54 protein-coding genes and 1 tRNA gene (1 of these 55 only partly in view) are annotated in these 55,866 nt (G+C 60.6%); 31 read left to right on the forward strand and 24 right to left on the reverse strand.

The annotated features are described in order from the left end of the window. From AC13RE_RS17635 to AC13RE_RS17645, 3 genes are all read right to left on the reverse strand, one after another. The coding region (locus tag AC13RE_RS17635) for an ACT domain-containing protein (protein ID WP_488562889.1) at nt 1–216 on the reverse strand (216 nt) is incomplete at its 3' end. A 153-nt stretch (nt 217–369) separates the two neighbouring features. After that, a complete protein-coding gene (locus AC13RE_RS17640; RefSeq protein ID WP_488563899.1) occupies nt 370–1,605 on the reverse strand; it encodes a hypothetical protein in 1,236 nt (411 codons plus the stop codon). Between the two features lie 88 nt (nt 1,606–1,693). Then, complete coding sequence (locus AC13RE_RS17645) at nt 1,694–2,773, reverse strand: glycoside hydrolase family 5 protein (RefSeq protein ID WP_488563900.1); 1,080 nt, start codon at nt 2,771–2,773, stop codon at nt 1,694–1,696. A 194-nt stretch (nt 2,774–2,967) separates the two neighbouring features. Here AC13RE_RS17645 and AC13RE_RS17650 point away from each other — a divergent pair, with 194 nt between their 5' ends. Together AC13RE_RS17650 and AC13RE_RS17655 are read left to right on the forward strand one after the other, a co-directional pair. Continuing rightward, nucleotides 2,968–4,644 carry a GumC family protein gene (locus tag AC13RE_RS17650; RefSeq protein ID WP_488563901.1) on the forward strand — a complete coding sequence of 559 codons (1,677 nt, stop codon included), beginning with the start codon at nt 2,968–2,970 and terminating at the stop codon, nt 4,642–4,644. A gap of 214 nt (nt 4,645–4,858) precedes the next feature. Next, nucleotides 4,859–6,841, forward strand: a complete 1,983-nt coding sequence (locus AC13RE_RS17655; RefSeq protein ID WP_488563902.1) for a polysaccharide biosynthesis protein — start codon at nt 4,859–4,861, stop codon at nt 6,839–6,841. Between the two features lie 87 nt (nt 6,842–6,928). Here AC13RE_RS17655 and AC13RE_RS17660 read toward each other — a convergent pair whose 3' ends face one another. Next, nucleotides 6,929–7,789 (reverse strand): glycosyltransferase family 25 protein, encoded by an 861-nt coding sequence (locus AC13RE_RS17660; RefSeq protein WP_488563903.1) that lies wholly within the window; start codon nt 7,787–7,789, stop codon nt 6,929–6,931. A gap of 248 nt (nt 7,790–8,037) precedes the next feature. Here AC13RE_RS17660 and AC13RE_RS17665 point away from each other — a divergent pair, with 248 nt between their 5' ends. The 6 genes from AC13RE_RS17665 (at nt 8,038) to AC13RE_RS17690 (ending at nt 13,976) form a co-directional block, all read left to right on the forward strand. Beyond that, complete coding sequence (locus AC13RE_RS17665) at nt 8,038–8,370, forward strand: hypothetical protein (protein ID WP_015338447.1); 333 nt, start codon at nt 8,038–8,040, stop codon at nt 8,368–8,370. A 206-nt stretch (nt 8,371–8,576) separates the two neighbouring features. Next, entirely contained in the window at nt 8,577–9,734 is a 1,158-nt protein-coding gene (locus tag AC13RE_RS17670) for a Gfo/Idh/MocA family protein (RefSeq protein ID WP_488563904.1), read from the forward strand. Nucleotides 9,735–9,747: 13 nt separating this feature from the next. After that, nucleotides 9,748–10,635 carry a carbohydrate ABC transporter permease gene (locus AC13RE_RS17675; RefSeq protein WP_015338449.1) on the forward strand — a complete coding sequence of 296 codons (888 nt, stop codon included), beginning with the start codon at nt 9,748–9,750 and terminating at the stop codon, nt 10,633–10,635. Next, nucleotides 10,632–11,489, forward strand: a complete 858-nt coding sequence (locus AC13RE_RS17680) for a carbohydrate ABC transporter permease (protein WP_041677164.1) — start codon at nt 10,632–10,634, stop codon at nt 11,487–11,489. Before AC13RE_RS17675 ends, AC13RE_RS17680 begins: the two co-directional genes overlap by 4 nt. 37 nt (nt 11,490–11,526) lie before the next feature. Continuing rightward, entirely contained in the window at nt 11,527–12,756 is a 1,230-nt protein-coding gene (locus AC13RE_RS17685; RefSeq protein ID WP_488563905.1) for an extracellular solute-binding protein, read from the forward strand. 86 nt (nt 12,757–12,842) lie between these two features. Next, entirely contained in the window at nt 12,843–13,976 is a 1,134-nt protein-coding gene (locus tag AC13RE_RS17690; RefSeq protein WP_488484341.1) for an ABC transporter ATP-binding protein, read from the forward strand. 42 nt (nt 13,977–14,018) lie between these two features. Here the strand turns inward: AC13RE_RS17690 and AC13RE_RS17695 are convergent, their stop codons facing one another. Genes AC13RE_RS17695 through AC13RE_RS17705 form a run of 3 tightly spaced genes read right to left on the reverse strand, consistent with a single transcriptional unit; the run spans nt 14,019 to nt 17,108 of the window. Continuing rightward, nucleotides 14,019–15,134 carry a D-TA family PLP-dependent enzyme gene (locus AC13RE_RS17695; protein ID WP_488563906.1) on the reverse strand — a complete coding sequence of 372 codons (1,116 nt, stop codon included), beginning with the start codon at nt 15,132–15,134 and terminating at the stop codon, nt 14,019–14,021. A 1-nt stretch (nt 15,135) separates the two neighbouring features. Continuing rightward, on the reverse strand, nt 15,136–16,611 hold the full coding sequence (locus AC13RE_RS17700) for a M81 family metallopeptidase (protein WP_488563907.1): 1,476 nt from the start codon (nt 16,609–16,611) through the stop codon (nt 15,136–15,138). 11 nt (nt 16,612–16,622) lie between these two features. After that, nucleotides 16,623–17,108 (reverse strand): hypothetical protein, encoded by a 486-nt coding sequence (locus AC13RE_RS17705; RefSeq protein ID WP_132721152.1) that lies wholly within the window; start codon nt 17,106–17,108, stop codon nt 16,623–16,625. A 274-nt stretch (nt 17,109–17,382) separates the two neighbouring features. On the opposite strand from AC13RE_RS17705, the gene AC13RE_RS17710 reads away from it, so the two are divergent. From AC13RE_RS17710 to AC13RE_RS17720, 3 genes are read left to right on the forward strand one after another with little or no spacing between them, the layout of a single operon-like run. Next, complete coding sequence (locus AC13RE_RS17710; protein ID WP_132721124.1) at nt 17,383–18,246, forward strand: MurR/RpiR family transcriptional regulator; 864 nt, start codon at nt 17,383–17,385, stop codon at nt 18,244–18,246. A gap of 28 nt (nt 18,247–18,274) precedes the next feature. Further along, a complete protein-coding gene (locus AC13RE_RS17715; RefSeq protein ID WP_488563908.1) occupies nt 18,275–19,051 on the forward strand; it encodes an SDR family oxidoreductase in 777 nt (258 codons plus the stop codon). Nucleotides 19,052–19,075: 24 nt separating this feature from the next. Then, a complete protein-coding gene (locus tag AC13RE_RS17720; RefSeq protein WP_488563909.1) occupies nt 19,076–20,995 on the forward strand; it encodes a beta-N-acetylhexosaminidase in 1,920 nt (639 codons plus the stop codon). Between the two features lie 217 nt (nt 20,996–21,212). On the opposite strand, the gene AC13RE_RS17725 is transcribed toward AC13RE_RS17720, so the two are convergent. Next, a complete protein-coding gene (locus AC13RE_RS17725) occupies nt 21,213–21,395 on the reverse strand; it encodes a hypothetical protein (RefSeq protein ID WP_112336816.1) in 183 nt (60 codons plus the stop codon). 129 nt (nt 21,396–21,524) lie between these two features. On the opposite strand from AC13RE_RS17725, the gene AC13RE_RS17730 reads away from it, so the two are divergent. Beyond that, nucleotides 21,525–21,749, forward strand: a complete 225-nt coding sequence (locus tag AC13RE_RS17730) for a hypothetical protein (protein WP_488563910.1) — start codon at nt 21,525–21,527, stop codon at nt 21,747–21,749. Between the two features lie 2 nt (nt 21,750–21,751). Then, on the forward strand, nt 21,752–22,018 hold the full coding sequence (locus AC13RE_RS17735; protein WP_488563911.1) for a DUF982 domain-containing protein: 267 nt from the start codon (nt 21,752–21,754) through the stop codon (nt 22,016–22,018). Nucleotides 22,019–22,074: 56 nt separating this feature from the next. On the opposite strand, the gene AC13RE_RS17740 is transcribed toward AC13RE_RS17735, so the two are convergent. The 3 genes from AC13RE_RS17740 to AC13RE_RS17750 all read right to left on the reverse strand — a co-directional run bounded on the left by AC13RE_RS17740 (nt 22,075) and on the right by AC13RE_RS17750 (nt 23,997). Beyond that, complete coding sequence (locus AC13RE_RS17740; RefSeq protein ID WP_015338462.1) at nt 22,075–22,203, reverse strand: hypothetical protein; 129 nt, start codon at nt 22,201–22,203, stop codon at nt 22,075–22,077. 194 nt (nt 22,204–22,397) lie between these two features. Beyond that, a tRNA-Leu gene (locus AC13RE_RS17745) sits at nt 22,398–22,484 on the reverse strand. Nucleotides 22,485–22,575: 91 nt separating this feature from the next. Continuing rightward, entirely contained in the window at nt 22,576–23,997 is a 1,422-nt protein-coding gene (locus tag AC13RE_RS17750) for a phosphomannomutase (RefSeq protein ID WP_488564042.1), read from the reverse strand. 186 nt (nt 23,998–24,183) lie between these two features. Here AC13RE_RS17750 and AC13RE_RS17755 point away from each other — a divergent pair, with 186 nt between their 5' ends. Continuing rightward, nucleotides 24,184–24,612: a BA14K family protein gene (locus AC13RE_RS17755; protein WP_488563912.1), complete on the forward strand. Its 429-nt coding sequence runs from the start codon at nt 24,184–24,186 to the stop codon at nt 24,610–24,612. Between the two features lie 19 nt (nt 24,613–24,631). On the opposite strand, the gene AC13RE_RS17760 is transcribed toward AC13RE_RS17755, so the two are convergent. Next, on the reverse strand, nt 24,632–24,925 hold the full coding sequence (locus AC13RE_RS17760) for an Rdx family protein (RefSeq protein ID WP_015338465.1): 294 nt from the start codon (nt 24,923–24,925) through the stop codon (nt 24,632–24,634). Nucleotides 24,926–25,152: 227 nt separating this feature from the next. Here AC13RE_RS17760 and AC13RE_RS17765 point away from each other — a divergent pair, with 227 nt between their 5' ends. Both AC13RE_RS17765 and AC13RE_RS17770 read left to right on the forward strand, forming a co-directional pair. Continuing rightward, the gene (locus tag AC13RE_RS17765) at nt 25,153–25,887 is read left to right on the forward strand and encodes a type 1 glutamine amidotransferase (protein WP_488563913.1); all 735 of its coding nucleotides are present in this window, start codon (nt 25,153–25,155) and stop codon (nt 25,885–25,887) included. Between the two features lie 61 nt (nt 25,888–25,948). Then, on the forward strand, nt 25,949–26,404 hold the full coding sequence (locus AC13RE_RS17770) for a GFA family protein (protein WP_488563914.1): 456 nt from the start codon (nt 25,949–25,951) through the stop codon (nt 26,402–26,404). Nucleotides 26,405–26,413: 9 nt separating this feature from the next. On the opposite strand, the gene lepA is transcribed toward AC13RE_RS17770, so the two are convergent. After that, a complete protein-coding gene (lepA, locus tag AC13RE_RS17775; RefSeq protein ID WP_488563915.1) occupies nt 26,414–28,246 on the reverse strand; it encodes a translation elongation factor 4 in 1,833 nt (610 codons plus the stop codon). A 171-nt stretch (nt 28,247–28,417) separates the two neighbouring features. On the opposite strand from lepA, the gene AC13RE_RS17780 reads away from it, so the two are divergent. Continuing rightward, nucleotides 28,418–28,990, forward strand: a complete 573-nt coding sequence (locus AC13RE_RS17780) for a helix-turn-helix domain-containing protein (protein ID WP_488563916.1) — start codon at nt 28,418–28,420, stop codon at nt 28,988–28,990. A gap of 17 nt (nt 28,991–29,007) precedes the next feature. After that, the gene (locus AC13RE_RS17785) at nt 29,008–29,529 is read left to right on the forward strand and encodes a GNAT family N-acetyltransferase (RefSeq protein WP_488563917.1); all 522 of its coding nucleotides are present in this window, start codon (nt 29,008–29,010) and stop codon (nt 29,527–29,529) included. Nucleotides 29,530–29,531: 2 nt separating this feature from the next. On the opposite strand, the gene AC13RE_RS17790 is transcribed toward AC13RE_RS17785, so the two are convergent. Then, entirely contained in the window at nt 29,532–30,137 is a 606-nt protein-coding gene (locus AC13RE_RS17790; protein WP_488563918.1) for an HAD-IA family hydrolase, read from the reverse strand. A gap of 149 nt (nt 30,138–30,286) precedes the next feature. On the opposite strand from AC13RE_RS17790, the gene AC13RE_RS17795 reads away from it, so the two are divergent. Further along, entirely contained in the window at nt 30,287–31,312 is a 1,026-nt protein-coding gene (locus AC13RE_RS17795; protein WP_488563919.1) for a histone deacetylase family protein, read from the forward strand. Nucleotides 31,313–31,410: 98 nt separating this feature from the next. Continuing rightward, nucleotides 31,411–32,325 (forward strand): EamA family transporter, encoded by a 915-nt coding sequence (locus tag AC13RE_RS17800; protein WP_207899576.1) that lies wholly within the window; start codon nt 31,411–31,413, stop codon nt 32,323–32,325. A gap of 54 nt (nt 32,326–32,379) precedes the next feature. Here AC13RE_RS17800 and AC13RE_RS17805 read toward each other — a convergent pair whose 3' ends face one another. Next, nucleotides 32,380–32,964: a TetR/AcrR family transcriptional regulator gene (locus AC13RE_RS17805; protein WP_132715561.1), complete on the reverse strand. Its 585-nt coding sequence runs from the start codon at nt 32,962–32,964 to the stop codon at nt 32,380–32,382. A gap of 141 nt (nt 32,965–33,105) precedes the next feature. Here AC13RE_RS17805 and AC13RE_RS17810 point away from each other — a divergent pair, with 141 nt between their 5' ends. Further along, the gene (locus tag AC13RE_RS17810; protein WP_488563920.1) at nt 33,106–33,663 is read left to right on the forward strand and encodes a DUF308 domain-containing protein; all 558 of its coding nucleotides are present in this window, start codon (nt 33,106–33,108) and stop codon (nt 33,661–33,663) included. Nucleotides 33,664–33,756: 93 nt separating this feature from the next. On the opposite strand, the gene AC13RE_RS17815 is transcribed toward AC13RE_RS17810, so the two are convergent. Continuing rightward, nucleotides 33,757–34,224: a group III truncated hemoglobin gene (locus AC13RE_RS17815; RefSeq protein WP_488563921.1), complete on the reverse strand. Its 468-nt coding sequence runs from the start codon at nt 34,222–34,224 to the stop codon at nt 33,757–33,759. Between the two features lie 254 nt (nt 34,225–34,478). Here AC13RE_RS17815 and mbfA point away from each other — a divergent pair, with 254 nt between their 5' ends. After that, complete coding sequence (mbfA, locus tag AC13RE_RS17820) at nt 34,479–35,462, forward strand: iron exporter MbfA (protein ID WP_015338476.1); 984 nt, start codon at nt 34,479–34,481, stop codon at nt 35,460–35,462. 227 nt (nt 35,463–35,689) lie between these two features. Continuing rightward, complete coding sequence (locus tag AC13RE_RS17825) at nt 35,690–35,878, forward strand: hypothetical protein (RefSeq protein WP_112399686.1); 189 nt, start codon at nt 35,690–35,692, stop codon at nt 35,876–35,878. A 121-nt stretch (nt 35,879–35,999) separates the two neighbouring features. On the opposite strand, the gene AC13RE_RS17830 is transcribed toward AC13RE_RS17825, so the two are convergent. Both AC13RE_RS17830 and AC13RE_RS17835 read right to left on the reverse strand, forming a co-directional pair. After that, nucleotides 36,000–36,599 carry a transglutaminase-like cysteine peptidase gene (locus AC13RE_RS17830; protein ID WP_488484327.1) on the reverse strand — a complete coding sequence of 200 codons (600 nt, stop codon included), beginning with the start codon at nt 36,597–36,599 and terminating at the stop codon, nt 36,000–36,002. Nucleotides 36,600–36,834: 235 nt separating this feature from the next. Then, on the reverse strand, nt 36,835–37,644 hold the full coding sequence (locus AC13RE_RS17835; protein WP_488563922.1) for an alpha/beta hydrolase: 810 nt from the start codon (nt 37,642–37,644) through the stop codon (nt 36,835–36,837). Between the two features lie 277 nt (nt 37,645–37,921). Between AC13RE_RS17835 and infC the strand changes: the two genes are divergently transcribed. The 6 genes from infC to pheT all read left to right on the forward strand — a co-directional run bounded on the left by infC (nt 37,922) and on the right by pheT (nt 43,274). Then, a complete protein-coding gene (gene infC, locus AC13RE_RS17840) occupies nt 37,922–38,458 on the forward strand; it encodes a translation initiation factor IF-3 (protein WP_184461881.1) in 537 nt (178 codons plus the stop codon). A 321-nt stretch (nt 38,459–38,779) separates the two neighbouring features. Beyond that, nucleotides 38,780–38,983 carry a 50S ribosomal protein L35 gene (gene rpmI / locus AC13RE_RS17845; protein WP_012759782.1) on the forward strand — a complete coding sequence of 68 codons (204 nt, stop codon included), beginning with the start codon at nt 38,780–38,782 and terminating at the stop codon, nt 38,981–38,983. A gap of 37 nt (nt 38,984–39,020) precedes the next feature. Then, nucleotides 39,021–39,425 (forward strand): 50S ribosomal protein L20, encoded by a 405-nt coding sequence (gene rplT / locus AC13RE_RS17850; RefSeq protein WP_112336785.1) that lies wholly within the window; start codon nt 39,021–39,023, stop codon nt 39,423–39,425. A 31-nt stretch (nt 39,426–39,456) separates the two neighbouring features. Continuing rightward, on the forward strand, nt 39,457–39,714 hold the full coding sequence (locus AC13RE_RS17855) for a hypothetical protein (RefSeq protein ID WP_488563923.1): 258 nt from the start codon (nt 39,457–39,459) through the stop codon (nt 39,712–39,714). 37 nt (nt 39,715–39,751) lie between these two features. Continuing rightward, nucleotides 39,752–40,834, forward strand: a complete 1,083-nt coding sequence (gene pheS / locus AC13RE_RS17860; protein WP_132715566.1) for a phenylalanine--tRNA ligase subunit alpha — start codon at nt 39,752–39,754, stop codon at nt 40,832–40,834. 16 nt (nt 40,835–40,850) lie between these two features. Continuing rightward, nucleotides 40,851–43,274 carry a phenylalanine--tRNA ligase subunit beta gene (gene pheT, locus AC13RE_RS17865; protein WP_488563924.1) on the forward strand — a complete coding sequence of 808 codons (2,424 nt, stop codon included), beginning with the start codon at nt 40,851–40,853 and terminating at the stop codon, nt 43,272–43,274. A gap of 251 nt (nt 43,275–43,525) precedes the next feature. On the opposite strand, the gene AC13RE_RS17870 is transcribed toward pheT, so the two are convergent. From AC13RE_RS17870 to AC13RE_RS17885, 4 genes are all read right to left on the reverse strand, one after another. After that, nucleotides 43,526–43,885: a nuclear transport factor 2 family protein gene (locus tag AC13RE_RS17870; RefSeq protein WP_015338486.1), complete on the reverse strand. Its 360-nt coding sequence runs from the start codon at nt 43,883–43,885 to the stop codon at nt 43,526–43,528. A gap of 94 nt (nt 43,886–43,979) precedes the next feature. Then, the gene (gene pbpC, locus AC13RE_RS17875) at nt 43,980–46,067 is read right to left on the reverse strand and encodes a penicillin-binding protein 1C (protein ID WP_488563925.1); all 2,088 of its coding nucleotides are present in this window, start codon (nt 46,065–46,067) and stop codon (nt 43,980–43,982) included. A gap of 9 nt (nt 46,068–46,076) precedes the next feature. Next, nucleotides 46,077–51,599 carry an alpha-2-macroglobulin family protein gene (locus AC13RE_RS17880; RefSeq protein WP_488563926.1) on the reverse strand — a complete coding sequence of 1,841 codons (5,523 nt, stop codon included), beginning with the start codon at nt 51,597–51,599 and terminating at the stop codon, nt 46,077–46,079. Nucleotides 51,600–51,853: 254 nt separating this feature from the next. Beyond that, on the reverse strand, nt 51,854–52,849 hold the full coding sequence (locus tag AC13RE_RS17885; protein ID WP_488563927.1) for an aldo/keto reductase: 996 nt from the start codon (nt 52,847–52,849) through the stop codon (nt 51,854–51,856). 128 nt (nt 52,850–52,977) lie between these two features. On the opposite strand from AC13RE_RS17885, the gene AC13RE_RS17890 reads away from it, so the two are divergent. Then, the gene (locus AC13RE_RS17890) at nt 52,978–53,871 is read left to right on the forward strand and encodes a LysR family transcriptional regulator (protein WP_132715571.1); all 894 of its coding nucleotides are present in this window, start codon (nt 52,978–52,980) and stop codon (nt 53,869–53,871) included. Nucleotides 53,872–54,017: 146 nt separating this feature from the next. Beyond that, nucleotides 54,018–54,635 (forward strand): hypothetical protein, encoded by a 618-nt coding sequence (locus tag AC13RE_RS17895; protein WP_488563928.1) that lies wholly within the window; start codon nt 54,018–54,020, stop codon nt 54,633–54,635. Here AC13RE_RS17895 and AC13RE_RS17900 read toward each other — a convergent pair. Both AC13RE_RS17900 and AC13RE_RS17905 read right to left on the reverse strand, forming a co-directional pair. Then, nucleotides 54,625–55,068: a GNAT family N-acetyltransferase gene (locus AC13RE_RS17900; RefSeq protein ID WP_132715573.1), complete on the reverse strand. Its 444-nt coding sequence runs from the start codon at nt 55,066–55,068 to the stop codon at nt 54,625–54,627. The genes AC13RE_RS17895 and AC13RE_RS17900 overlap by 11 nt on opposite strands. A gap of 13 nt (nt 55,069–55,081) precedes the next feature. Further along, a protein-coding gene (locus AC13RE_RS17905; RefSeq protein ID WP_132715574.1) for an aldo/keto reductase crosses the window boundary here: on the reverse strand, nt 55,082–55,866 show its 3' portion. 166 nt of this gene lie beyond the right edge of the window; 785 of the gene's 951 nt are visible here — the last part of the coding sequence; its start codon lies beyond the right edge, outside the window — the gene reads right to left on this strand; the stop codon is at nt 55,082–55,084.

Consider the following 55,866-nt stretch of genomic DNA (forward strand, 5'->3'; position numbering starts at 1 on the left):
CTTCTCGGCGATCGGCTTGAAGCCTTCCGCCAGCGCCGTCTCACCGACGCCCTCCTCGGAGATGAAGGAGACGCGCATGAAGAACATGCCGGTGTCGAGATCGTCGAACTGGCTGGAGTCGACGATGTTGCAGCCCTGTCCGGCCAGATAGTTCGAGATCGCCGCAACGATCCCACGCGTCGATTTGCACGCAACTGTCAATACATAGCTCGTCATGTCTCTTCTCTTCTATCCCGAGGATGTCCGCCTGCTTAGATGAAATCGGAGGTCTGGGAAATACCTCCCCCCAGCCATGTTTCGACGGATATTTAGGCAGGATGACAGGCAAAAAGCCGTTCCCGTTGCGTCTTCGAACGGCGTATCCCCGCCTCAGCCGCTGGTTGCCAGCGAAAGCTCTTGTGGCCGTTTCGCCAGACTTCCCTCGTTGAATTTCAGGAATCCCACAAGAAGCCAGACGAGCCCGGCCGTCTTCATGGAGAAGATCGCCGTCGAGCCGATCATCAGATTGAGGAAGAGGAAAAGGGAAAGCGCATGGCCGAGGCGTCGCTGATTGACCGTTTCGCCCCCCGGATAGAGCGAGGCGTAGAGCCAGAACAGGATCAGGCCGAAGATGGTGGCGCCATAGATGATGTAGACATATCCGCTGTCGAAAAAGATGCCGACCTGATCGAGCTGCAGGCCGATCATGCTCTGAAGATCCATGCCGAGGAACGCTTTCACCGTGCCATTGATGCGCCCGACGAAATTATCGCCCGTCACGCTCGGCTCGAGCGCGTGAATGACGAAGCCGACTACGATGATTCCGGGCATCGTCAGCAGGTCGAGCGTCTTGGGAAGCCATGGATAGATGAAATAGCCGGCAACGCAGACGAGGCTGAAAATCAGCATCGTGCGCGTGTCATTCGTCAGCAGGATGAGCACGACCGTCGAGAAGAATAGCAGACGGTCGAATAATCCCAGGCGATTGGAAAAGCTGATCAGATACAGCACCATCACGCCGCAGAAATTGGCAAGCGAGACCTGCTCCAGGAAGATGGAGGACGATCGGTGGTCGATCAGGCCGAAGGAGAACCGGCCCTCGAAGCCGAGCGCGCCGCGAAACAGGCCGATGTCGCTATAGGTCGCCGGCGGCACGCCGCGCGTATTCTGGAAATATTCGGCCGGATGGAACAGCGCGACATATTCCTTGACCGAAACGATTTCCAGGACAAGCACGGCAAGCACGATGAAGCATGAAATCTTGAATGCGAGCTTGACGGTGCGCTCATTGGCCAGCCGCCCCATGATCGAAAAGGCGAAGATGATCATCACATTGCGGAGATGATCGATATAGGCCTGCTTGTTGATGGCGATGACGAAGATCGTCAGCACGATCGTCAGCAGCAGGTAAAGGAGTGGCGCTATGTCCTCCTCATATATGCCCTTCGTCAGCAGATAGGTGAAAGCGGCGACCTGCAGCAATATTTCGGACAAGACGACCGCGCTCGGCGTCAACGGCGTGATATTGTGATTGATGAAGGCCAGGATGCAGTTATAGCAGACCGCCAGCAGCGAAATCGTGAGAATGACGAAATTGATCGGCTGCTTTTCGCCTGAACGTTGCATGAGATATCCGAGGTCGTGGCGTCTTCACTGGCCGCCGCAACATATCAGCCCGATGATTCGCGACAAAGGGCCGGGTTGCCGTCAGCGGTCATTTCGTCGGCCTGACCAGCGCGCATGAGGTCGCCAGCGATACTTTTCGATTGAGCCCCTCGGCAAGAACCTTCATCTGCGGCTTGTCGCGACCATTGCGCGGCTGGACGTTGAGTGGTTCCTCAGGCGGCCACCAGTCACCAGCAGCCCAATAGGTCCAGCCGAGCCAGACGTCGCTGTTCGCGTCTATGACGTCAAGCATCTGCTTCAGGCCATCGAGGCAACCATCATTGGCGGCGACGCCGAATTCGCCCAGAAATCCGCGTTTGCCGTTCTTGCGCAGCCAGTCGGTGACGTCGTTCATGCCCTTCACGGCATTGTCGGCGCCATCGCAGACCGGATGCGTGCCGGAACTGTCGGAATCCAGATATTGGTGAAATTCGAAGGCGTAGAAATCAAGCGGATCCTTGACGCCGAGCATCACCGTTCCGTTTGCGCCACCGCCAAGCACATCGGCCGACCAGCTGTGCGCGCCCGTCCAGTTCGTGCCCGGCACGAGAATGAGATTGCGAGCGCCGACGGTACGGATGCTGCGGATCGCGGTATTGGCAAGTTCGAGCCAATCGGGCGCCTTGAGGTCGTGCGGCTCGTTCATCAGGCCGAAGGCGACGCCCTTCCGATTGGCGAATTCGACTGCAAGCCGCGCCCAGAAATCGCCGAAAGCAAGATCGGTCGCGGGAGGCTGTTTGAGCTGGGTCTTGTCGTAATAAGCATAATTATGCGGATCGAGAACGACCGACATTCCATGTTTCTGGATGAGGTCGACGGCATCCTTCAGGCGTTTCATCTCGTTCCCGTCAAACGGCGCCCCTAGCACCGGCTGCAGCCGTTCCCAGCGGAAGGGAAGGCGGATCGTATTCATGCCTTTTTCGGCGAAATAGCGCACGGTCTGTTCGGACGGATAGGTGTAATTGACATTGACGACCCCGCCGCGCTCCCCATACTCAGCCCCGGAGAGATTGACGCCGCGATAGCACAGTTGCGTGGCCGCGAAGGCGCCTCCAGCGTCCGTCGTGAAAGCAAGCATGACGGCCGCCGCCAGCAGGCGTCGCAGAGATTTCGTCATCGATGCGGTCATGGCATGTCCCTGTCTTCCACGCGGCTATGGCTTTTCATAGGAAGTATGGTGTTGAGCAATGATGAAAGGATGGGTTGCGTTGATGCCCGTGACGCGATTTCCTGAAAGCGTCCTTAATGTTCCGTTAGCCAAACCTTTCTAAACTTCAGGCGTCTGCTGCGTGGAATTCGCCCGCGAAGCACTGAAAGTCTGCAATGAGCTCAATGGAACGAAGCCAGCGATCGGACCGACTTGCGGGTTGGCGCGACACCGAGCCGTCTGATGCACGGCGCGATGGCGTGCGCCCGCGCAGTCCTGTCTTGCGTCCCCGGGATTTCGTTGTCGCAGGCGAGCCCGTAGCAAATTCCGAAGAGCCCAAAGCGCCTATCGCGGATGCCGCCGTTTCGCAAAGCCCACCGAAGCGATCCGATTTAGAGGAGCGGGTGGTTCCGCGCCCCATTGCCGAGCCGGTTGTTGCTGTGGCGATGTCGACCGTCGAGCAGGTTGTGGTTCCTCCGGTGTCTGCCGCTGCTCCGGCAGCATCGGTACCGGCGGCAAAGTTGCCGTTGCTCGATCTCCGATCGGCCATCGCTTCAATCTGGGCGAAGAAACTTGTCGTTCTTGCCCTGGCAGGCGCCGGCGCTGTCCTGGGCGGCGCTGTCATTCCGCTGATCCCGCAGAAATTCACCGCCGAGACCAGCCTCTATTTCGACCCCCGCCCGGTCGGAGGCTCCGATTCCGCCCAGCAGGCTCCGACGCCACCTGAATTGATCACCACGATGATCGAAAGCCAGACGCAGATCCTGTCTTCGGGCAAGGTGCTTGGCCGCGTCGTCGATGCATTGAGGCTCGATCAGGATCCGAAATTCAATGGCGGCGCCACCGGCGAGGCGGCAAAATATGTGGCCACGGCCGCCCTGGCGAAAGCCGTTCAGATCGCCCGCGAATCCAGTACCTATGTCGTGACTGCGAAAGTGACGACGGGCGATCCGCAGAAATCGGCTGGGATCGCCAATCAGCTCGTCACCTCCTTTCTGGAGGAAGAGAGCAAGGCGGCGTCTAACAGCTTCAAGAGCAGCAATACGGCGTTGGATAGCCGCCTCGAGGATCTGCGCCAGCAGGTACTCTCAGCCGAAAAGGCTGTCGAGACCTACCGCGCCGACAACGATATGGTGGCCGTCGAGGGCAATCTGATTTCCGACAAGCGCCTGACCGCGCTGAACGACCTGCTTGTCACCAGCCAGCAGAAGACGATCGAGGCGAAAGCCCGAGCCGATGCAGCCGGAAAGCTCAGTTTCGAGGAAGTCGTCTCCAACAATCCTTCGTCGGGGGTGACGTCGACCGCATTGAGCAGTCTGCGGCAGCAATATGCGACGATGGCAGCCAATGTCGGAAGCCTGCAAAGCCTGCTCGGCGCCCGCCACCCGCGCCTGCTCGCCGCGAAGTCCTCGCTGGAAAGCCTCGCCGCGGAAATCCGGGCGGAGCTGCAGCGGCAGATGACCTCGGCCCGCGCCGATTACGAGCAGGCGCAGAAGGCCGAGCAGGATATCGCCAAGGAGCTTGCCGTGCAGAAGGCCTCGCAGGTCAATACCTCGGGCAAGCTCGTCAGCCTGAACGAGCTGCAGCGCAAGGCGACCGCGGCGCGCGATCTTTATGAATCGCTTCTGAAACGGTCCGGCCAGGCGAGCGATGCTCACGATCTGTCGCAGAGCAATATCCGCGTGATCTCCGAGGCGGAAGCGCCGCTGAAGGCCGATGGGCCGAGCCGCAAGGTAATGATGGTGGCCGGGCTTATCGCCGGAGCGATCTTCGGTGCCGGTCTCGGCATGGCCTTTGCCATTCTCTTTGGTCTGTTCCGGCATCCGGTTATCCGCAGCTATTTCGGCAAGTGACCACCGTTCCATCTTTTCGTTTCGGCGGCTTTTTCAGCATTGAGGATGCAATTGCGCGCCGACTGTTCTAAATGTAAATCGGCGCTGCAGATGATCGGATCTTGCTAATGGAAGCGCGATCTGCTCATTACGCGTTGTATGATGCTTTGTGAGACAATCTATGCGAGAAAAGCGGTGCGCTGCTCCGATGACTGGCGCCAGGGAAAACTGACCGATGGTGCCCGCGGATAAACTCGTTCTGCCGTTTCTGGCTTTGCCGCGCTCTACCAAGCGCGCGCTTGCGCTGCTGGTCGATGCCAGCCTGTGCGTACTGACGGTCTGGTTTGCTTACTGTCTCCGCCTCGACGATTGGGTCATTCTCGAAGGCGTCGAGTGGCTGCCGGCCATCGTCTCTCTTCTGCTCGCCATTCCGATCTTCATCGTTCTCGGCCTTTATCGTGCGATCTTCCGCTATGCCGGTCTTTCGGCATTTGTGACGGTCGTCAAGGCGGTGGCGATCTATGCGCTCGCCTTCATGACGGTTTTCACCGCGATCAGCGTGCCGGGCGTGCCGCGCACGGTCGGTATCTTACAGCCGCTGCTATTGCTGATCGCGATCGGCCTGTCGCGCATGTGGACGCGCTACTGGCTCGGTAACGCCTATCAGCGCCTTCTTAACCGCAATCAGCTTGGCAAGGTGCTGGTCTACGGCGCGGGTGCTTCGGGACGCCAGCTTACAGGCGCCCTTGCCAACAGCGCCGAACTGAACGTTGTCGGTTATCTCGACGACGATCGCAATCTGCATGGTAGCATCATGGGCGGCCTGCCGATCTACGATCCTGCCGATCTGCCGGCGCTCGTGGTCTCGGGCGAGATCAAGGGCGTGCTGCTGGCCTTGCCGAACGCCACGCGGCAGCGGCGCAACGAAATCCTCGAAGATATGCGCAAGGCCCGCGTCACCGTGCGGACCATGCCCGATCTGACGGCGCTTGCGCAGGGCCGGGTCGCGGTTTCGGATCTGCGCGAGCTTGACATCGAAGACCTGCTCGGCCGCAACGTGATCGCTCCCGACCGCGGCCTGATCGAGAAGAACATTCGCGGTAAGGTCGTCATGGTCACCGGCGCTGGCGGCTCGATCGGCAGCGAACTCTGCCGCCAGATCCTGAAGAACGGCCCGTCCGCCCTGCTGCTGATCGAGCAGAGCGAGTTCGCCCTTTACGCCATCCATGGCGAGCTGGAGAAGACGGCCGCTTCCGCCGGTTATGCCGATATACGGATCATTCCCTTCCTGGCGTCCGTGCGGGATGGCCACCGGATGAGGCAGATCATGCAGGCCTGGCGGCCGAAGACCGTCTATCATGCCGCCGCCTACAAGCATGTGCCGCTCGTCGAATACAATCCCGCCGAGGGTATCCGCAACAATGTGCAGGGAACGCAGATAGCGGCCGAGGCCGCGCGCGATCATGGTGTCGAAAATTTTGTCCTCATCAGCACCGACAAGGCCGTACGCCCGACCAACATCATGGGTGCTAGCAAGCGGCTGGCGGAAATGGTGCTGCAGGCGATGGACGCCGATCGCAAGCCGGGCACCGACAGTACCAATTTCGCCATGGTGCGCTTCGGCAACGTGCTAGGCTCCTCCGGTTCGGTCGTGCCCCTTTTTCGCCAGCAGATCCGCGACGGCGGGCCGATCACACTCACGCATCCCGATATCACCCGTTATTTCATGACCATTCCCGAGGCGTCGCAGCTTGTGATCCAGGCGGGCGCGATGTCGGGCGGCGGCGACGTATTCCTGCTCGACATGGGCGAACCGGTGCGCATTGCCGATCTCGCACGCCGCATGGTGGAACTGTCCGGTCTGACTGTACGGGATCAAGACGAGCCTGATGGCGATATCGAGCTCGAAATCACCGGCCTGCGACCAGGCGAGAAGCTCTATGAAGAGCTGTTGATCGGCGACAACCCGCAGCCGACCAGTCATCCGCGCATCATGCAGGCCAAGGAAGACTTTCTCCCATTGCCGGAGCTGTCGAAGCGGCTTGCCGCACTTGAGGCGGCGCTGGATGAAAACGACATTCCTCTGGCCAGAACGCTGCTGCAAAATCTCGTTTCCGGCTATACGCCGAGCAGCGAAGTGGTCGATCTGGTCTATCGCGAGCGCGAGACGGATCTGACTGTCGACCAACCGAACCTTGATAACGTCGCGCAGCTATAGACGCGCGTCCCGTCACGACACCGGCGCCTCCTGGAGCAACTCCAGGAAAAGTGCGCAGCGGTTTTCCGGTCCGGCTTGGCGCAGCAGCTACCGTTTCATCGCGATGGCGTAGTTCCAGCGGCGCACCTGATCGCAGGTGCGGAACCAATGTGCCGTCAGCCGCAACAGGGGGTGCCGCTTTACGGCGCGGTAATGCACGCGCTTGCCGATCGTGGTATCGGCGCGATGGGGGCTGAAGTCGACAAGATTTTCAAAGGTCGTGAATGTCTCGACGCCGGTGGACCAACCGCGTTCCAGCGCGACGTCATAGGGAAGAAGCATGGGCTTCAGCGTCGTCAGCAGCTTCTTTGCAGCCTTGCGGTTGACGATGTAACAGGCAGCCGAGCCCTGCGGACCATGCATGCAGCGGCCGACAACGTCATTTTCACTGGTTTCGTGGATCGGTTTGAAGCCGACGAGACGATGGTTGACGAGTTTGACGAGACGGGCGCCTTTGGCGCCGTCCATCGCCGCGATCGCGCGCGGTATCAGCCTTTCGTTGAGCTCAACGTCATCTTCGATGATGATCGCCATCCTGTCGCCGCTGGCGACAAATTGCTCGAGGGCGATGAGATGGCTGCGATAGCATCCATATTCTCCCGGCAGGAGCTTACGGCCGTTATGATACATGAATGAAGGGGGGTGGAAATCGACGCGATCCGCGTCAGCGATGACGCGGCCGTCGACAGCGGGAATGCGGGTAATATGCAGATCGAATTCGACAGCCTGCTTGCAGAGCCGCTCCCAGCGATCACGCGAGCGATCGAGGTTGATGACATAGATGCAAACCTGCTGAGCGATATCGTCAGCGGTCCCGGGATCAGGGAAGGGAGGAACACGATTAATCTGTTCGAGAATGACTGTTACTCCTGCAAACAGAAATCGCGGCGACTGCAACTGAGATGACAATTTCCATACTATATAACATGCTTATTACTTGTCGCAAACGGCTGTCGCACGCCTGTGTTGTATTTGCAGATAAAAGCATTTTTTTTGGTGTAACGTAGCGTGAATGGCCGGCCGCGGCTGGAGGGAAGCCGTCGCTTGCGCGGGATTTTGATCGGGGAACCCGTTGGCGCATGACTGCGGCCCCACTATATCTATAGTATGCGGCGTATGATCGTTGCGCTCGCATCTGCAAAGGAGCGTAGCAGTTCATGTGGGTCAAATCGAAAATCGCCATTGCTGCCCTGTCCTTTGCAGCCTTGATGCCGGCGGTCGCCCTTGCCGACAATCCGCTCCTGCCCAAGCCATATGTCGCTCCCGTCTATCCTTACAAGGACCTTCCCGGGGTTACTGCGCCGAAAATGGCTGATGACGAGAAGTTTCAATGTCATACTGCCACTGTCTACGCGGATTATTTTCACGAGGGACCATTCTATCGTGGGCTGCCGCGCCTCGGTTACGTTTGCGATCAGAATGGCGTCATTTCCAGCAGCACCAGAAAACCGAACTACCAATATTGGCAGTATAACGGCCCGGACAGATAAGTCGCAGGCACTTTGCCGATTTAAGCAGCAGCGTTGAGCGCCATCGCAATCAAAACGAGCGCGGCTTGCGCGTCAATGTCGCGCAAGTTTTGTCATTTTCTGAAAATAAATTTCATGTTTCTCGTAAAATGCGCGAACGTCGTTGACGAATGCGAAAATTTGTCCCAAGCTTACGAAAATAAATTACGTAATGGGAACTCAAAAGCATGCGCGTTGGAATCATTGGGCTGGGATTCCGCCTGGGCTACCTGGGCTATGTCTTCAAGGCGATCGATGAGAGCTTCGAGATTGCTGGCTATGTCGATCCGGCGCCGGCAGGCCTGCCCGGTTTGACCGAACGGGGCATATCGGCCGGGAAGGCCTATGCGACGCCCCAGGAGCTGATTGCCAACGAGAAGATCGATCTCCTGATGATCGGCTCTCCGAACCACATGCATCTCGATCACATTCGCGTCGGCCTCGAAGCCGGCCTCAAGATCTTCTGCGAAAAGCCGATCGTCACGACGATCAAGGACAGTATCGAGCTCGCCCGCCTGATGGCGAAATTCGGCCATGAGCGCCTGAATGTGGGCTTGGTGCTGCGCTATTCGCCGATGTACCGCGATCTCCTGGCCGCCCAGGCCGAAGGAAAGCTCGGCCATGTGGTTTCGATCGAGGCGGCGGAGCACATCGAGCCCTATCATGGCGCCTTTTTCATGCGTGACTGGCGCCGCTACGAACATTATTCCGGCAGCTTCATGCTGGAAAAATGCTGCCACGACCTCGATCTCTACAATGGTGTAGTCGGTGCGCGGCCGGAGCGGGTTGCAAGCTTCGGCGGCCGCAAGAGTTTCATTCCGGAAAACGACCCGGCACGGGAAGGCATCAACGATCTTGAGCTCTTCCATCGCAAGCCGAGCGGCTGGATGGGGTCGGACAAGGTCTTCGACAGCGACGGCGATATCATCGATTACCAGGTGGCGATCGTCGAATATGCCAATGGCGTCGGCATGAACTTCCACACCAATCTGAATGTGCCGGACCAGTTCCGCCGCTTTGCCATCATGGGCTCTCGCGGCATGGCCGAAGGTGATTTCATCCGCGGTTACTTCAATGTCCACGAGATGCTGACCGGCAAAAAGGTAATCGAAAACACTTACGCGGCCACCACGCTTTCGCAGCATTATGGCGCCGACGAGCAGATGGCCGCCGATATCATCTCGCACGTCAAGACGGGCCTGCACCTGCCTGTGTCGACCCAGAATGCGCTGGAGGCGGGCATTCTGGCGCTCTCGATGGATGAGGCGCGCATGAAGAGAGCCGTCGTCGATCTCCGACCGATCTGGGACGAGTTCGACGAAGCGCTTCATTCAAGAGCCGCCTAGGGAGGGGCGCGGGATGGGTGTTCAACGCAGCACGGTCATCTTCGCCTGGCTCCTGCTTTTTCCGGCTCTCCTCTATGTCACCGTCATCGTCGCCTATCCGCTGGTCGACACGATAATCCTGTCCTTCACCGATGCGTCGTTGAAGAAGGTGACGAATTGGGTTGGGTTCGAGAACTACGCGAAGATCTTCAACGACACCTTCGCAGGCGTCATCGTCCGCACCTTCATCTGGACCTTCTTCTCCGTGTCGATCAAGATGATCATCGGCACCTTAGGGGCGGCGCTCTTGAACTCCGCCGTTCCGGGCCGCGCGCTCTTCCGCGTGCTGACCATGCCGCCCTGGATCGTGCCGATGGCGATCGGCATCTTCATGTGGGGCTGGATGTATAATGGCCAGTTCGGCATGATTTCCGGCCTGCTGCAGCGCTTCGGCATCGTCGATAGTCCTGTCGCTTTCCTTGCCTATGGCAGCACAGCCTTCTGGGCGACGATCGTCACCGACGTCTGGATCGGCGTGCCGATGGTCACTCTCTATATGCTGGCGGCCATGCAGGCGATTCCGCACGATCTCTATGAGGCGGCCTGGACGGATGGCGCCGGCCGCTTCTATCGCTTCCGCCGCATCACCCTGCCGCTGTTGGTGCCGTCTCTGGTCACCATGTCGATGCTCTCGCTGATCTCGACCTTCAATTCCTTCGACATCATCTGGATTTTGACCCGCGGCGGGCCGAACGGCGAAACGACGACGATGATCATCGACACGTACCGAACGGCGATCGGTTCCTACAAATATGGCGAGGGCGCTGCGCGTGCGGTGCTGATCTGCATCTTCCTGTCGCTCTTCTGCCTTGCCTATTTCCGCCTGACCAGCCGCTTTTCCACGGGAGCCAAGCAGCGATGAGCCACCCTTCGATGATCCATCGCTACAAGTGGTATGAGCTTATCGGCATTTATGCTGGAATCCTGCTCTTTCTGGCTTTCGTGCTGGCGCCCTTCATCGAAGGGTTTCTGGTGTCACTAAAGCCGCTTAGCCAGCTCTTTTCGTCGCCTTACCGCTTCATCCCCGAGAACGGCTCTTTTACGGCCTATCGCACGATGTGGACGAGCGTGCCGGGTTTCGGTTGGTATATCTTCAACTCGTTTCTGGTTTCCGGATCGATCACCATCATCGTGCTGATCCTCGTCGTGCCGGCCGCCTACGCCTTCGCCCGTTTCGAATTCAAGGGATCCGGCCTGCTGCTCGGCGCGTTCCTTGCGGTCAAGATGTTTTCCGGCGCCGTGCTGCTTATCCCGCTGTTCCGGCTCATGCGTTCCTTCGGTGTGCTGAACACCTATTTCGCCATGATCGTGCCGGGAGTGGCCTTCATCATTCCCACGGGAATCTGGCTGCTGCACACCTATATCCGCCGCATTCCGCGCGAGCTGGATGAGGCGGCCTATGTGGATGGCGCAAGCCAGCTCTATACGCTGCGGCGTGTCATCCTGCCGATCGCCATGCCCGGCATCGTCGTCGTTGCGATTTCCTCATTCATCGAGGCCTACGCGCAGCAGTTCATCTATGCTCTTACCTTCAATTCGAAGACGGAATACATGCCGCTGCCGGTTGGGCTCTTTGCCTATTTCGGCCGGCAGGAGGTCGTCTGGAATGAACTCATGGCCGCAAGTTTCGTCGGCATCGCGCCGGCTCTGGTCGTGATCTTCTTCCTGCAACGGTATCTCGTCAGCGGTCTGACCGCCGGCGCGGTGAAGCAATAAAATCAAATCAACCACCAGAGAGAACGGGAGCTTAAACGTGACATTCCATTTCAAGACAGGGCTTCTCGCCCTTGCTTTGCTCGGCTCCACCGCGCTTGGCGCCGTAAACGCCCAGGCGGCCGACAAGGAAATCAGCTGGATCTATTGCGGCGACAGCATCGATCCGATCCATGTGAAGTACATTAAGCAGTGGGAAGACAAGAATCCGGGCTGGGCCGTCAAGCCAGAGCTCGTCGGCTGGGAATTGTGCCAGGATAAGGCGACAACACTCGCTGCAGCCGGCACGCCGGTCGCCATGGCTTATGTCGGCTCGCGCACGCTCAAGCAGTTCGCTGACAACGATCTGATCGTTCCGATCCCGATGACGGACGACGAGAAGAAGGCCTATTATCCGGGGATCGTGAATACGGTCACTATCGACGGACAGCAGTGGGGCACGCCGATCGCTTTCTCGACCAAGGCGCTCTACTGGAACAAGGACCTCTTCAAGAAGGCCGGTCTCGATCCGGAAAAGCCGCCGACCACCTGGGCCGAGGAAATTGCCGACGCCAAGACGATCAAGGAAAAGACCGGCATTCCCGGATACGGCCTGTCGGCCAAGACCTTCGACAACACCATGCACCAGTTCCTGCACTGGGTTTACACCAACAACGGCAAGGTGATCGACGGCGACAAGATCACCCTCGACAGTCCCGAAGTTCTGGCAGCTCTCCAGGCCTACAAGGACATCACACCTTACTCGGTCGAAGGACCGACGGCCTACGAGCAGAACGAAATGCGCGCCATCTTCCTCGATGGCAAGGTCGGCATGCTCCAGGCCGGTTCCGGCGCTGCCTACCGCCTCAAGGAAACGAAGATCAACTGGGGTGTGGCACCGCTGCCGCTCGGCCCGTCGGCCAAGGGTCCGGGCACGCTGCTCATCACCGACAGCCTTGCCGTCTTCAAGGGGTCTGGCGTTGAGGACAAGGCGATCGAATTCGCCAAGTTCATCACGTCTCCCGGCCCGCAGGGCGAGTACGAACTCCAGGGCGGTGCCGGCCTTACGCCGCTGCGCCCGTCTCCGATGGTTGACGAGTTCGTCAAGAAGGATCCTTCCTGGAAGCCGTTTATCGACGGCATCGCCTATGGTGGTCCGGAGCCGCTGTTCAAGGACTATAAGGGCTTCCAGAACGCCATGATCGCCATGGTCCAGTCGGTCGTAACCGGCCAGGCCCAGCCGGCAGATGCGCTGAAGAAGGCCGCTGCCGATCTCGAGCAGTATAAATAAGTCTGCAAGTCACCGGGCCGCGCGCGCATCGCGCGCGGCCTTTGGAGCCCTGCCCGCCAGATGGCGGCGCCGCGCGGAGACAGAGTTTGGGAAAGCTGCACCTTAATCAGGTCAAAAAATCTTACGGTCATTTCGAGGTCATCAAGGGCGTGGAGCTCGACGTCGATGACGGTGAGTTCATCGTTTTCGTCGGCCCATCCGGCTGCGGCAAGTCGACCTTGCTGCGCATGATCGCCGGTCTCGACGATGTGACCGGCGGCGACATCAAGATCGATGGCGCCCGCGTCAATGATCTGCCGCCCGTCAAGCGCGGCATTGCCATGGTCTTCCAGTCATATGCTCTCTATCCGCACATGTCGGTATTCGAGAACATCGCCTTCCCCTTGCGGGTGGAGAAGATGGCGGAGGACAAGCTCAAGGCCAAGGTCGAGAACGCTGCCCGCATCCTGCACCTCGATAAACGCCTGCAGGAAAAGCCGGGCCAGTTGTCCGGCGGCCAGCGCCAGCGTGTCGCCATCGGCCGTGCCATCGTGCGCGAACCGAAGATCTTCCTTTTTGACGAGCCGCTGTCGAACCTTGATGCAGCGTTGCGTGCCGATATGCGCATCGAGCTCGCGAAGCTGCACCGCCAGCTGCAGGCAACCATGATCTATGTGACGCATGATCAGGTCGAGGCCATGACCATGGCCGACCGGATCGTCGTCTTGAACGCCGGGGAGATATCGCAGGTCGGTGCGCCGCTGGAGCTCTATCATAAGCCGGCCAATACCTTCGTTGCCCGCTTCATCGGCAATCCGAAGATGAATTTCCTGCCCGTCACCTGCACTGGCGTCAGCGATGCGGGCGTGGAGGTGGACTACAAGGGACAGAAAGCCCTGCTGCCGGTGACGCCGCGCGCCGGCTTTGCCGGCAAGCCGCTGACGCTCGGCGTTCGCCCGGAGCATGTCCAACTCGGAGATGGCGATCTGACCTTGACCATCGTGCCGACGGTCGTGGAGCGGCTCGGCGCCCAAACGGTCGCCTATGCGACGGCCGATGGCATCGATGAGAATTTCTGTGCGACGTTGGAGGGCAGTGCGGCCATCCGCATGGACGCCCCGCTCAAGACCGGCATCCGCCTTGGCGATTGCCACCTGTTTGACGAGAATGGCCAGGCCTTCGAGCGGCGGGTGGAACTGGCCGAAATCGACATGGACCTGCTGAACCGGGCCGCCTCCTGACGGGAGGTGGCCTCGGAAGCAATCGGCGGATGGCAGATAGCCCTACCAGACCAAACCGCGAGCCGCCACGTCTTCGACGCGCGTCACCACACCATCGCGATGGAACACCATCTGGTCGAAGAGATTGGAAACGACGCAGGTGTGGTTCGGGATGATGCGGATCTTGTCGCCGATCTCAGGACGAGGGCCGGCGCAGTTCGACAGGTCGATGACGCCGTGCTCTTCCGATAGCCCTTTGATGATTGCATCGGGATATCCGACCACCTGGCCATAATCGGCAAAGCCGAGAAGGTCTGAGGTCAGAGCCTTGGAGCCGGCATCGATGACGGCACGGTCTTCGGTCGGGCGCGAAACGACGGTGGCGAGGACGTGCATGGCGCAATCCTCTTCCCGGCAATGGCCCGCACGCACCATGGAGCGGTCATTATAGATATAGGTCCCGGCGCGATGCTCGGTGGCGGCCGTGACGAGATGCGCCTCAAAAAGGCTCGGCGTACCGCCATTGCTGACAATCGGGCACTCGATGCCATCATTCTTCAGCAGCGCCACCGCTTCAAGGAGGAAAGCCTGTGTTGCGGCGGCGTCGTTCGGCTTCGGATAGTTCATCAAGCCGCCGAAGACGAGACCGGGCTTGCCGGCAATATGCTTGCCGAGAGCGGCCGCCTGCGTGGGTGATTGCACGCCGCAGCGCGCGCCGCCGGTATCGCATTCCACCAGCACGGTCAGCGGTTTGCGGGCGGCGAACCAGTCGGAGAGGCCATCCACCGTCACCATGCTGTCGGCCACGACCTTGAGGCCGGAAATACGGTCGTTCAAAGCCGAAAGCCGCGCAAGCTTCTCAGCCCCGAGAATATTGAAGGTGATCAGGATATCCTCGAAGCCTGCCTTGGCGAAGACTTCCGCCTCTGTGATCTTCTGGCAGTTGATGCCCTTTGCGCCGGCGGCGACCTGGGCATGCGCCAGTGCAGGGATCTTATGCGTCTTGATATGCGGGCGGAAATTCAGTCCATGCGCATCCATATAGGACTGCACGCGAGCAATGTTCGCAGCCAACCGGTCTTCGTCGATGATCGGGCGCGGCGTGGAGAGGTTATCGATCGTGTCGCCGGGCTTGGGGCCGATTTCCAAGGCGATGTCGTGAGCGATACTGGAAGCCATGTCAGGCATCTTTCCGTTCTTCTGCAAAGGGGTCCGCCACCATCGGCCAGATATCCTTTCGCGCGCGGCGGTAGGGCGTGCGCGCCGGATTGTTGGGATAAGGCGTTCCCGCGGAGCAGTAAAGGATCTGCGATGCGATCTTGGAGAAGGAGGCGTAGAAGTGATTGGTCGATTTGATGACCAGGATCTTCTTCGTTCCGGGATCGATGTCCATGACGGAAAACAGGCTGGGATCGAAGCTCTGCGCGCGCGTCGAATTCAGGATGATGTCGATACCGTCGAGCTGAATGTGCGCGGCATCGCCAAAAGGAGCGAAGCTTTCGCCGAAACGCATCTCCGCATTCGGAACGAGCCGAACGATCTTGACGAGACCGTCGATCGGATTACCCGTACCCGGCGCCGATTTCGCACCGAAGCGTAGCGGGATTTCCGCGCCTTCACCGGCCGCCATGCAGATCTGGACGGCCATCGGGTCCCAGATCGTGCCGATCGCCGTATCGGTAGCGCCGCGGTCGAGCAGTTCCTGCAGGATGACCGTAGCATCGCCTGCCGTGCCGCCGCCGGGATTATCCCAAAGATCGGCGATGACGACAGGACCCGAGGCAGCAGCCATCGCCTCGCTCACCGCCTGCTTCTCATCGATCTGCGGCATGATGAAGGTGCCGCGCTTCGAAAAGAGTTCCAGGCCAAGATCGCGGGCGATTGCAGAGCCTTTATCCGGCTTATTATCGGTGACGACGAGCAGCTTTGTGCCCATTTCGGGTACATCGCCAGCCATGAAGCCGTGAATGACGGAGATGGACAGAATGTCCGCATCGCTCTTTTCCATCGCCTTGATCTTGTCGACGAAGGAGCGCATGGGATCGCGCGAGGTCGGAAACACATCGATCATGCGGCAGTCGAAGACGGACATGACCGGCTTTACGCGGCCTTCCAGCGTATCCATGGCGATGCGCCAGAGGTCCTCGGCGCGGTCGACGAAATCCGTATGCGGGAATTCCTTGAAATAGACGAAGAAATCAGCGGCTGCGCGACGCTTCGCCGTCAGATGGCTGTGGGGATCGAGCTCGGCGCAGACCAGGATATCAGACCCGACGATCTCGCGCACGCGCGACAGGAAATCACCCTCCGTATCCTCGTAACCATCCGCAACCATGGCGCCGTGCAGCCCGAGAACGACGGCATCGACAGGCATCGCCGCGCGCAATTGCTCGAGAATTTCGTCGCGCAGTTCCTCATAGGTACGGCGATTGACAAGCCCCGCCGGGTCGGCCCAGGTGGCGGTGCCCTCGATCACCTCCCAGCCCTTTTCCGCCGCGATGCGACGACCGACGGTGATCGGCGCCGTACACAGCGTCGGCGTTTCCGGATGCATGCCGGGCGGCGCATAGAGAGAGGCTTCGAAAGCGCGCCGATCAACGCAGATGGGGGAGAAGGTATTCGTCTCGGTCGCAAGGGCCGCGGTGAAAATGCGCAACGCTGTCGCCTCTATTCCATGGGATTCGGCAGGTAACCGGTAAAGCCGCAGATCTTCCAGCGTCCCTCGTGCAGGCGGCAATAATAAAGTGTCTGCCACTTCAGAACGTCGATGCCGCCGTCCGACTTCTTCAGGCTGCCGTCGAACTTCTTGCGCACCAGCGCCATATCGCCCTCGATTTCGATGTCTTCGAGCGTCGTCGTGGTAAAGATGGCCGTGCGCGGATCTTCGGCGAAGGATTGCGTGGCGAAGTCGCGCGCCTGGCGCAGCCACTCGTCACGATAGGCCGACAACGTTGGGAAGGCGAGACGCCATTTATCAGGGCTGACCTCGCGCTTTCCGTCGATGCCGATGAAGCCTTCCTCGACGAAATCACCCGCGACCTTCGACCAGTCGGCGGCAAGAAAGGCATCGATGTCACGCGGAACGAGCATCTCCCAGATCGAATGCCTGGCGGTATCGTTGGCAGGGAAGGGATTCTTGAAAGGATCACGCATAGTATCCGCCGTCATTTAAATTCTTTTCATAATTTGCGATTTTCACTGGTCAAATTCTGCTTTTTATGGTCATTTGTCAACGTATCAAGAAAATAATTTGCAGGAACCGCATGCTGGCCATCACATGTCACGGTTCCGGCGAAATGGGAACGAATGACAAGCCGCATCTGTGCCCGCGCCAGTCCACAGGCGCCGGCGGGATCGAGAAGATTGAGATGGATCGTGTCGCCGACTACGTGTCAAACGTGGGTGAACCAGCGACAAAGGGGGGCTGATGGATATCTTCACGACCATGCAGGACGAGAGGGGCCGGCTTTCACAATCGGAAATCCGTATCGCCGATATCGTCCTCAATGATTTCGAATTCGCCGTCAATGCTTCCATCATCGAGCTGGCAGGTAAGGCCGACGTCTCGCCCCCCACGGTGACGCGCTTCTGCCGGCGTCTGGGCTGCGAGAGCTTTTCCGATTTTAAGGTGCAGCTCGCGCGCACCGCCTATGTGGGCATGCGCTATCTGAAGCCCGAGCCGAAGAGCATTGCCCCGGCCGACGTCGCACAGGACATTATTACCAAGGCGCAGAACGCACTCTTCCTGCTGCATCGCGGTCTGGACGTTGCGGCGATCGAGCGGGCGGCAAACCGGCTTGCCGGTGCCGAGATGATCTATGCCTTCGGCTCCGGCGGCAATTCCTCGATGATCGCGACTGAGCTGCAAAACCGCCTGTTTCGGCTCGGCCTTCGTATTACCGCAAGCTCCGATCACAGTATGCAGCTGATGATGGCGGCTGCCGCCAAGCCGGCGGACGTGTTGATCGGCTCGTCCTTCTCAGGCCGTAACGCCGAGCTGGTGCGCGCCTTCACGCTGGCGCGCGAAGCCAAGATTCCGACCATAGCGCTGACGCAGAGCAACAGCCCGGTCGCCCATGCCGCGGAAATCACATTGCCCGTCGATCTTCCGGAAGGTGACAATATCTATCGGCCGACATCGACCCGCATCGCCTATCTCGCCGTAGTGGACATTCTCGCCAGTCTGGTCGCCTATCGCATCCAGCCGCAGGCCACGGTGACGCTACGTCGCATCAAGCAGCAGCTCGTTGCTCACCGTGATGGCGACGATCGCCAGCTGCTGGGGGACTAGCCTTCAAGACCTGATTAGAGGGAAGCATATGAGCAAATCCGTTGCCATCGTCACAGGGGCGGCCGGCGATATCGGCCGTGCCATCGCAAAACGCCTGGCAGACGACCATGACGTCATCCTGCTCGTTGATATCGACGAGGCGGCAGTGCAGACGGCGGCGCAGGCTCTCGGCCCTGCGGAACGTTTCGTGCCATTCAAGGCGGATATCACCAGTGACGGCGATGTTGCCGCCATGGCCAAGGCGGCATCGGGATTGGGCGGATTGAGGACGCTGGTCAACAATGCCGGTGCTGCTCGCGCCGTCAGTCTTCAAGATACGACGCCTGCCATATGGCGCGCCGACAATGCCCTTAATCTAGAGGCGGCTTTCCTCTGCTTCCGCGCCGTCGAGGACATGCTGAAGGCGTCGAAGGGGTCGGTGATCAATATCGCCTCCGTCAATGGCATGGCCGTCTTCGGCCATCCGGCCTATAGCGCCGCCAAGGCCGGGCTCCTGCATTTCACCCGGCTGGTTGCCGTCGAATACGGCAAGTTCGGCATCCGCTCGAATGCGGTCGCGCCCGGCACCGTTCGTACTCAGGCCTGGGAAGTCCGCGCTGCAGCCAATCCCAATGTCTTTGAAGAGGCGAAGCGCTGGTATGCGCTGCAGCGCGTCGTCGATCCCGTCGATGTCGCCAACGCCGTATCATTTCTCGCAAGCCCGCTTGCCGCGGCGATCACGGGCGTGTGCCTGCCTGTTGATTGCGGCCTGACGGCGGGGCAGGCGGAGCTCGCCCACACCTTCTCGCAATCCGAACATTACTGACGCACGCCGGCAAAGGGGAACATCATGCAGCCGTCCTCCTATCATCTCGAAAACACCTGGTCGCCCGAAGGCGGAAAGCATGGTCGATTGACACTGACCCTCTTCAATTTCTCGGATGCGCCTCTTGAGAATTTCCGTCTCGCCTATACGACCCTGACGCGTCTCGTTGATCCCCAAGCCTGCGACAACGCCGTCTTCGTCCGCCGCAATGCCAATTTTCATGAGTTTGCGCCGCCGGCAGGCCTGTCCATCGCACCCGGAGGAAGCTGGACGTTCACCGTCTCGGCACTTCACCGCATAGCGCGCCATTGCACCGACGGCGCCAAATCCGCCTATGTGACGCTGGAAGACGGCACGCATGTCACGGTCTTCACTTCGGATTTGTTGCTCGCCGATCGCGTCAGCGAGCCGCCGCCGGTGCTGCTGCCGGAAGGCAGGCTTGAGCTTCCCTACGCAATCCAGCCGTGGCCGGCGGAGATCGACGTTAAGCCGGGCCAAGATTTTCCGGTTGTGCTCTATCCTGCCGAGGGTTCTGATGCCGCAAGCGTCAAGGCTCTGGCTGCGGCGCAGGCGCTCTTCCGCCGCCTCTTTCCGTCCAATCACATCCCCTTCAGCCTCATCGCTGCGCCGCAGGGTAGGGCGCTGCGGTTTGTCGAGCGTCCGGCACTGGCCCGCGAAGCCTATGAGCTTTCCTTCTCCGGCGATGAAGTCGTACTTTCCTTCTCCGCCGAGGCGGGCCGCCTCTATGGCCTGACGACGCTGGCACAGCTTCTCGATGGCGCGCGGCGCGAGCCCGGCAAGTTCCGCTTCCCCGTATCTGGCGTGATCGCCGACCGGCCGCGCTATGGCTGGCGTGGCTGCCACCTCGACGTCTCGCGGCAGTTTACGCCAAAGGACGACGTCCTGCGCCTGCTCGACATTCTCGCCTGGCTGAAGCTTAATATCTTCCACTGGCATCTGACTGACGACGAGGCCTGGCGGCTGGAGATCCGCGCCTATCCGCAACTGACCACCACCGGCGTGCTGCGCGGGCCGGACGAGCCGCTGTTGCCGCAGCTCGGCAATGCTGCCGAGCCGGTCGGGGGCTTCTATTCGCAGGATGACGTTCGCGAGATCGTCGCCCACGCCACGGCGCTCGGCATCGAGGTGATCCCGGAAATCGACATTCCCGGTCACAGCACCGCCACCCTTGTCGCCCTGCCTCACCTGACGGACGGGCAGGAGGCTCCCGATAGCTATCACTCCGTTCAGGGCTTCCCGAACAATGCGCTGAACCCCGCCATCGAGCTGACCTACGAGTTTCTCGCCAAGGTCTTCGACGAAATGGTCGAGCTCTTTCCGTCCGAATATATCCATATTGGCGGCGACGAGGTCGCCAATGGTTCCTGGCTCGCTTCACCGCTCGCACGCAAGCTCATGGAAAAGGAAGGCATATCAGGGACATTCGCGCTGCAGTCTTATTTCCTCAAGCGCATCAAGGCCATGCTCACCGAGCGCGGCCGCAAGCTTGCCGGCTGGAACGAGGTTGCCCATGGCGGCGGCGTCGATCCGGAAGGCACTTTGCTCATGGCCTGGGAAAAGCCCGAGGTCGGCATCGAGCTTGCGCGCGAAGGCTATGAAGTCGTGATGACCCCGGGCCAGGCCTATTATCTCGACATGGTGCAGGCCGACGCCTGGCAGGAGCCGGGTGCGAGCTGGGCGGGCACGGTGCCACCGGCCCATACCTATGCCTACGAGGCCGAGGGCGATTTCCCGGATGAGCTGAAGCATCTCATGAAAGGCGTGCAGGCCTGCATCTGGCAGGAGAATTTCATCTCCCGCGACTATTTCAACCGCCTCGTTTTCCCGCGTCTGCCCGGTATTGCCGAGGCGGCCTGGACGCCGAAGGCGCAGAAGGATTGGTTGCGCTTTGCCGCCATCGTGCCGCTGAGTCCGAAGCTTTAGGGCATATCGCGCAAAAATGTGCAGCGGTTTTGCGACAACCACATGCGCAAAATGAAAGACCTAAAGCGCGGGAAGCGAATCTGAAAGATCGCGACGCGCGGCTCCGTCCTTCGATCACGCTCCAAGCTGCCGAAAGAGATTTTCGGCGGTTTTTTCGCGTCTGGGACGCATTGAGGTGGCGGCTGCGAGGGGTCGGCATGGGATCGCGGCCCGCAGATCAGCCGGCCCGCAGGTTCGCCATATCGGTCGGGAAGAAGCCCGCCCAGGCCATCACGGTCACAGCTGTGATGACGAGCAGATACCACATGGTGACGAAATCTCCGGCCAGCCGCCGGTTCAATGCGGCGAAGAGAAGAGCGACGCTGAAAGCAAGCCAGAGCAGATTGTAGACGTGGTCCATTTTGTTGTTCCCCTTATTCGTCTCACCTCCCTGCTTCAAAAGTTAACCAGTTGGAAGCGGGGAAGCTAGCGCCGTAATGGGATGGAGGTTTGCGCACAGCGCGAAGCGCAGGTGGAGTGATCGGCGCCAATGGATGGCAAGAAGCTTTCGGTGAGCGGGCCGGATCCGATGACGTTCAAGAAAAACTGGCGGCAGATCCGCGGCCAGGAACATCTCGCCGCCGCTGCCGTTATCGCCCCATGGCGTCAGCGAGGAGTTGATTTCATGGACTATTATAGGACAGCAGCCGCATGGGACGGCACCGGATGGTTTCCTGTTACAGCATTGATCGCGCTCAATAGCGAGGAGGCGTGACGATGGGATATGGCGATTGGAACAATCCGGTCATAGTCGATCTCGGCGGCGCCGGGCATTATGCGATCATAACCAATGCGCTCGATGCAGCGAACTGCATGAGCGAGGAATGGCCAGTTGTCAGCGGGCCTGTTGTGGATGAGGCTGTGCTCGTATGCCTCGATGCAGTGCTCGGCATGGCCACCGCCGAGGAATCGCGGAAAGCTTTTCTGGAGGCGGCGCAAGAGGCCGGGCTTAGCGTCAGGCCGGACCTTGGAAGCCTTCACTAGATCGATATGCATCGCAGGGCGTAACGACGCGGCCAGGCCACCCAAAGCGGGAGCGCTCAGATCATCCAAAAGATCAGGCTGAGAATCACGATCACGGCGAGGATGAAACCTATTATCCTCCCGAGCCCTTCATTGACGTTGCCGTTGCCGACGATCAGATCGTACCAGTCGCTCTTATGATCCATCGAAAATCCCTTGAGGTTTGCTCTATTAGGGCGATCTATTCTTCGGTAGTCAATGATTTAAAGACGGCCTCAGAGCGGGGTGCCGTCATGTTTCAAGACCAGAGGCGAACGCGCTTCCGGCGAACCGGAATGCGTATTGTAAGCATCTACTATGTCTTGAAATCTTTGAGAAATCCGCGTTTCTCAAAATGGAATGGTGCCCAGAAGAGGACTCGAACCTCCACACCCTTTCGGGTACCAGCACCTGAAGCTGGCGCGTCTACCAATTCCGCCATCTGGGCGACGGACACGCATGTAAGGGGGTGGCCGCCCGGTGTCAACAGGGTTTTTGAAGTTTTAGTGTCAATCGCGAAAAAAGCGGTTGAAGCCGGGTCAAACCCGGGCTGCGGCCCATGCGCTGATCAGGCCAAGTCCCTGTTCCAGCAGGGCCTTTGCCTCGTTTTCACTCGATGCTTCCACATAGCAGCGCATTTCAGGCGCATTGCCGGAGGGGCGGAAATGGATGATTCGGTTATCCACAAGTGTCACCCGCAGGCCGTCGATATCGCTCTTGGAAGCGACCGTCGCGATCGGCTTCAGGAAATCCGAAAGATTGGCGTCTGAGGCGCGCAGATAGGCCATCAGCGCGGCACTGGTTTCGACGGGAAAATTCTCCAGACGGTCGGCGGCTGCAAAGGGCAGGCGGTAGCTACCGGCGACGGCCGAGAGCGGCTTGCCTGCCTTGGCGGCGGCGTAGAGCGTCGCGAGAATCGGCAGGAAGCTGTCGCGTGTCGGCAGCGGCTCGAAGGGTTTTCCCTCGACGGTGAAACGGCTGGCTGTCAGCGTGCCGCCATTGGCCTCAAAGCCCATGACATTGGCCTTGCGCGCCGCAATGGCCTCGTCCATGCCGGCGATCACATAGGGGGAACCGACGCGGGTACGAGTGACGGCATAGGAGCCGGCGGCCTCAATGCCCGAATTGGAGGTAACAGGCGTAACGACCACTTGTGCACCGAGGAAATTTGCGGCGATGAGGCCGAGCAGATCGCCGCGCAGCGGCTCGCCGGTTTCGTCCGCGACCAGCGGCCGATCGCCGTCGCCATCGGCGGAAACGATGGCATCCAGCCCGTGTTCCGACGCCCAGGCTTTCATGAGGCGGATGGTCTCGGCTGAGACCGCTTCCGTGTCCACCGGAATGAAGCTCTCGGAGCGGCCGAGCGGCACGACGCGGGCGCCGTAATGGGTCAGGACCTCACCGAAGAGATCGCGCGCCACCGTGCTGTGCTGATAGACGCCGATGGTAAGGCCGGCGAGGCTGCCTGATGGCAGCAGGCCCTTGTTGCGCTCCAGGAACAGCGCCTCAGTCTCGGCCGTGCGGCTTTCCGCCTCGGCGGGGGTTTCGTCGAGTGCCGAATTGCCGATCGCAAGCGCTTCCTCGCTGATCGCCACCTCGTCGCGCTTGTCGATCTCGCCGTCCGGCCGGTAGAATTTGATGCCATTGCGGTCGGCTGGGATATGCGAGCCGGTGATCATCAGCGAGGCCGCCTTCAGCTGCAGGCCGTAAAGCGCCAGCGCCGGCGTCGGCAATGTGCCGCAGTCGATCGGCGTCAGGCCAGCCCGCTTCAGCGCGCCGATGCAGGTGGCGGAGATCGCCGGGCTCGATGCGCGGAAATCGCGGCCCACGAGGATGAGATCGCCTGGCTTGGCATGGCCGTTTTTCAGCAGGTGGCGGGCAAAGGCCGTCGCGTAGAGCGCCGATGCCCGACCGGTGAGGTCTGCGGATAGGCCGCGAAGGCCGCTGGTGCCGAATTTCAAGCTGCTCACTGGCAATCTCCTAGCGATGATTGCGTTGTTATGGCGCAAGCGGCGACAGCGATCAACTCATCGTGGGTCGAAGCGTTCCGGTTGCGTCAGCACTGGTTTTGCCACTGTCAGACCCCAAGTAAGGTGGAGACGCTGCGGCTGCCCATCGGTTCATGGCGTCCGGAACAGGAACTTGTCATGGCTATTTTTCAAAGGATTGCGCTTGGCTGCGCTCTAACACTCGCCGCACTGTCGCAGGCGGATTTCGCTGCCGCCGCCTCGGATTCTCGGAAGCTCATCACTCCGCCGCGCACCAACACCGTCATCTGCGATTCCCGTGGCTGCTTCGGTTTCGGACAGCGGCAGTTCTACACCCGGCCCGGCCAGCCGCTTCCCATCACACCGCCCTATGCCGGAGGCCTCAATCGCTATGACAGCCCGCGCGTTCATATGCCCCCGCGTGAAACCTATGCACCGCCGCCGAGGGCTCTCTATCCTTCGCCCACCCAGAAACTGAGACAGCATCAAACCTGGTGCGCCGAGCGCTATCGCACCTATAATCCCGGCACCAACAGCTATACGACGATCAATAATGGAACCAAGCCCTGCCGTTCGCCCTTCGACTGATGCCTGAGCAGCAGGAGACTTAGCTTTCCAGCGATCCGCGATCGGTATGGCCGAGATCGCGCTCGGGGTCGATGATATCCCGTACCCGTTGCTTCAACTCCTTCGGGCCGGGAAAGCCGCCGTCGCGCTTGCGCTCCCACAAGAGCTCGCCGTCGATGCGGATTTCGAAGACGCCGCCGGTGCCGGGGATCAGCGCTACTTCGCCGAGACTGTCGGTAAAGGTCTGCAGCAGTTCCTGCGCCATCCAGCCGGAGCGCAGCAGCCAGTTGCATTGGGTGCAATAGAGAATGGTGATGCGGGGCTTGTCGCTCATCGTCCTGATCCTTCGTTGTTTGCTGAGATCTAGGCTCAACTTTAGTCCGCTGCAAGCCAAAGCAATTCCAGGAAAAGTGCCAGGCGGTTTTCCGTTCGGAATTGCGTCGGGGATAGACGGCCGGAGTGGTTCGGCATTTCCGTGGAATGTTGAAGCGCTCTGGCCACTTGTCTCTCCCGCCGCCTCATGCTCATCTCCGGTGGCAACATTGCTCGGGAATCAACGGTATGCGCGTCGCCATTATCGAGAATATGAAGAACACCCCGCTCGGCGCGCTTGGCATTGCGCTGGAGGAGGCTGGCGCCGAGATCGATTGGTTCCGCCCCTGGAGCGGCGAGGCCCTGCCGAAGGAAACGTTATCCTGGGATGCGCTGGCCGTGCTCGGTGGCGAGCAGAGCGCTCGCGACGACGACACCCATCCCTATCTGCCGGAGCTGGCGGGGCTGATGCGCCGTTTCGAGGGTGAGGATAAGGCCGTGCTCGGCATTTGTCTCGGCAGCCAGATCCTGGCGCGTGCTTATGAAGCGGAAAACCATCTCGGCACCGCCCATGAATTCGGCTGGAAGACGGTCGGCCTCACGGAAGAGGGTAAGGCAGACCCGTTGCTGGCCGATGTCGGCGATGAATTCACCATCTTCGAATGGCATGGCGACACCTTTACCTTGCCTGTCGGAGCCATACGCCTTGCCGCCAACGGCGTCACGCCGAACCAGGCCTTCCGCATCGGCCGCGCCACCTATGGCACGCAGTTCCACTTCGAAGCCAATGCCGCCGTAGTGGAGCGCTGGCGCGGCGAATTCAGGGAAATCATCGAGCGCAAGGAGCCCGGCTGGCTCGATCGCTATCCGGAGCTTGTGGCCAGGCATGCGGCATCGGCTGAGACGGCCGGCCTTGCGATCGCGCGCGCATGGGTGCGGACGATTAAGGTGCAAGCGGAGCTTCCGCAGGCGGCGGAAGCTTGAGACGCGCACCCAATAGCCCGCGTCGTGCATCAAAATTCATGGAATGGGAGGAAATGACATCATGAGCACGCTGGAACTACCGAGCGAGGGCGGTTGCCGTTGCGGACAGGTGCGGCTGAAGATCAATGCCAAGCCGCTCCTCACCATGGCTTGCCACTGCACAGGCTGCCAGCGCATGACCGCCGGCCCCTATTCGCTCAGCGCCGCCATCCCCTCGGATGGTTTCGAGGTGACGAAGGGCGAGCCTGTCATCGGCGGCCTGCATGGCGACACCATCCATCACTATTTCTGCCCGCATTGCATGAGCTGGCTGTTCACCAAGCTCGAAGGTGTCGACTGGTTCGTCAATGTTCGCGCCACCATGCTCGATGACGTCAGCTGGTTCACGCCCTTCATCGAGACCTGGACGAGCGAAAAGCTCCCCTGGGTGACGACACCGGCCAAGCACAGCTACGCCGCGCTGCCGGCGATGGAGGAGTATGAGGGGCTGACGAAGGAGTATATGGGGCAGGGGTGAGGCAAAGCCTCACTCGTCCCCCATCTTCAGAGCAGCAATAAAGGCCTCCTGCGGGATTTCGACCTTGCCGAACTGCCGCATGCGCTTCTTGCCTTCCTTCTGCTTGTCGAGCAGCTTGCGCTTGCGGGTGGCGTCGCCGCCGTAGCACTTGGCGGTTACGTCCTTGCGCAGGGCCTTCACCGTCTCGCGCGCGATGATGCGTCCGCCGATGGCGGCCTGGATCGGGATCTGGAACATGTGCTGCGGGATCAGGTCCTTCAGCTTCTCGCACATGACGCGGCCGCGCTTTTCAGCGGCGGAGCGGTGCACGAGCATGGACAGCGCGTCCACCGGCTCGGCATTGACGAGGATCGACATCTTGACGAGGTCGCTCTCGCGATAATCGGTCAGGCTGTAGTCGAAGGAGGCATAGCCCTTGGAGATCGACTTCAGGCGGTCGTAGAAGTCGAAGACGACTTCGTTGAGCGGCAGGTCGTAGGTGATCATGGCGCGGTTGCCGACATAGGTCAGCTCGGTCTGGATGCCGCGGCGGTCCTGGCAAAGCTTCAGGATCGAGCCGAGATAATCGTCGGGCGTCAGGATCGTCGCCTTGATCCACGGCTCGCGGAATTCGGAAATCTTGACGACGTCGGGCATGTCGGCCGGGTTGTGCAGCTCGATCTCGGTGCCGTCGGTCATGGTGAGCTGGTAGACGACGGAAGGTGCCGTCGCGATCAGGTCGAGGTTGAATTCGCGCTCCAGGCGCTCCTGGATGATTTCCAGGTGCAGCAGGCCGAGGAAGCCGCAGCGGAAGCCGAAGCCGAGAGCGGCAGACGATTCCATCTCGAAGGAGAAGCTGGCGTCGTTGAGGCGCAGCTTGCCCATGGCCGAGCGCAGGTCTTCGAAATCGGCGGCATCGACCGGGAAGAGGCCGCAGAACACGACGGGCTGTGCCGGCTTGAAGCCCGGCAGCGCTTCGGCAGTCGGGCGCTTGTCTTCGGTGATGGTATCGCCGACGCGGGTGTCGGCGACTTCCTTGATCGAGGCGGTGATGAAGCCGATCTCGCCGGGGCCGAGGCTGTCGACGGCGACCATCTTCGGTGTCAGAACGCCGACGCGCTCGATCTGGTACTTCGCGTCCGTGCCCATCATTCGGATGGTCTGGCCCTTGGTCAGCGTGCCGTCGATGATGCGCACGAGAACCATGACGCCGAGATAGGTGTCGTACCAGCTATCGACCAGCAGCGCCTTCAAGGGCGCCTTTTCGCCACCTACGCTCTTCGGCGCCGGCAGTTTGTGGACGATGGCTTCCAGCACGTCGGGGATGCCGAGGCCGGTCTTGGCCGAAATCAGCACGGCGTCCGATGCGTCGATGCCGATCACTTCCTCGATCTGATCCTTGATGCGGTCGGGTTCGGCCGCCGGAAGGTCGATCTTGTTGAGGACGGTGACGAGCTCGTGATTGTTGTCGATCGCCTGATAGACGTTGGCGAGCGTCTGCGCCTCAACACCCTGAGAGGCGTCGACAACAAGCAGCGAGCCCTCGCAGGCCGACAGCGAGCGCGAGACTTCATAGGCGAAGTCGACGTGTCCGGGCGTGTCGATCAGATTGAGAATATAGGTCTCGCCATTGTTCGCCTTGTAGTGCAGGCGCACGGTCTGGGCCTTGATGGTGATGCCGCGCTCGCGCTCGATCTCCATATTGTCAAGCACCTGCTCCGACATCTCGCGTTCGGCAAGGCCGCCCGTCGTCTGGATCAGGCGATCGGCCAGCGTCGATTTGCCGTGGTCGATATGGGCCACGATCGAGAAGTTGCGGATATGCGAAAGCGGAGTGGTGGAATTGGTGCTCATGCGCGCCATATAGCAGCGCCGCCCCGCGCCGCAAAGCGGAAAAGCGGGGTTTTGGTGGCTATCTTCACGTTATGTTAGCCTTTTCCGGCCGGCCGCCGACACGTGTGGAAGCGCTCTTGATTCCATTATGAGATCGTGTATTTCTCATATAGTAGAATTTCGAGATGAGAGACACAGAGAATGGCGGTTGATGATCTGCAAATGGCGATTGGCACGCGCATCAAGGAGCTGCGCATCGCTCGCGGCCTGACGCTGGATGAGCTTGCCAATGCCTCGGCCGTCAGCCGCGCCATGATCTCGCGCATCGAACGGGCGGAGGCGAGCCCGACGGCCTCGCTGCTGTCGCGGCTTTGCGCAGCGCTTGGCCTTTCGCTCTCGGCCTTCTTTGCCGAGGAAGACGAGGAGGTATCGCCGCTTTCCCGCCATGCTCAGCAGGCGATCTGGCGCGACCCCGGAACCGGCTATGTCAGGCGCGCCGTCTCGCCGCCAGGAACCGAATCGAAGGTCGATGTCGTCGAAGTCATCTTCCCAATCGGCGCGCGCGTCATCTTCCCGCCGAATACGGCAAGCGCCGGCATGACCCAGCATGTCTGGCTGTTCGAGGGCGAGATGGAGGTGACGCATCGCGACGTCGCCCATCACCTCATGCCCGGCGATTGTCTGTTCATGGGCGTCGGCGATGGCCACGCCTTCCACAATCCGGGCGAGGTGCCGGCGCGCTACAGCGTCATCCTCGATCGTGGCCGTTCATAACATCCAAGGACCTTTTCATGTCTGATATTCGTCTTCTCTCCGCCGCCGAGGCTCGTGCCGCCCTGCCGGATCTTTGCGATGTGCTCGCCGATTGCGTCAACGGCGGCGCTTCCGTCGGCTTCATGCAGCCTTATGGGGCAGCCGACGCATTGCCGTATTGGCAGGGCGTGGCCGACAGCGTCGAAAATGGGGCGACACTGCTTTTCGCCGCCGTAATTGAGAGCAGGGCGGTCGGAACGGTGCAGGTGGGCGCGGCGCAAATGCCGAATCAGCCGCATCGTGGCGATCTCAAAAAACTGCTGGTGCACAGCTCCGCGCGAGGCAAGGGGCTTGCTCGGCTGTTGATGGAAGCCGCTGAGCGCGAAGCCGCGCGTATCGGCAAGACCTTGCTGGTGCTCGACACGGCGACGGGCAGCGACGCCGAAGCCATCTACCCCCGCCTCGGCTGGGAGCGCGTCGGCGTCATCCCCGATTACGCCTTGTGGCCGCAGGGCGGGTTCTGCGACACGACCATCTTCTATAAGCGGATTTCCGCGTAATTTCAGCGCGAAAAGGCCGTGAGCGCATCTTCCAGCTTCGAGCCCGGCACCCAATGCATTGCCTTCCAGCCGAATTGCCGCGCGGCTTCGATATTGGCCTCTACATCGTCGATGAAGGCGATGTCGCCAGGCGCGATGCCGACGCGCTCGGTCGCCAGCCGGAAGAACTCCGGCGCCGGCTTCTGGTAACCCAGCATCGCGGAATAGAAAATGCCGTCGAAATAGTCGGAGAGCCTGAGATTCTCCATCAGATAGGCGGCGCGCATATGCTCCTGATTGGTGGCGAGGAACATCCTCGTTCCCTCGGCCCTCAGTGCGGCGAGGTCGTCGAGCAGGCCGTGGTCCAGGCGGGAGTCATTCTCGAACCAATAGTCGATCAGGGTTCGGGCGCTAACGTGGGGCGCAATCCTCCCGAGAACCTCCGCAAGCCTCGGCTCCAGCGCATCGCGGCCGGTGACGATGTCTGGCCAACAGGTCTTGAAGAATGCCTCTTGCAGCGCCTCAAGCCGCAAGCCGAGATCGCGTTCCAGATAGGTGAACAGCGGCAGCCCTTCACCCGGGCGGCCATGCACCAGCACGCCGTCGACATCGACCATCAGGAGTTTCATGCCGCCGCCTCCAATTCCTCGAACGTGGGCGGAAGGTGCAGTTGTTTGCAGCAGCATTCAAGGCCACATCCCGCTCTTTTTTCCGGGACGCGATGCATGTAAGCCTTCGTGTCATCAGCAGAACAATGCCGGCGATGGAGGAGGGGACGATGCGGATCATCTATTCAGAGGATCACAAGCTCAGGGATGCGAAGACCGAGCTGCATGATGGCCAGCTCGTCACGCCCTTCGAGGCACCCTTCCGCGCCGAACGGATCCTCGCCGCCGTCAAGGAGGCCGGTTTTGCCGATGTGGTTGCGCCCGATGTTCATGGATTGGAGACGACGCGCAAGGTGCATGATCCCGCTTATCTCAATTTTCTCGGCGTGGTCTGGGAGCGCTGGGTTGCCGCCGGCTATAAGGGCGAAGCGATCGCCAACTCCTTTCCCGTCAGGCGCACCAGCCAGCGCGTGCCTGACAATATCGTCGGAATGATCGGCCATTATGCCAATGCCGCAGACACCTCGATTACCAAGGGGTCCTATGAGGCGGCGCTCGCGTCCATGCGTTGTGCCCTGACCGGTGCCGACTGGCTTCATGCCGGCAACCGCTTCGCCTTCGCGCTCTGCCGCCCGCCCGGACATCACGCCGGCATCGACCTCTTTGGCGGCTATTGCTTCATCAACAATGCCGGCGTCGCCGCTCAGCGCCTGCGTGATCATGGCGCGGCCAAGGTTGCAGTGCTCGATGTCGATTTCCATCACGGCAACGGCACGCAGGACATATTCTACCGGCGTGGCGATGTTTTCACGGCGTCGCTCCATGGCGATCCCATCCATGCCTTTCCTTATTTCCTCGGTCATGCCGACGAGAAGGGTGAAGGCAATGGGTTGGGCGCCAACCGCAATTATCCCATGCCGCGCGGCACGCCATGGGAAGTCTGGTCGGCGGCACTCGATGATGCGCTCGCCCGCATCAAGCTATTCGGCGCGGAGGCGATCGTGCTGTCGCTTGGTGTCGATACGTTCGAGCGCGATCCGATTTCGTTCTTCAAGCTGACCTCGCAGGATTTCGTCCGCATGGGTGAGCGCATCGCGGCCGCCGGGCTGCCCGTCCTTGTCTGCATGGAGGGCGGTTACGGCGTGCCCGAAATCGGCCTCAACGTTGCAAATGTGCTGAAGGGTCTCGAAGCTTGAGAGAGGCTTGCATCAAACTGCCTGATCGCAGGATGAAAAGTTTGAATTTGCCAGCATAAGTCTGAACTTCTAAAAAGCCTCGCCTGATGGGAGAGGTTATGGAACAGAAACTTGCCGAGCGTGGCACGGGTGGCGGCGCGGCCTCGATGCCGCATCCGGACGTTGCGTCATCGACCGGTGGCATTGCCGCCGGCGTGCTGATGTGTGTCATGTCGATGTCGTCAATCCAGTTCGGCTCGGCACTGTCCTCCCCCATCATCCATGCCTATGGGCCGGCGGGCGCGACCTGGCTGCGGCTCGTCTTCGCCTCCATCGCGCTGGCGATCATCGTCCGGCCCAAGATCATGAGCTACAGCCGCTCGCAATGGCTCGGCGTGCTGGCGCTCGGCACCGTATCGGCGCTGATGACGACCTCCTTCTTTTCGTCAATCGCGCGCATTCCCTTGGGCCTTGCCGTCGCTATCGAATTTCTCGGGCCGTTGCTGGTCGCGACCCTCGGCTTCGGGCTCAGCCGCCAGCTTCTCTGGCCGATCCTTGCGGCAATCGGCGTTCTGCTGCTGGCCTATGATGGCGAAGAGTGGGTCGGCAATCTTCCCGGCATCCTCTTTGCCATCGGCGCCGGAGCGGGATGGGCCTGCTATATTCTTTTGACGAAGAAGGTCGGCAATGCCTTTCAAGGTCTTGAGGGGCTTTCCATGTCGCTCCTGGTCGCGGCAGTCGTCTCCACGCCCTTCGGCTATGCCTCTGCGGTCCCCAATCTGACGACCTTCGGCCTTCTTGAAATAGCCGGCCTGGCGCTGCTCGTGCCGCTGCTGCCCTATGTGCTGGAAATGGTAGCGCTCAAGCGCATGCCGACATCTTCCTTCGGCATTCTCATGAGCCTCGAGCCCGCCATCGGCGCCGTTGCCGGTTTTGTCATTCTGTCGCAACCGATGACGCCCTCACAGATGTTCGGCACGGCACTGGTCGTGTCTGCCAGTATCGGGGCGACGGTTTTCGCCACGAAAGCTTGAGACTGGTGGGCCTGAGCCGTCTTTGCTTTGAGTTTGGCCCCGGCAACTCCCCCGTCAATCAGGGGCTTGAAGCTTGGCGATCTGGGGTGCAACGATTGCGATGAACAGTCCTGGATCGCCGAAAGCTCTCGCCGAGAGCATTGCCCCATGAACCGAGGCCATCAGCATTTGCGCCTCTTCCTCAGGTCGCTTGTCCAGCTGGAAGAGGCCATTCTCGGTTCCATCCTGCAGCACCGACGTAAGCCATCCGGCGAGGCTATGAAAATGGCCACGCACCTGACGTGCGACCTCTTCCGGCAGCATCTGCATCTCGCTGGCGAGCATTGCGCAGACGCAGAAGGGCAGCGAGGCGTCCCGAATGCATGAGTGCCAGTAGTTCACATAGGCCTGCAGCTGTTCCGCAGGGCTCGAGATCCCTTCGCGCAAAGACTTCAGACCCGCTTCCGTCTGCTGCCTGTAACGGTCCACCAGCACCGAAACCAGTTCGGCCTTTGTCGGAAAGTGATGGTGGATGCTTGCCTTCCGAATGCCGATCGCAGCGGAGATGTCGGCATAGCTGAAGCCATTGTAGCCTCCGGCCACGATAAGAGCCTGGGCGATGTCGAGAATTTTTTCTGAAGTGGAAGCTATTGATTTCATGTCGCTGCCTACCTTTTGGTAGGCTTGTTGTCAAGATTGTCGCACCAACTTCTGGCTCTCACGAAACGGTGTTCGAGCCTCGTGTTGACTCGGCGAGCGTATCTTCCTACTAGTAGGTAGACAAATACAAGGAGCCTACCGATGCAAAGCCGCATTTCACCCCAGTCCAACTGGCTGCAATCCTACTATTTTACACGTGCTCTGTTCTCGATCGTCTGGATTTCAGCCGCGATCGTCCTCAGCGCGAAACCGCCATCCGTCGCGTTTCTGCTGGTTATCTATCCTGTATGGGATGCCCTCGCCAATTTGGTCGACGCCCGGGTTAACGGCGGCCTGAAGGTCAATCCGTCCCAAACATTGAATGTTGTCGTCAGCATCGTCACGGCGCTTGCCGTTGTCGTAGCCACCTACAATAGCACCTATGCCGTTCTGGCCGTATTCGGGGCTTGGGCGATTCTCTCGGGCCTGCTGCAACTCTATACCGGCGTAAGACGCTGGCGCACCTATGGCGCTCAATGGGTAATGATCTTGAGTGGTGCGCAGTCGGCGCTTGCTGGCGGTTTTATGCTCAGTCGATCCCTCGGCACGGTCGCGCCGACGATTTTGGATATCGTTCCTTATGCGGCATTCGGAGCCTTCTACTTCCTGCTCTCCGCAATCTGGCTTGCGGTTGCGGCCCATCGCAAAGCACAGGCATAGGCGCTGCCTCATCCTGCGGCAGCGTGTCTGAAATGACCTGCTGCCGTCGATCGCCGGCATCTGCCGCCGAACTCGGCATTTCCATCGTCTGTCTTAAACCGTCTTCTGCGCGGGATCGTCCAGCGCCGGATTATAGAAGAGCGAGAGCGTCAGGCTCTTGGCGATGCGTTCGGCTGTCGCCATGAACCAGGCTTTGGCCTCCGCCGAAGGTGCGATATCGGCAAGCGTTTCGGAGAAAAGCGCCAGCCACTCAGGAAAGAGATCGGCGCTCATTCCTCCGACGCCGAGATGCGCCTGCACCGGTTTGCCGCCATAGGCGCCATTCTTGAAGGCGACGGAGGACCAGAAGCGTTTCATCTTCTCCATGTGATCCGGCCAGCGTCCGGCAAGGCGTCCCTCGAAGACTGGCCCGAGCCGGCGATGCGCCTGAACGCGTCCATAAAATGTATCGACCAGCCTGTCGATGAAGGCAGCATCGATGCCCATGCGCGCCATTTCCGCCTCGGCTTTCTCGCGAATGCCGGCGAGGTGAGCTGCGCGGGCCTGTAGTTGCTGTTCCATAATAGTCTCCTGGCTCGGGCTAGGCGTCGCCGCAAGCCGCATCTGTCTCCATCTATGTAAGCAATTTGCCGGCTAGGCCAAGCGTCATCGGAATGTTGCGGCATTCTGTCAAACCATCTCGCGATTTGCTGATGTTATCGCGATAAACCGTGAATTCTTCGGCGCGCAGCCCACACGGCGACACATCCGCGCTTGACCAGCGCAATCACTGACTTTAGATTTAGAATAATTCTAAAGTCATGAGGTTGCCCCCGATGCTGCTCGGCCTGTTTCGCCCGTCCAAACGTCCTTTCACCTCGCTTTCCGAACAGGAGATCCTCGCGATCGCCATTGCGGCGGAAGAGGACGATTCCCGCATCTATCTTGCCTATGCAGATACGCTCCGTCCGCACTATCCCGAGTCCGCCAAGGTTTTCGAGGATATGGCCGAGGTCGAGGACAGCCATCGCAAGACGCTGATCGATATGCATCGCCGCCGCTTCGGTGAGCGTATCCCGCTGATCCGGCGCGAGCATGTGCATGGCTTTTACGAGCGCAAGCCGGATTGGCTGCGCAAGAACCTCTCCCTCGATGCCATGCGCAACGAGGCCGAGGCGATGGAGCAGCAGGCCTATAATTTCTATGTCGAGGCGGCCAAGCAGGTGTCCGATGCCTCGACGCGCCAGCTTCTCGGCGATCTTGCGCTTGCCGAGCAGGGCCACGAAGACGTCGCCCGCATGCTGGGCGAGAAGCATACGCCAGAAGAGGTCAAGCACGAGGAGGATGCACAGGCACGCCGGCAATTCGTACTGACCTACGTGCAACCGGGTCTCGCGGGGCTGATGGACGGTTCCGTCTCGACGCTCGCACCAATCTTTGCCGCCGCCTTTGCCACGCAGCAGACATGGCAGACCTTTCTTGTCGGCCTGTCGGCGTCGGTTGGCGCGGGCATTTCGATGGGTTTCACCGAGGCGGCCCATGACGACGGCAAGATCTCCGGCCGCGGTTCGCCGATCAAGCGCGGCCTTGCCTGCGGCATCATGACGGCGCTTGGCGGCCTCGGGCACGCCTTGCCCTATCTCATTCCGCATTTCTGGACCGCGACGATTACTGCGGCCGTGGTTGTTTTCTTCGAGCTCTGGGCCATCGCCTTCATCCAGAACAAGTATATGGAAACGCCGTTTCTGCGGGCTGCCTTCCAGGTCGTCCTCGGCGGCTCGCTTGTGCTGGGTGCTGGCATTCTGATCGGAAATGGGTGATGCACTCGGCATAGCCGACGAAACGATCCGGTGATCGTTTCGCGCGTCGAATGCCCTGAGCCCAAGCGAAGGGTCGGCGGTAAGGAGTGGATAATGTTTGTCGTCCTCGAAAGGGCGAGGACATTCTCGGATCACGAAATGTTAAAAGTCGGAACGCCTTCCACCGCCATCGGTTAGCAATACGAGGCCGCTCTTGGCCTCGTATGCAAACCAAAGGAGATGATCCAATGGCAAACCAAGGTGGAACCCACGAGCAGCATGTGAAGGCTGGCCAACAGAGCCACAAGAACATGGACAATGACAATACGAGGAATGCTTCGTCCAGCGGCTCCCGCGAACAGCACTCTGGCGGCTCGCGCGGCGGCACCCACGAGCAACACGTCAAAGCAGGCCAGCAGAGCCATAAAAACAGCTGACGTTCGTGGTGATGACCAATTCGCCCTTACATGAAAGTAAGGCACGTTTTCATACATGATGAAAAAACGAAAGGCCGGTCCGAGGGGCCGGCCTATCTGCGTTGAACGGTTTGGCTTTCGCTTACTTGACGGCGCCGACGAGGACGTCGTTGCCGTTCTCGATGGTGACCCAGCGGCCGGCATTGAAGCTCGCTTGGCGCTTCAGGTACGAATAGGGGGTCTGGTTCCAGACCTTGATTTCGTCTTCGAGATTGTCGAGGATGAAATCGCCCTGCTTGGTGCGCAGCGTCAGCACCGCATGTCCCTCGCCATCGGGCTTGCGTACGACCGTCATCAGCAGATTCGATGCGGAAATGCCGCTCTGCATCAGCATCCTGCGCTTCAGAAGGGCAAAATCCTCGCAGTCACCGGCGGTTTGCGGATATTCCCAATATTCTTCCTGCCCGTAGACTTCCATGTCCGTCGCCGGATGGATGGTCTTGTTGACGCGCAGGTTGACCTGATTGACCAGCGCCCAGGCGGCGGCGTTCATGTCGACAGGGCCGATATTGCGGGTCGGGCCGCACTCGTCGGTATGTCTCTGACAAAAGTCGTAATGCCCGATCGGCTGGGAGGTCACGTTGCCGACGGTCATCGAAGCGCCCTGCTGAGGTGCTGGCATCGCCGCCGACGACATCGCAACTATAGCAGCGAAGGCAATCAACAAGCCCTTTATACGCACGCCCACTATCCTTGTATCGTCCCTGCATTTGTTAACAAATTGTTAATGTAGGGGGGTGCGCGAAGTCAATCGTTACTTAAGTGTTAACGCGGGAACCGGCTCATATGGTTAATTTCGGCACAATCAAGGGAGTAGTTGCCACAATCCTCTGCTGCCTGTGATTATGCGGGCGCCGGCATGCGGCGGCGGCCAAAGGAGGCCGCGCACTAAGAAGCCTGCAGGTATCTACTTGTTTTTACGGCGTATTATGCCGCGCCAACGTCTCAGCCACGGCGAGCATGCGCTCCAGATCCTGCGGTCGCGACAGGCGGTGATCGCCATCGCGCACAAGTGTTAACACCACATCGTCGGCCGGCAGGTGTTCGACCAGCTTTAACGAATGCGAAAAAGGCACGTCGGCATCCTCCATGCCCTGCAATATATGCACGGGGCAGCCGGTCTCGATGATGCCGGTGAGCACGCGATTGGCCCGGCCGTCCTCGATGAGCGCGCGGGTGAAGATATTCGGCTCGGGGCTGTATTCCGAAGGCTCTTCGAAATAACCGCGCTCCGCCAGCGAACGCCGCTCGACATCGGAAAGATTGGGCTCGATGAGGTCAATGGTGAAATCGGGCGCGGGCGCGATCAGCGCGAGGCCTGCAATAGTAGGCGCTTTCTTGCGCTTGCGCAGTTCCTGGATGGCCCTGAGCGCGATCCAGCCGCCCATCGACGAGCCGACGAGAACGATCTTCTTCGGCTTGGTATGGTCGATGACGGCAAGCGCCTCTTCCAGCCAGCGCGAAATCGTGCCGCTGGTAAACTTGCCGCCGGATTGGCCGTGACCGGAATAGTCGAAGCGGATGCAGCCGATACCGAGCCGCGCGGCCAGCGCATCCAATTCCAGTGCCTTGGTTCCGCTCATATCGGATCGATAGCCGGACAACCAGACGAAGCTGACATTCCTGTCGCCCTTGCCGGCAGCGCGCTGGATGATGGCGATCTGGCGCTCGCTGTCGCCCGTGCCAACGGGCAGGAAGGTCGGTTGGATCGTTGCGGTCTCGGACATGAAAAGCTCCCGGATTTTCTGCCCTATAAAACAGATTCGCGCTCGCGTGACCTGAAAAATCCTCGATCTTTTTGCCGGGGTCACTATATAATTGCCGAAGATACTGTGTCCTTCGCGCATCTCGCGCTTCCGCGACACTCTATTGACACGCGGGAGGTGCTTTTTTCCTGCTGTCATGCTATTGACTTCAACACAGCTTTTACGACATTTCCGTCAGTTGCGCCGACGGGGAGTGAGAGGCTGCAGCTATCCGAAACAATTCGTGGAGAATACGACCATTCGCAGACCCTTTAAAACCGATGCGCCCGTAAAGGACGGGCCACGTTCCAACAGGGAAATTCGCGTTCCCAAAGTTCAGCTCATTACAGCTGACGGCCAGAATTTGGGCGTTGTGCCGATCGACCAGGCATTGAGAATGGCAGAGGAGGCCGGTCTCGATCTGGTGGAAATTTCCCCCAATGCCGAAGCGCCTGTGTGCAAGATCCTCGACCTGGGCAAGCTGAAATATGCCAACCAGAAGAAGGCCGCCGAAGCGCGCAAGAAGCAGAAGATCGTCGAAGTCAAAGAAATCAAGATGCGCCCCAACATCGACACCCATGATTATGAGGTGAAGATGAAGGCGATCGGCCGTTTCTTCGAAGAAGGCGACAAGGTGAAGGTGACCTTGAAGTTCCGTGGCCGCGAAATGGCCCACCAGGAACTCGGTATGAAGCTTCTTCAGCAGGTCAAGGAAGATACGCTTGAGATTGCCAAGGTGGAGGCCGAGCCCAAGCTCGAAGGCCGCCAGATGATGATGGTGCTTGCGCCCAAGTGAGGCGCGAGCGGAGTTAAGAGGTCGGAGCCGTCCCCTGGACGGCTTTTTCCTTTTCTGAAACAGAGTCGATGCCTGTCATCGATCTGCAAAGATTCACGCGTCTGGGCCGTTGCACTTGAAGGCAAGTGCGGTTATAAGCGCGCGTCCGAACTGACCGGCAGGGCATGCCGTGGCAGTTCAGAATGCTGGTGGAGCGGTTCGTCACCGTATCCGCCGTTCAACAACAAACGCTCCGGCACCTTGTTGCAGCCCGGTCAATTCCGGATCTGTGGGAAGGGCTTTTAAGCAAAGCAGGCCAGGAAGCATCGAAGGAGTAGCAAAATGCCCAAGATGAAGACGAAGTCCTCTGCCAAGAAGCGGTTCAAGATCACCGCATCCGGCAAGGTCAAGGCAGCCGCTGCTGGCAAGCGCCACGGCATGATCAAGCGTAGCAACAAGTTCATTCGCGATGCCCGCGGCACCATGGTTCTCGCAGAACCGGATGGCCGTAAGGTTATCAAGAACTACTTGCCGAACGGTCTCTAAGACTATTCGTAACGCTATAGACTAAGGAGATCATGAAATGGCACGCGTAAAAAGAGGCGTTACCGCCCACGCCAAGCACAAGAAGGTTCTGAAGGCAGCCAAGGGCTTCTACGGCCGTCGCAAGAACACCATCCGTACTGCCAAGGCCGCCGTCGATCGTGCAAAGCAGTACGCTTATCGCGACCGCAAGGTTAACAAGCGCAACTTCCGCGCCCTCTGGATCCAGCGCATCAACGCTGCCGTCCGCGAGCATGGCCTGACCTATGGCCGCTTCATCGACGGCCTGACCAAGGCTGGCATCGAAGTCGACCGCAAGGTTCTTTCCGACATGGCAATCCATGAGCAGGAAGCTTTCGGCGCGCTCGTCGTCGCTTCGAAGAAGGCACTTGAATACCTCAAGGAAGCCGGCACGAAGAACGAGTTCGAAGCAGCCGTTAACTAACGCTGCCTCGCACGTCTTTCGTAAATTCATTATGAAACCCGCGCTGGCGAAACCGGCGCGGGTTTTGTGTTTTGCAGCATATGCTTTTCCATCGTGTCAGGCTGTCTTGTTGGGCGAGGCTCGAAAACGGGTCGCGCATCGGGCGACAAATACCAAGGACCGTATTCTTGGCGTGTTTTTGTCATTTGCCCGGTTGATTGGCCGCTTCCACATGGGTAGTGATCTGCAGCGCCTCATCGTTGCCACAAGCAGTCTGATGTGGGTGTTCATCCATTATTCCGCGGAATGAGCGGCGTCCAAGCCCGCCGCCCGCAAGGCAGGATCAGATGACGGAACTCGTAACACTCGAAACCCAACTCATGGCCGAGGTGGCTGCGGCGAACGACGAGCAGGCGATCGAAACGGTCAGGGTTGCCGCGCTCGGCAAGAAGGGCTCGGTTTCGGAACTGCTGAAGACGCTGGGCTCTATGTCGCCGGAAGAACGGCAGACACGCGGCGCAGCGATCAACGCGCTGAAGAACGCCGTCACCGACGCGATCAACGCCCGCAAGAGCGAGCTGCGCGATGCGGCGATCGAGGCGAAGCTGAAGGCCGAGACCGTCGATGTCAGTCTGCCGGTCCGCTCCTCGCCGGCCGAGCGCGGCCGCATCCATCCGATCAGCCAGATCGTCGACGAAATCACCGCCATCTTCGGCGACATGGGCTTCTCGATCGCCGAAGGCCCCGATGTCGAGACCGATTACTATAACTTCACGGCGCTGAATTTCCCGGAAGGGCACCCGGCTCGCGAAATGCACGATACCTTCTTCTTCCAGCCGGATGAAAAGGGTGAGCGCAAGGTGCTGCGCACGCACACCTCGCCGGTGCAGATCCGCACCATGGAGGCGCAGAAGCCGCCGATCCGCATCATCATCCCCGGCAAGACCTACCGCCAGGACAGCGATGCCACGCATTCGCCGATGTTCCATCAGGTCGAAGGCCTCGTCATCGACAAGACGGCGAACGTCGCCAATATCCGCTGGGTGCTCGAAGAATTCTGCAAGACCTTCTTCGAGGTCGACAATGTAACGATGCGCTTCCGCCCGTCCTTCTTCCCCTTCACGGAACCGTCCTTCGAGGTCGATATCCAGTGCGACCGCTCCGGCCCGATCGTCAAGTTCGGCGAAGGCACCGACTGGATGGAAATCCTCGGCTGCGGCATGGTGCATCCGAACGTGCTGCGCTATGGCGGCCTCGATCCGGACGAGTATCAGGGCTTTGCTTGGGGCATGGGCCTCGACCGCATTGCCATGCTGAAATACGGCATGCCCGACCTGCGCGATTTCTTCAACGCCGACGTCCGCTGGATGAACCACTATGGCTTCCGCCCGCTCGATATGCCGACTTTGTTCGGCGGTCTGAGCGCGTAAGGAAGGGATAAAGCACATGAAATTCACACTCTCCTGGCTGAAAGAGCACCTGGAAACCGACGCCACGCTCGACGAGATCTGCGCCCGCCTGACGATGATCGGGCTGGAAGTGGAAGAAGTGGACGACAAGGCCGCGTTCAAGCCCTTCGTCATCGCCAAGGTTCTCTCGGCCGAAAAGCACCCGCAGGCCGATCGCCTGAAGGTGCTGATGGTCGACACCGGTAGCGGTGCGCCCGTTCAGGTCGTCTGCGGCGCCCCCAATGCGCGCGCCGGCCTCGTCGGTGCCTTTGCGGCCCCGGGCACCTATGTTCCCGGCATCGATGTGACGCTTGCCATCGGCAACATCCGCGGCGTCGAGAGCCGCGGCATGATGTGCTCGGAAAAGGAACTCGAAATCTCCGACAACCATGACGGCATCATCGATCTGCCGGAGGATGCGCCGGTTGGCACGAGCTTTGCCGCCTATGCCGGGCTCGACGATCCGGTCATCGAGATCAATCTGACGCCGAACCGCCCGGATTGCACCGGCGTTTACGGCATCGCCCGCGATCTCGCCGCCTCCGGCCTTGGCACGCTGAAGCCCCGCCTCACGCCAACGTTTCCTGTCCAAGGTGAAACGCCGACCGAACTCAAGATCGAGCTCGACGATATCAGCCTTTGCCCGGGCTTTGCGCTTCGCCTCGTGCGCGGCGTCAAGAACGGCCCAAGCCCGAAGTGGATGCAGCAGCGCCTGCTCGCCATCGGCCTTCGTCCGATCAGCGCGCTGGTCGACATCACCAACTACATGACCTTCGACCAGGGTCGCCCGATGCACGTCTTCGACGCCGCCAAGGTCAAGGGCAATCTGGTCGTCCGCCGCGCCAGGGACGGCGAAACCGTGCTGGCGCTGGACGAGCGCGAATACAAGCTCAGCCCGAGCAACGTCGTCATCGCCGATGACAATGGTGTCGAGTCGATCGGCGGCATCATGGGCGGGGAGCATTCCGGCTGTAACGAGAACACGACCGACGTGCTGATCGAATCCGCACTCTGGGACCCAATGAACATCGCCAAGACCGGCCGCAGCCTCGGCATCATCACCGATGCGCGCTATCGCTTCGAGCGCGGCGTCGATCCGGAATATATGGTGCCCGGCCTTGAGCGCACGACTGAGCTGGTGCTTGCCTGCTGCGGCGGTACGGCTGCCAAAGCCCGCGTCGAAGGCTACAAGGGCTATGAGGCGAAGATCGTCGATTTCCCGCTGTCGGAAGTCAAGCGCCTCACCGGCCTCGACGTCTCGGCCGATGAGAGCAAGTCGATCCTGACAAAGCTCGGCTTCTCGGTTTCCGGTTCGGGCGAGCGCATTTCCGTCGCCGTTCCCTCCTGGCGTCCGGATGTCGATGGCAAGGCCGATCTTGTCGAAGAGATCATGCGCATCCACGGCGTTGACAATATCAAGCCGCAGCCGCTTAGCAGCCACGCCGCTGTCAACGGCAAGATCCTGACGACGCTGCAGATCCGCACTCGTACGGCCAAGCGGGCGCTCGCCTCGCGCGGCATGTTGGAAGCCGTCACCTGGTCCTTCATTTCCGAAGATCAGGCCAAGCTCTTCGGCGGCGGCTCCGACGCATTGAAGCTTGCGAACCCTATCGCTGCAGACATGTCCGACATGCGTCCTTCGCTGCTGCCGGGGCTGCTTTCGGCCGCGCAGCGCAATGCCGACAAGGGCTACGGCGACGTCGCGATCTTCGAAGTCTCCGGCACCTATGAGAACGACACACCCGAGGGACAGCGGCGCGTTGCCGGCGGTATTCGCCGCGGCACGGCATCGCTTGCCGGCGCCGGCCGCATGTGGTCGAACGCCACCAAGGGCGGCGGCAAGCCGGTCGACGTTTTCGACGCCAAGGCTGACGCTCTCGCCGTCATCGAGGCCTGCGGCCTGCCGATGGGCAATATCCAGATCGAGCAGGGCGGCCCGGCCTGGTATCACCCCGGCCGCTGCGGCACCATCAAGATGGGTCCGAAGGTCGTGCTCGGCTATTTCGGTGAATTCCATCCGAAGACGCTGGAAGCGCTCGACGTGTCGGGCGCGCTTGCCGGCTTCGAAGTCTACATTGATGCCATGCCCGAGCCGAAGAAGAAGGCGACCCGCACCAAGCCGGCGTTGGAGCTTTCTCCCTTCCAGGCCGTCAAGCGCGACTTCGCCTTCGTGGTCGACAAGTCGGTGGAAGCCGGCGCCGTCGTCCGCGCCGCCGTCGGGGCCGACCGCAAGCTGGTCACCGGCGTCAACGTCTTCGACATCTTCGAGGGCGCTTCGCTCGGCGAAGGCAAGAAGTCGATTGCCATCGAAGTGCAGATTCAGCCGGCCGAGCGCACGCTGACGGATGAGGATTTCGAGGCGCTGACGCAGAAGATAGTCGCCAACGTCACGAAGTCGACGGGTGGGGTGTTGAGAGCGTAATCGGTCGCTGTCGAGTTCGCGGAGGGTGCGTCCCCCCTCTGTCGCTATCGCGACATCTCCCCCACAAGGGGGGAGATTGGTAACTCGCGGAATCTTCTCGCCTCGATCAAATATCGAAGCTGCAGACACTGAAGCTTTCAGGTTCGAAAAAGCGTGCGGCAAACTCCCAACAATCTCCCCCCTTGTGGGGGTGATGTCACGAAGTGACAGAGGGGGGTATCAGGGGCACGGCATCCTCGGTGCCGCCTCACCTACCGATGCAGATGATAAACCTTGTTCACCACACTCCACCGCCCATCGATCTTCACCAGCGATAGATAATCCGAAAACCGCATCCCGGCGAATTCGTCGACGACCTTGACGCTGGCCGCATCGCCTTCGATGTCGATCAACTCGATCTCCATCAGCGGTATGGTTCCGGGCGGGGCGCTGCCTTCCTCGACGATTGCGGCAATGAATTCATCCCGCGTCATCCACTCGACCGCGCCTTGATAATTGCCGATGATCGCTGCTCGCGGATGGAAGGCCTTGCGCAGCGCCGGCTCGTTCGCGAATGCCATTCCATCGACATAGAGATGAACAACCGCACGGATTGCCTGCTCTTCCGACATCTCGTCATTCCTCGTTTGAGTTATGCCTAAGATATCATAGACGCCGGCAGCTGACAAAAATGCAGGCGGCGTGATCGCAATGATTTGACTTATATTATTCGACAAAAACCCGCACGCTTGCCGCGCGTCCGGCGGCATCGATGACGGTCAGCGTCGAATAACCGGCGCCATCGGGCGTCCATTGGTTGGTGCGGCGGCGCGACATGTCGGGCAGCGGCTTGCCGTTGGCGAGCCAGCGGAACGGCGCCCGCCCGCCCTGCAGCTTCAGCGCTAGCGGCATGATCTGATCGTTGCCGCTGCTGGCGCCGAGATCGACGCGTGCGCCTTCCGGCGGATAGACGATCTGAGGCGCCGGTTCGCGGCTGGAGGCGGCCAGCAGCCCGGCGGCGGTCACGGAAAAACGCCGCTGGCTGATCGGCAATTCGGTCGGCGCGATGCGCACGGCGCCCATGGGAGCGGCAGGGAAGGGGGTTATGGCAACGCCGGATTTCGCGAAGGCTTCGAACAGAATAGGAGCGGCGGAAACATAGCCCGCGAGGCCCGGCACCGCGCCATTGTCCGGGCGGCCGACCCAGACGCCGAGCACATGCGCGCCGTCATAGCCGATCGACCAGGCATCGCGATTGCCATAGCTCGTCCCGGTCTTGTAGGCGATGCCGAGCTGCTTGCTGCCGCGCGGTACGATGATATCGGAGAGGATATCGGTGATGTTCCACACCGCGATCGGTTCCATCAGCGGCTCGCCTTCGATCGGTCCCGGCTCGTCCTGGATGCCGTCGCCGATCCGCATCGCCTTGCCGCGATTGGCAAGCCCGGCATAGAGCTGCACGAGATCCTTCAGCGTCACGCCGACGCCACCGAGGCCGATGGCAAGGCCCGGTGCCTCGTTCGGCGGCAACTTCGGCTTCACTTCGGCGCGGCGGAAGCGCACCAGCAGCCGCGTGGGACCTACGGCATCGAGCAACCGCACGGCCGGCACGTTCAACGACAATTGCAGCGCCTGGCGCACGCTGACGTCGCCCTGGTAGCTCATGTCGAAATTGCGGGGACGATAGCCGTAGAAATCGGCGGGGCGGTCCTCGATAATTGTTTCCTGCGCCACATAGCCCTGCTCGAAGGCAAGGCCGTAGATGAAGGGCTTCAGTGTCGAGCCGGGCGAACGCAGAACGCGGGTCATGTCGACCCAGCCGGCGCGCGAGGAATCGAAGTAGTTGGCCGAGCCGACTTCGCCGATGATCTCGCCGGTCTTCGCGTCGGCCATGATCATGGCAACAGACACCTTCGGCCCAAGCCGCTTCGCTGCCGCATCCGCAACGGCTTCGAGGCCTTGCTGTACATCACGCCGCAGCGTCGTCTTGTGCTTGATAACGCTGGGCTGCTTCCTGAGCGCCAGTTCGGCCAGATGGGCCGCATAAGCCGGCAGCTGCCGGCGCTGGGCCGGAATAGGGGAGAGCGAGGCGCGTTCCGCTTCGCCTTCACCGATGATAGTGGCAACGGCGGCGCGCTCGAGCACGCGATGGCGGGCAGCCTGGGCGGCGGCAAGATTGCGGTCCGGCCGGCGCTTTTCCGGCAGCTGCGGCAACGCCACAAGCAGGCCAGCCTGCGCGACCGTCAGATGCTTCGGCTCCTTGCCGAAATAGGCAAGGCTTGCGGCGCGCACGCCCTCCAGATTGCCGCCATAGGGGGCATGGGTCAGATAGAGATCGAGGATCTGTTCCTTGGTCAGTCGCCGCTCGATCTGGATGGCGCGGACGACCTGCAGGAGCTTCGCCGTCATTGAGCGCTCGCTGCGTGGCTCAATCAGGCGCGCCACCTGCATGGAGAGTGTCGAGCCGCCCGAGACGATGCGGCCGTGAGTGACGAGCTGCAGAAAGGCGCGGCCGATCGCCATGGGATCGACGCCATGGTGATCGTAGAAGCGCCGATCCTCATAGGCGACCAGCATGCGCAGATATTGCGGGTCGACATCAGCAACGCCGGTCTTCAGCCGCCAGCGCCCCTCGGGCGTGGCGAAGGCGCGCAGGAGATCGCCATTGGCGTCGAGCACCTCGGACGAAACCACGCGCGCATTGTCGAGCGGCGGCGGATAGGCGCGGTCCGCGGCTTCCAGGCCGAAGACCAGAGCCACCGCCGTCAAGACGGTGGCTCCAAAGCCGATCGCAATTTTCCACCGCGCCTTCATGTCTGCTTCTTACTGCTGGGCGCCCAGCACCTCCATGCGGCCCATCGCCGTGCGGGCCGAAAACTGAGGACGATACATGTCCTCGACGCTTGCGGCTGGATGATCGTAGACGCCGGGGGTCACGGCGCGCACGACATAGGCGAAGGTCATGTCACGATCTGCTCCGGAGCCCTGGTCGAAGGCTGCGACGAAACGGTCGTTGCGGAATTCGACATGAGCGGGCTGAATGTCGCTGAGCCAGTCGAAGTTCGAAAGCTGGGCGCTGTTGACGATGCTCGGGTTATCGATCTCGAAGCCTGCCGGGAGGAGATCGGTCACGAGGATGCGCTGCGGCCAGTCATTGTCCTCGGTCACGTGCAGCACGACCACGTAGCGTTCGTTCTGCTGTGCCTGGCTGACATTGGCCTCTTCGCCATCGAGCGTGTAGTATTTGCGCTCGATCTTGAAGCCGTTGCCGCCGGCCGGCAGTTGTGCAACCGGAGCCGCGACCGTGGTCACCGCAGCCGACAGCGGCTGGCGCGTCGTGTTGGTAACGGTCAGCGGATGGCCCATCAGCGCATCGCCCGACATCTGCGCCATGTAGGTGCCGCTATGGGCGGCGCCGTTGACGTCGAGCGTCAGGCCGTCATCGCCATTTTGCAGGGCGCGGGCGGCGAGCAGCATCCAGGTTTGTTCCTGGGTGCTGGTATATTTCCGGCTCTGCCAATCCTTGGCAACGACGCTTGCGAGTTCCGGAATGATCGGCGGCACCGGGCGGCTTTCGGCGGCCAGCGCCAGCACGGCGGCGCCGTCGCGCAGCGACGAGCCGTAATCCGAGCGGACGAAGCTGACCTTGGTTACCGCCGCCTTCTGCGACATCTGCAGCGAATCCACGAAGATGTTGCGTGAGCGCTGTGCATCCCCATAGAGCGCGAGAGCCGCGGCCAGATGCGCCTTGGAGAGCGGTGTCGGGAAGTCGTTCAGCATGGTGTCCGCGTAGTAGCGCAGATCGCTGATCGAAGCCTTCTTGTTGCGCGCCAGCACGTAGAGCGCATAGGCGATCTCGTTGCCGTTATCCTTGACGTTGGTATTGGCGCTGAGCGCATTTTGGAGGTTTTCGAGCCCCTGCACCATCGCCTGATCCGGCACGTTGTATTTCTGCTCGCGGGCGCGGGTCAGGAAGTCCATGACATAGGCGTCGAGCCAGAGATCACCCGAGCCCGGGCTCCAGAGGCCGAAGCTGCCGGTCGAAGACTGGTAGGACAGTTCGCGATAGATCGAGTCCTGCACGCGCTTCTGGATCTCGGCGTCATTGGCCAGGCCGTTCTTGATGGCCATGTCGCTGAAATAGAGCAACGGCATGGCGCTGCTCGCCGTCTGTTCCGCGCAGCCATAGGGATAGTGGCTGAGGCTCATCAAAAGCGCCGGCACGTCAAAGGCGCTGGAACGGCTGACATTGACGCTGACCGAGGCGCCGGGCAGTACGCTGTCGGCGAGAAGGTCGGCATTGACGGTCAGGCTCTTGCCCGGGGCAAGCGCGATGACGCGCCGTTCGGTGATCGGCAGCTGCGACGGGCGAACGGGGATATCGACCGATTGGTCGAGCGACATGCCCGACGCATTCGAGAGCTTGATCGAAACCGTGCCGTCGCCCGGCTGTCCGCCGGTCAGCGGCAGCGTGATGTTGTACTTGCCACCGGTCGCCAGATTGATCTTCTGTTGGGTGGCACTTGCATCCACTGTCACGGCGTTATTGCCGGTGACTGTGAGCGTGTACTCGCCAGCGGGCGCATCGGTGTTGGCGACGTCGAGACGCAGGTTTGCCTTGTCTCCGGGCGCCAGGAACTTCGGCAGGCTAGCCGTGACGACGACGGGATCGCGGATGATGACATCCTGCGTCGCGTGGCCGACGCCGGCCTTCGACCAGGCAACTGCCATCAGCCGCGCCGTGCCGTTGAACTGCGGAATGTCGAAGCTGACATTGGCCTTGCCATTGGCATCGAGCTTGATCGGACCGGAGAAGAAGGCGATCAGTTTTTCCTTCGGCGGGCTGGCCTGCAGGGCCGCTTGTCCGCCGTCACCGCCGGTGCGCAGCTTGCCGGTCGCGCCAAGCGAGCCATCGATGAGGCGACCGTAGATATCGCGGATTTCGAGGCCGAGCTGGCGTTGGCCATAATACCAGTCATCCGGTGCCGGCGGCTGGTAGCGGGTCAGGTTGAGGATGCCGACATCGACGGCGGCGATCGTGACGTAGGCGTCCTCATTGACGCCTGCGCCGGCGACCTGCAGCGCGATGTTCAGTGGCTGACGCGGCAGCGTCTTCTCGGGCGCGTCGATCTTGATCTGCAGCTTGCGCTCGCCGGGATCGACGGGAGCCCATTTGATGCCGATGGCGCGCATCGGCATGCGGCTTTCCTGAGCGTCGCCGGGGCGGAAGAGGGTTGCCGTCAAATAGGTGCCGGCGCCCCAATCGGCGGTCACGGGAACATCCACTTCACCGCCATTGGCGCCGATATCGGCATTGGTGACCGAGATCAGCGTTTCGGAGCCTGCCGTTACCATCAGCTGGCCGGCATAGCGCGAGGTGACCTTCAGCTTGGCCGTATCGCCGAGATGGTAGCTTTCCTTGTCGAGCGCGATCTCGAGCGCATCCGGGGTTTCCGTCGAGGTCGAGGCGACGTACCAGCCGGCATTGAACTCGACGCTCGATTCCGGGCCGTTCGCATCGGCGGTGGAGACTTCGAGGCGGTAGCGGCCCCAGGTGACCGGCATGGAAATCGCCGCGCCGTCCGTCGTGGCGTTGACCGTGCCGACCGCCACCTGCTTGGTGGACATGATCGGCTCGAACTTCCAGCTGCTGCCGTCGCGATACCATTGATAATTGCGCTCGACACTTAGCAGCTTCCAGGTCAGTCCCTGCATGGCCTGCTTCTGGCCATTGGCATCGACAACGATGACATGGAAGTTGCCGACGGAATTCTCGCCGAGATCGCCGTCGAATTCCGGCTTGATGCCGATGCGCGGGCCGTCCGCCTTGACGGGCAGCGTCAGCGAGCGCTCGACGGCGCGGCCGCCGGCTTCCTGCATGCGCACGGTGATGTTGGCGCTCAGGAGCTGCGTGGTCGAAGGCGTGTCGTTGATGGTGACGTTGAAGGTGGTCTTGCCGTTTTCATCCAGCGCCTGCAGGTCTTCGAGCGGCACCTGCGTGCTCTCGGCCTTGCTGTCGCCGCTGCTGCTGTCCTCGTCGTCATTGTTTGCATTTGCCTTGCCGGCACCTTCGTCGGCGAGGCCGAACTGATAGCCCTTGAAGGCATCGCTCTGGCGCGTCGGCTTCAGCGTCACTTCGCCTTCGAGGTTGAGGCCGGCGGCCGGCGCACCATAGAGATAGCGTCCATCGACATTAACCGGAGTCGGCTGACCGACTTCGATCTCCTTGGCGTCGCTCTTCATGTCGAATTCGATGCGATCCGGCACGAAATCGTCGACGAGGAAGGTCTGCGAGCCGATGGAGGAGCCCTTCGGGTCGGTGTAGATATTCATCGTCCAGGTGCCGCGCATCGAGGTCTGCTGCAATGGCAGATCGACATTGTAGCCGCCGAGCTTGCCGCCATCGGTGACGATGCGGCGATCCTCGACGCCATCCGGGCGCAGGAAGACGAAGGTGAGCGGCAGATTTTCGACTGCCGTCGAGCTGACGTCGCGGGCAAGTGCGGAAGCATGCACCGTCTCGCCGGCGCGGTAGATGCCGCGTTCCGTCCAGGTCAAGAGATCGATCGCGCCGGGCGCGGTTCTGCCCGCCACGCCGCGGTCCGAAAGATCGAAGCCGGCGCGCGTCATGTCGAGGAAGACATAATCCTGATCGCCATTCTGGGCGGTGATGACGGCCGGCGTCATGCCCGCCGTGCCGCGCATAAGGCCGGCGCTGAAGACGGCGCGGCCATTGTCGTCGGTCTTCGCCGTGCCGAGGATTTCGTTGTTCTTGGCGAGCAGCTGCAGCTGAATGCCGGCAAGTGGCTTGGCGCTGCCGAGCGAGCGTGCGAAAACATTCAGCCCGTCGGTGCCGGCATAGGTGGTGACGCCGATATCGGAAACGACGAACCACTGCGTCGCCTGCGGGTCCCATTCATGGCCGCCGCTCTCGGGCGCAACCGCCGTCAGCACATAGACGCCGGGCTTGCGCTTCGGCAGCGCCTCGTCCACAGGGAAGCTGGTCGCGACTTCCTTGTTGAGTTCCTGCTTGATCTCGATGGAGCCCTGCCAGACCAGTTCGCCATTGGTATCCTGGATGGTCTGAGCGCTGTAGCTATCCACCTGCGTCAGGAACTGCGAATTGTTCAGAAGCTGCGCGATATTGCGGTCGCCGATGCGATAGAGTTTGAGATTGGCCGTAGTGGCGTTGACGGACACAATCGGAATGCCGCGACGCGCGGTCGAGGGCAGGACGAAATTGTCGCCCGTGAAGCGCAGCGAAGCCGTGCGATCCTTGACGTAGATATCGACATTGACCTGCGAGGCGAGGTTTTCCTCCACCGAGGAGGGCAGGCCGGCGCGCAACGAAATGCGGTAGTGCTGGCCGAATTCCAGACCTTCGACACAGATCTGGTTGTCCTTGGCATCGACGCCCTTCGGCGCGGCGCCGTTGAGGGTGACGAAGGGGGTATAGTCGACGCCGCTCTTTACCAGCTTTTCGGAGAACTGCACGCAGGCGCGCGGCGAGGCATTGTCGTTGTCGAGCGTGTTGCCGGTCACGCGGAAGCCCTGGCGGGCCAGAAGATCGTTATAGGCTGCCTGGACGGCGGCCGAGCTGACGAGATTGAGACTTGCCTTGTAAGCGCTGAGCGCAGGGCGATAGTTCTGCGCATTCTTCAGTGCCTCGGCGAGAACGGCCAGCGCATCGGCGCGGCTGCTCGTCGTGCGGGTCAGCTGATAGCCGTTGAGTGCGGCATAGGCGGCGCGCGTAGCGACAGACGTGTCGTTCGTGATCGTATTGGCGGCGCGCGCCATCTCGACCCACAGGTCACCATTGTCGGGGCTGAGCGAGAGCGCACCCTGGAAGGCGTTCAGGGCATCGTTGACATTGCCAGAAGTCAGCTCGATACGGCCGAGCGCAATCAGGCTTTCGACGCCCTGGCCCTTCAGCTCGTTGCCGAGCGTCAGCGTGTTCTTTGCATCGCGCGCGCTTTGGACGAAATTGTCGGAAAGGAAGGAAAGGGCAGGGGCCGCGCCGATATCCGGTTCACTGGTGGCCGCCGTCTCGACGATCTTGCCGGCGATCGCGCCGGGGAAGCTGTTGAGCTGGTTGAAGTCCGACTTCATGAAGCACCACTTCACCTTGGGATTGTAGGTGAAGGCCTTGCAGGACTTGTCGCCGATGCAGGACGCGGAGCACTGATCCAGCGTCACATTCTGCTCCGTGCGCAGATCGAAGCCGAAGTAATCGCCATCCTTCGTGGTGACCACCTGGCGCTTGACGTCAGCCGCCAGCGAAGGGGTCAGAGATGCGAAAGTGGCGAGAAGAAAAGCAGAGAAGCCGATAAACGCGCGCCTAGACATAAGTCCTCCCCACGCTGCCCGTTTTTGATGGCGGCAATCTTCAAATTTCGGACCCGTTTGTCAACCGAGCGTCGAGCTGTTGTGTACGCTTCACGTTTACGACGATTCGCCTAGGTGCTTGAAAGAGGTTGTAATTCAGGCGATTCGCATGTTCAGGCAAGCGTCAGTCGGGTTTCATTTTTCTTTTCAGTCTCAAAATGACACCGGCCTTGATGACCGGTGTCTCTGTCTGGGCTGCAGAGGAAGCCCGTTTGTCATATATTCGTCAGAGCCAATGCGGCATCCGTATACCGCTTTCCGACGACGATCTCGGGCCTGATGATATCGCCGAGCTCCTTCACTTCCTGTGCCGAAAGGACGATATCGGCGGCTGCAGCGTTCTGCTCGAGATGGTGCAGCTTGCGCGCGCCGGGGATCGGTACGATGTCGTCGCCCTGATACAGCACCCATGCGAGCGCCAGTTGTGCAGCCGTGACACCCTTTTCTTCGGCCAGTGCCTGAAGTTTTGCGACCAGGGCTGCGTTGGCATCGAAATTCTCGCTCTGGAAGCGCGGCAGCGAACGGCGGAAATCGTCGGTGGCGAGATCTTCCGTCTTTTGGATGGCACCGGTCAGGAAGCCGCGGCCGAGCGGGCTGTAGGGCACGAAGCCGATGCCGAGTTCGCGGCAGGTGGCGAGCACGTCTTCCTCCGGATCGCGGCTCCAAAGCGAATATTCGCTCTGCACGGCGGCGATCGGGTGTACGGCATGGGCGCGGCGGACGGTGGCGGAGCCTGCTTCGGAAAGGCCGAGTGCGCGCACCTTGCCCTCCCGCACCAGCTCGGCCATGGCGCCGACCGTATCTTCGATCGGCACATTCGGATCGACGCGATGCTGGTAGTAGAGGTCGATGACATCGGTGCCAAGTCGCTTGAGGGAGGCTTCGGCAACGTCCTTGACATGCTCGGGCCGGCTATCGACGCCGATCATGGCGGCGGGCCCTGATTTCGTGTGATCGAGCTTGAAACCGAATTTGGTGGCGATGACAACGCGGTCGCGCACAGGCTTCAGTGCCCGGCCGAGCAATTCCTCGTTGGTGAACGGGCCGTAGGTTTCGGCCGTATCGAAAAAGGTGACACCGAGATCGACGGCGCGATGCAGCGTTTTGACGGATTCGTCTTCGTCCGTCGGGCCATAGGCGAAGCTCATGCCCATGCAGCCGAGTCCGACGGCGGAAACGGTGAGATCCTTACCAAGCCTGCGGGTTTTCATGATCTATTCCTTTTGAGCTTATGGGAGCGGCGGCGGTCATTTCCGCTGCCGACACGCTCAAATTAGGGTTTCGGACAATGAATGAAAATCCATGCAAATCCTTACAGGTTGTTCTATAATTTAGATCAATGAACAGAACACAGCTCTCCCAACTCGCGGTTTTTGCCGCCGTCGCCGCCCATCGCAGCTTCCGCGCTGCCGGCAAGGAACTGTCGATCGCGCCATCGGCGGTCAGCCACGCCGTATCCAGCCTCGAGGAAAGCCTCGGTGTGCGGCTGCTTGCCCGCACCACGCGCAGCGTGCTCCCCACGGAGGAGGGACAGGCGCTGTTACAACGGCTGGCGCCGGCCCTGGAGGAAATCGATATCGCGTTGGAGGATACGCTTGCGACCCGCGGCCGCCCGGCGGGGACGCTGCGCATCACTGCCCCGCGTTTTGCCTCCGATCTGCTGATGGCGCCGCGCATTGGCGATTTCCTCAATACCTATCCCGATATCACGCTCGAAATCGCCAATGAGGACGGCTTCAGCAATATCGTCAAGGAAGGCTACGATGCCGGTATCCGACTGGCGGAGAGCATCGAAGGCGACATGATCGCGGTGAAGATCTCGCCTGATATCCGCACCGTCATTGCCGGGTCTCCGGCCTATTTCGAGAAGCATCCGAAGCCTCTGCATCCCCGCGACCTCGTTCATCACCGCTGCATCAAGCGGCGATTTACCGATGGCTCGATCTATCGCTGGGAGTTCGAGAAGGATGGCCGCGAGCTGGTCATTGCCGTCGATGGTCCCCTGATCGTCATCGAGGATCGGTTAGGCGTTTTGGCCGCCCTCAATGGCGCCGGCCTTGCCTATCTCTTCGATATTCGCGTGCAGCAGGAACTGGCCGAAGGCAAGCTCATCCGCGTGCTCGAGGATTGGTGCCCGCCCTATCCGGGCTTCTGCATCTACTATCCGAGCCGCCGCCAGATGCGCCCGGCGCTTAGAGCCTTCATCGATTTTTTCAAATATACGGGGCCTTAAAAGCGATTTCAGGAAAAGTGCGTAGCGGTTTTCCGTCCGGAATCGCGCAAAGCAAGGGAACGAAGCGACTGCTGACAAAAATCGGGTGGTGGTGATGCGATAAGTCGTCTCGACTGATTGAATGGTTTCAGGAAGGGATTGCAGCGATGAGAAAACCGGGATCGATGAAGGGGCTCGAGGATCTCGGCCGCGTCAGGCTTTCGAAGAATTTCTTCTTTCGCGATTTCCTGCATTCGGAAATATCGGATTTCTATCGCATCCCCAATATTCCGGAAGACCCGGATCTGGCGATCGAGGCCGGGCGCCGGCTTTGCGAGGAATTGCTGGAGCCGCTGGAAGCGACCTTTGGCCGGCTACATATCCGTTCCGGCTATCGCTCACCCGAGGTCAACGCCTTCGGCAACAAGAACGGGTTGAACTGCTCGACCAATCCCCACACCGCCGCGCACCACATCTGGGATATGCGCGATCTTGACGGCTGCATGGGGGCGGCCGTCTGCATGGTCGTGCCCTGGCTGATCGATCACCATACTCACGAAGGCGATTGGCAGAAACTCGCCTGGTGGATACACGACCATCTACCCTATGCCTCGCTCTGCTTCTTCCCGAAGCTATGGGCCTTCAACATCCAATGGCACGAGCGGCCGATGCGGACCATCCAGAGCTATGTCAGCCCGCGCGGCATGCTGACCAAGCCCGGCATGGCCAACTGGGAGGGGGATCATTCCGCCCATTATGAGGGCTTTCCGAAACTCAAAAGCTGATGCGGTAGCGAATATGCCCGTCGCTCTTGACGTAGCTGTCATAGAGCTTGCGGGCGGTCGCATTGCCTTCTTCGGTGTGCCAGTAAAGGCGAGCCCAGCCGTTTTTCTTGCAGAGCGCGACGAGATCATCCAACAGCGCCCGGCCGACGCCGCGGCCCCGGACGCTTTCATCGACGAATAGGTCTTCCAGATAGCAGTCGAGTGCGCGCACCCAGGTGCCCTCATGCGTGAGGCTGAGGCTAAAACCCTTCACCTCACCGTCGACCTCGGCCAAGCGCATGAAGATGGCTGACGCCGGATCGAAGACCCGGCGCCATGTCGCATCGGTAATGTCGGGCGCGACGGTGACGCCGTAGAAGGCCAGATAGCCGTCCCATAACGCGCGCCAGCGCGCTTCGTCGTTGGGTCTGGCGTCTCGGATCGTCACGGTCATCAGTCTGCCTCTTTTATTCGCCGGCTGCGTCGAGCAGGCGCATGGCGTCGTCGGAAAGCGACAGCTTTGCCGAATTGATGAGCGCGTTGAGCTGGTTGAGGCTGGTGGCGCTGGCGATCGGAGCGGTGACGCCACGCTTGCGCAACAGCCAGGCAAGCGCGATCTCGGCGGGCTTCGCGCCCGTTTCGGCGGCCACCTTGTCGAGAGCCGCAAGGATGCGCAGGCCCTTGTCATCGAAATAGGCTGAAACCCGGTTCTCACGTGCCCGTCCCTCGGTATCGGCCTTGGTGCGGTACTTGCCGGTCAGGAAGCCGGCTGCGAGGCTGAAATAGGTGATGACGCCGATCTCTTGCCTGACGCAGAGATCCGCCAGCGGTCCCTCGAAGCTGTCGCGGGCATAGAGATTATATTCGGGCTGCAGCACGTCGTAACGCGGCAGGCCAGCCTTGGCGGCAGCATCGAGCGAAGCCTGGAGCTGCGCCGCATCGAGGTTCGAGCAGCCGACATGGCGGATCTTGCCCTGTTCCTTCAGCTTCGCATAGGCGGCAAGCGATTCCTCATGCGGCGTCTCGGGGTCCGGCCAGTGCGACAGATAAAGGTCGATGTGATCGGTCTGCAGCCGCTTCAGCGAAGCCTCGGCCGCCTCGATGATATAGTCGGCCTTGAGGCCCTTCTTGCCCGGGCCCATCTCCGATCCGACCTTGGTGATGATGATGGCCTTGTCGCGCGAAACGCGGCCCTGCTTCAGCCACTTGCCGATGATCTCCTCGGAATCTCCACCCTTGTTGCCCGGAACCC

Source organism: Martinezella sp. CNPSo 3959 (assembly GCF_057784355.1).

Coding starts and splice junctions, on each gene's coding strand:
- AC13RE_RS17640 (WP_488563899.1), bottom strand. CDS start 1,605: ATGCAACGTTCAGGCGAAAAGCAGCCGATCAATTTCGTCATTCTCACG.
- AC13RE_RS17645 (WP_488563900.1), bottom strand. CDS start 2,773: ATGACCGCATCGATGACGAAATCTCTGCGACGCCTGCTGGCGGCGGCC.
- AC13RE_RS17650 (WP_488563901.1), top strand. CDS start 2,968: ATGAGCTCAATGGAACGAAGCCAGCGATCGGACCGACTTGCGGGTTGG.
- AC13RE_RS17655 (WP_488563902.1), top strand. CDS start 4,859: ATGGTGCCCGCGGATAAACTCGTTCTGCCGTTTCTGGCTTTGCCGCGC.
- AC13RE_RS17665 (WP_015338447.1), top strand. CDS start 8,038: ATGTGGGTCAAATCGAAAATCGCCATTGCTGCCCTGTCCTTTGCAGCC.
- AC13RE_RS17670 (WP_488563904.1), top strand. CDS start 8,577: ATGCGCGTTGGAATCATTGGGCTGGGATTCCGCCTGGGCTACCTGGGC.
- AC13RE_RS17675 (WP_015338449.1), top strand. CDS start 9,748: ATGGGTGTTCAACGCAGCACGGTCATCTTCGCCTGGCTCCTGCTTTTT.
- AC13RE_RS17680 (WP_041677164.1), top strand. CDS start 10,632: ATGAGCCACCCTTCGATGATCCATCGCTACAAGTGGTATGAGCTTATC.
- AC13RE_RS17695 (WP_488563906.1), bottom strand. CDS start 15,134: ATGGCTTCCAGTATCGCTCACGACATCGCCTTGGAAATCGGCCCCAAG.
- AC13RE_RS17705 (WP_132721152.1), bottom strand. CDS start 17,108: ATGCGTGATCCTTTCAAGAATCCCTTCCCTGCCAACGATACCGCCAGG.
- AC13RE_RS17710 (WP_132721124.1), top strand. CDS start 17,383: ATGGATATCTTCACGACCATGCAGGACGAGAGGGGCCGGCTTTCACAA.
- AC13RE_RS17715 (WP_488563908.1), top strand. CDS start 18,275: ATGAGCAAATCCGTTGCCATCGTCACAGGGGCGGCCGGCGATATCGGC.
- AC13RE_RS17720 (WP_488563909.1), top strand. CDS start 19,076: ATGCAGCCGTCCTCCTATCATCTCGAAAACACCTGGTCGCCCGAAGGC.
- AC13RE_RS17725 (WP_112336816.1), bottom strand. CDS start 21,395: ATGGACCACGTCTACAATCTGCTCTGGCTTGCTTTCAGCGTCGCTCTT.
- AC13RE_RS17730 (WP_488563910.1), top strand. CDS start 21,525: ATGGATGGCAAGAAGCTTTCGGTGAGCGGGCCGGATCCGATGACGTTC.
- AC13RE_RS17735 (WP_488563911.1), top strand. CDS start 21,752: ATGGGATATGGCGATTGGAACAATCCGGTCATAGTCGATCTCGGCGGC.
- AC13RE_RS17740 (WP_015338462.1), bottom strand. CDS start 22,203: ATGGATCATAAGAGCGACTGGTACGATCTGATCGTCGGCAACGGCAAC.
- AC13RE_RS17755 (WP_488563912.1), top strand. CDS start 24,184: ATGGCTATTTTTCAAAGGATTGCGCTTGGCTGCGCTCTAACACTCGCC.
- AC13RE_RS17760 (WP_015338465.1), bottom strand. CDS start 24,925: ATGAGCGACAAGCCCCGCATCACCATTCTCTATTGCACCCAATGCAAC.
- AC13RE_RS17765 (WP_488563913.1), top strand. CDS start 25,153: ATGCGCGTCGCCATTATCGAGAATATGAAGAACACCCCGCTCGGCGCG.
- AC13RE_RS17770 (WP_488563914.1), top strand. CDS start 25,949: ATGAGCACGCTGGAACTACCGAGCGAGGGCGGTTGCCGTTGCGGACAG.
- lepA (WP_488563915.1), bottom strand. CDS start 28,246: ATGGCGCGCATGAGCACCAATTCCACCACTCCGCTTTCGCATATCCGC.
- AC13RE_RS17780 (WP_488563916.1), top strand. CDS start 28,418: ATGGCGGTTGATGATCTGCAAATGGCGATTGGCACGCGCATCAAGGAG.
- AC13RE_RS17785 (WP_488563917.1), top strand. CDS start 29,008: ATGTCTGATATTCGTCTTCTCTCCGCCGCCGAGGCTCGTGCCGCCCTG.
- AC13RE_RS17790 (WP_488563918.1), bottom strand. CDS start 30,137: ATGAAACTCCTGATGGTCGATGTCGACGGCGTGCTGGTGCATGGCCGC.
- AC13RE_RS17795 (WP_488563919.1), top strand. CDS start 30,287: ATGCGGATCATCTATTCAGAGGATCACAAGCTCAGGGATGCGAAGACC.
- AC13RE_RS17800 (WP_207899576.1), top strand. CDS start 31,411: ATGGAACAGAAACTTGCCGAGCGTGGCACGGGTGGCGGCGCGGCCTCG.
- AC13RE_RS17805 (WP_132715561.1), bottom strand. CDS start 32,964: ATGAAATCAATAGCTTCCACTTCAGAAAAAATTCTCGACATCGCCCAG.
- AC13RE_RS17810 (WP_488563920.1), top strand. CDS start 33,106: ATGCAAAGCCGCATTTCACCCCAGTCCAACTGGCTGCAATCCTACTAT.
- AC13RE_RS17815 (WP_488563921.1), bottom strand. CDS start 34,224: ATGGAACAGCAACTACAGGCCCGCGCAGCTCACCTCGCCGGCATTCGC.
- mbfA (WP_015338476.1), top strand. CDS start 34,479: ATGCTGCTCGGCCTGTTTCGCCCGTCCAAACGTCCTTTCACCTCGCTT.
- AC13RE_RS17825 (WP_112399686.1), top strand. CDS start 35,690: ATGGCAAACCAAGGTGGAACCCACGAGCAGCATGTGAAGGCTGGCCAA.
- AC13RE_RS17835 (WP_488563922.1), bottom strand. CDS start 37,644: ATGTCCGAGACCGCAACGATCCAACCGACCTTCCTGCCCGTTGGCACG.
- rpmI (WP_012759782.1), top strand. CDS start 38,780: ATGCCCAAGATGAAGACGAAGTCCTCTGCCAAGAAGCGGTTCAAGATC.
- rplT (WP_112336785.1), top strand. CDS start 39,021: ATGGCACGCGTAAAAAGAGGCGTTACCGCCCACGCCAAGCACAAGAAG.
- AC13RE_RS17855 (WP_488563923.1), top strand. CDS start 39,457: ATGAAACCCGCGCTGGCGAAACCGGCGCGGGTTTTGTGTTTTGCAGCA.
- pheS (WP_132715566.1), top strand. CDS start 39,752: ATGACGGAACTCGTAACACTCGAAACCCAACTCATGGCCGAGGTGGCT.
- pheT (WP_488563924.1), top strand. CDS start 40,851: ATGAAATTCACACTCTCCTGGCTGAAAGAGCACCTGGAAACCGACGCC.
- AC13RE_RS17870 (WP_015338486.1), bottom strand. CDS start 43,885: ATGTCGGAAGAGCAGGCAATCCGTGCGGTTGTTCATCTCTATGTCGAT.
- pbpC (WP_488563925.1), bottom strand. CDS start 46,067: ATGAAGGCGCGGTGGAAAATTGCGATCGGCTTTGGAGCCACCGTCTTG.
- AC13RE_RS17880 (WP_488563926.1), bottom strand. CDS start 51,599: ATGTCTAGGCGCGCGTTTATCGGCTTCTCTGCTTTTCTTCTCGCCACT.
- AC13RE_RS17885 (WP_488563927.1), bottom strand. CDS start 52,849: ATGAAAACCCGCAGGCTTGGTAAGGATCTCACCGTTTCCGCCGTCGGA.
- AC13RE_RS17890 (WP_132715571.1), top strand. CDS start 52,978: ATGAACAGAACACAGCTCTCCCAACTCGCGGTTTTTGCCGCCGTCGCC.
- AC13RE_RS17895 (WP_488563928.1), top strand. CDS start 54,018: ATGAGAAAACCGGGATCGATGAAGGGGCTCGAGGATCTCGGCCGCGTC.
- AC13RE_RS17900 (WP_132715573.1), bottom strand. CDS start 55,068: ATGACCGTGACGATCCGAGACGCCAGACCCAACGACGAAGCGCGCTGG.